Raw genomic sequence first — 56,765 nt, forward strand, 5'->3', positions numbered from 1 at the left:
AAATTTATTTCGTCGATTTGTCCTCGTAATTGTTCTAGTGATTTTGTCATTTTAAAAATCCTCCTTTGATTTTACAACCTTGAACGGATCTTTTCGTTTAGTTTGTATTTAAAAATCCGTTTTACACCTACACAGCCGCTTATGCGGATATACAAAAAGTCCCTACTGATTGTATCAGTAGGGACGAATTGATCGCGGTACCACCCTAATTGCAAGCATTGCTTGCCTCTTCATTAAGATAACGGCTATTGCCGCTTTTGACTATTGCCAAAAGAAAGCTCCAAGAATGTAATTCGCAATCTCTTTTGTACTGATTCGCACCAACCATCAGCTCTCTGAATACAGGGAAGATTTTGCTACTATGCTCTTTTCATCGCTTGTAATGGATATAAAATTATAATGGACCGAAATACAAAAAGTCCCTACTCACCCTTAAGATTGTTCTTAAGAGTCAGTAGGGACGAAAATTCGCGGTACCACCCTAGTTGCAAGCATTTTGCTTGCCTCTTCATTAAAATAACGGCCAGGCCGTCTTTTCCTGCTCGGAAAAGATGCTCAAGGAATGTACTTCGAAAAAATTTTTGTTCTGACTCGCAGCAACCGTCAGCTCTCTGATACAGGGAAATTTTTTCTACTCGTGCTCCTATCAACGCTCAGTATTGACTATGTATGCGTACTTGGATAATCAGTTCCGATCGTTTGAAACTGTTTGTCGCTTCCAAGTTATGTGTAATGTTGTGTGATGTTGATTTGTATTATGAATGGTTTTTTTATCTTCGTCAACACTTTTTATTAATTTTTTTTATTTTTTAAAAACCATTGCCCCTTCAAACCTCTCTCTATCAAGAGTTTTGTCACTTTAATTTTTTTCAAACACGTATTCCATTTCAGAGTCATATTCAATAAATCCATGTTTTTGATACAAGCTTTTTCCAGCGGCGGAAGCATTTAACCATATTCGATTTACACCACTTTTTTGGCCGTACTGCATCAAGTGCTTTAAAATAGCGGAAGAATAGCCGTGCTTTCGGTGATCAAAAGCTGTATACATGTTCATAACATATGCTTCTTTTCCTTGAAGGTTACCCGGTGAAGGCGGACGTATAAAAAAGACGATGCTTCCTGCTGATACAACTTTTCCATCGACTTTTAAAATAGCCGTATAATTATTTGGGCTATTTATATTCGCAGTAAAATATTCTTCTGTCGCCTTTCGAAACAGCTCCTCACTCTCATTTAGTTCTCCCAGTTCTTTCATGAGCAGCATTCGCAGGTTAACCAGGTCCTGCACGTCTTCTAATAGTGCTTTTTCAACCATTGTTCTCCCTCTTTTCGTCTCTTTTACAAAAAAAACTCTCAGCATTTGAGAGCTTCATTTAAGCAAGAAAAACAGCTCCGTATACGAGTGCTCCGACAATAACGAACGCTGGATGCACACGTAATTTTTCCAATAAAAGAAAGCTGGCTGCTACTAAAAATAGAGTTTGCCATATACCTGAATCACCGTATGAATTCATAAAAAATTCATACGCCATTAAGCCAAGTAAAATAGCGATTACGGGACGAATGTAATTGGTCATTTTCTTAACATTTGGTGAATCTTTATACTTAAATAATATTCGAAGTAAAATGACTAAAAGCAAAACCGACGGAGCAATCGTTGCAAAAAGAGCAATCACCGAGCCTAAAATCCCTGCCTGCTGATATCCGATAAATCCCGCCATTTTTGTCGCAATTGGACCTGGAAGCGCATTTCCAATTGCCAGCATTTCACTAAACTCTTTAACGGTAAGCCAATGGTAGCGGTCTACAACTTCTTTTTGAATGAGCGGAATCGACGCAGGTCCTCCTCCATAGCCTAAAATATTTGAAACAAAAAACGCCATAAATAGCTGAATATAAATCATACCGATTCCCTCTTTTGCTTGTGCTCATCGCTTTCGCCTTTTTTTCCTTTTCGTTTTAGCGGAATCCAAGCTGCTGCCATAAGTACAATAATAATAACTGCTGGATGAATATGGGCAAATTCCATTAGTCCTAAACTAATAATGAGTAAGATAATAGCTGGCGTCCAGCCTAAACCAGACGTTGATTTTTTAAAAAAATCCCATGTCATAACTGCGAGCATCACTCCCACTACAGGAACGACTGCTTTGGTCATCCCCATAACCCAGGGCTGATCTTTAAATTGCGTTAAAGTGGTCAACAGTAATACCATTAAAAAAACGGTTGGAATAACGGCTGCAAATAAAGCTGTACCGAGACCTAAGATACCGCCGACTCGATAGCCGATGTATCCAGCCAGCTTTGTCGCAATAGGCCCAGGCAGCGTATTGGCAATTGCTAACAAATCGCCAAATTCATCGTCATCCATCCACTTGTACGTATCGACTACTTCTTTTTTTACAAGTGGAATAGCTGAAGGTCCTCCTCCGTAGCCGAGCATACCTGAGCGAAAAAACGCTATAAAAATATCCAATTGTCGCATTTCTCGCGCTCCTTTCTCTGTGATCTAATAAGCAACGACGGCTCCGTCTGTTCGCGCTTCTGTGCCGCCGTATAATACACCGGTTTGTTCATCTCTTAAAATAATCTGCCCTCTTCCAAACGTATGTCTGCTCGTAGCCACATGAATATCATGCCCTTTGCGTTCTAATGCTTCTACAATATGTGAAGGCATTTCTTTTTCCACAAGAACCTTTTTATGTTCAATCCACTGCCATCTTGGTGCATCTAAAGCTGCCTGAGGATTTAGATGAAAATCAATCATATTCATGATGACTTGCACATGTCCTTGCGGCTGCATAAATTTACCCATTACACCGAATGAACCTACAGCACTTTTATTCTTTGTTAAAAATCCAGGAATAATGGTATGATAGGTTCGTTTTCCAGGCTCTAATCGGTTATGGTGCTGTGGGTCTAACGAAAAATTGTGCCCGCGGTTTTGCAGGCATATGCCCGTATTAGGTACGACAAGTCCTGAGCCAAAATCCATGTAATTACTTTGAATGAATGATACCATGTTTCCTTCTCCATCAGCTGTAGCCAAATAGATCGTGCCGCTATGAGACGGCTGTCCGGCTTCGGGAATAAGCGCTTTTTCACCAATCAGCCCTCTGCGCTTGTTTGCATAAGAATCATTCAACAAATCTTCAACTGCTACTGTCATTTTATCAGCATCTGTAATAAATTTTTGTCCATCTGCAAACGCTAGCTTCATAGCTTCAATTTGCTTGTGGTATGTATCGACAGAATCTTTGGCATCAAAAGAAAAACCTTTTAGCGTATTTAGAGCTAAAAGCGCAATAAGGCCTTGGCCGTTGGGCGGTATTTCCCACACATCGTATCCTCGGTAAGAAGTTGAAATCGGCTTTACCCACTCTGCTTTAAAAGCTGCTAAATCCTCTTTTGCTAAAAATCCGCCGTGTTTTTTCGAAAAAGCTGCTATTTTATCAGCTAAATCCCCTCTGTAAAAAGATTCTCCATTCGTTTCGGCAATTTCAAGCAGTGTAGCAGCATGGTCTGGTGATCGCCACATTTCCCCTACCTTAGGAGCAGATCCATTGTTAGTAAATGTCTCAAACCAGTGTTTATATTCTTCACCTTTTAACGCGTGTGTAAATCGTTCAAACGCTCGTTCCCAATTGTACCCTAAAATTGGGGAGATTGGGAACCCTTCTTGCGCATAAGAAATAGCCGGCTGCAGCACTTCTTTTAACGGTAGCCGGCCAAAGCGTTTTGACAGCTCCACCCACGCACTCGGGGCACCTGGGACCGTAACAGGAACAAAACCGCGAGCCGGCATCTCTTTTATCCCCATGGCGCGCAGAGCCTCAATAGAGATAGAAGCAGGAGCAGGACCGCTCGCGTTGAGTCCATATAGTTCTTCATTTATCCACACAAGAGCAAATGCGTCTCCGCCAATTCCATTTGAAGTAGGTTCTACCACCGTTAAACAAGCTGCGGAGGCAATAGCAGCATCTACTGCATTGCCTCCTTTTTTCAACATTTCAAGACCCGCCTGAGCGGCAAGAGGCTGACTAGTTGCTACCATTCCGTTTTTTCCAAACGTGCACGTACGCTGCGATGCATATGGGTGTGTGAAAAAGTATTCGCTCATAGAAAATCTCCTCATTTCTTTATATGGTGAATAACGAATCTTTACAGACTAGACAACGCTACTTCTTCCTCATAAACTTCTAAAGCTGCTTGCAGAGCAGAACCTGCATTTACGCTTGCCCCGTTTCGAATAAGCACTGCTTCAAGACCGGCTAATGTAAAGAGAACGTTGTCTTTACGGCAGCTGTATCCCATTGTACCGATACGCCATATTTTTCCGTGCATCGGCCCAAAAGAACTTGCGATTTCAATTCCAAATTGTTCAAGAAGCGTAGAACGAACTGCTTCCCCGTCAATTCCTAATGGAATTAAGACGCACGTAACGGTTGGAACTTTTGAGTGCTCATCGCCAAATAAAGATAATCCCATTGCTTTAATTCCGGCTACAAGTGCTTTTTCGTGGAGACGATGCCTTGCAAATCTTTCTTCTAACCCTTCTTCTAAAATAACGCGCAGTCCTTCTCTCAAAGCATAGAGCATGGACGTTGCTTCCGTGTGATGATTTAGCCTGCGCTCACTCCAATAGTCTTGAAGCTGACTCAAATCAAAATAGTTGCTGATAATATTTGGACGCAGACGAACAGTTTGAGCATCTGCTTTTGTCGCAATTCCTTTTTCAACTTTTTTACGTTCCATGATAATTTTTTCAATACGATCATTGTACGTAATAGGTGCCATACCCGACGGAACAGATAAACACTTTTGTGTACCTGCAATCAATGCGTCAATGTTCCACTCGTCTACTTTTACATCCGTGCCGCCGATAGTAGCTACTGCGTCGACGATAAATAAAACATCTTGGTCGCGACATGCAGCACCAATTTCTTTAAGAGGCTGCATTCTCCCTGTAGACGTTTCGCCATGAACCATTGCAACGATTTTTGGGTTTACTTTTTTTATTTCCTGGATTACGGTCTCAGGGTCAAACACTTCTCCCCATTCGCATTCAATATTGTGTACCTCAGCTCCGTAGCGCTCGGCAATTTCCGTTAATAAATAGCCGAAGCGGCCGAAAATCGGGACGAATACTTTATCGCCCGGTTCAACTACACTTGCAAGAACTGCTTCAATCCCAGCTCTAGACGTTCCATCAACGGGAAAAGCCCATTTGTTTTTGGTTTGAAATAGCTCACGAAGCATTTCCATCGTTTCGTTCATAATGCGCGTAAATGCGGGGTCGAACTGACCTAAAATAGGTGTTCCTAATGCTCTTAATACGCGTGGATCTGCTTCTACGGGGCCTGGTGTCATAATCGTACGCGGCGGTGTATGAAGCTGTTTTGTTATAGTCATGTCAAATTCCTCCTAGTAGGCAAGTTTATATAATAGTTCTATTAAGACCTTTACTCCTTTTTCTAACTGTTCTCCTTTGGTGAATTCCTTTGGGGAATGGCTGATTCCATCTTGGCTCGGGACGAATAACAAACATGTGGGAACTCTTCGCCCGAATACCTGCGAGTCGTGTCCTGCACCGCTTACTAATTCTCGGGAGGAGATATTCTTTTCCGAGGAAATAATTTTGGAAAGTTCAGATAATTGTTCGCTCATGGCAACAGGTTTTTCATCCATCCAGCAGTTGAGATTCACTTCTAAATCCCCTGCTGTTCGCTTGATAATTTCCTTCATTTCTCGTTCTGCTTCTTGTAAAACCTTATACTCATGATGTCTTATATCGACCGTGAATTCTACATATCCTGGTATTACATTCGGTGCATTTGGAGAAAGTGTAATTTTTCCAACCGTTACGTATAAAGCGTTATGATATTTTTCGCTCAATTCAATAAATGCCTTAGCGAGTTTGCAGCTCACATAAAATGCATCTTTTCGGATGTTCATCGGGGTTGTGCCCGCATGGTTACTTTCACCTTTAACAGATACTGTAAATCGTTTCTGCCCGACGATACTAGAAACAATTCCGATATCGCAATGAGACATTTCAAGCTGCTTTCCTTGCTCGATGTGCAGTTCAATAAAAGAAGCGATGTCTGTGCGGTATGGCTCGCTGTGGAGGCCTTCTCCGAAATTGAGCTGTTTCATTGCGTCATCCAGCTTAACCCCTTCTTTATTTATAACATGTTTTGCATCACTTTTGCTGTGTAATCCATTCATATTACCTGATCCCCAATACGTAAGAGGAAATCTGCTACCTTCTTCTTCACAAAGTGATACGACCTCTAAGGTTTTTGTAGGGGAGCCATAATGCGCATATAGGTACTGCAGAGCAATGATACCTGCCACAACACCAAAAGCCCCGTCATATTTTCCTCCGTTTATCACGGTGTCGATATGGGATCCTGTTAAAATAACTTGTTGTTCTGGACCCGTTCCTTGCAACCGTCCAAATAAATTTCCTACATCATCGTAATACGTTTTGAGGTGAAGTCCCTTCATTTTTTCTTCCAATGCCTTTTGAGCTGCATTCCACTGTTCTGTATATAAAAGCCTCGTGACACCTTCTTTTTCATCTAACCCAAACTGTGACAACCAGCTAATGTTTTCTTCGATTTGCTGACAAAGCTTAGATTTTCCCGTCATATCTGCAACCATTGCTATCCCTCCTGCTATCTTCATTTTAAGAAAATGACTGATTGTTTTCATTAACACTTCCTACAATGATTTAGTGTTTTTTTGGCTATTATCACTAAATACAAAAAGTCTTATATACGTTACTTTTTCTAACGTTATATGTTATTTATTTTATCTTACAGAATTAAATAAACTTCTTCATTAACAATTTATACATTTTTTTCTGAAAATTTTATTTATTTTAACTAAACTTTCTTATAAAATAGAAGGTAGATAAAAATACGCGCAGGGAAATGTGAGAATTTTTAACAAAAGGAGTAATGAATAATGGAACTACAAACTCTTTTACGCATCCCGATTTATGAGAAAGCATCTGTAGTAGCCGGACAAAAAGGGGTCACCCGCAAAGTACATAACGTCAATATGATGGACGCACCCGATATTTTATCTTTTTTAAAAGAAGGAGAATTTTTAATTACAACGGGTTATCACTTCAAAGAACATGAAGAAAGCTTAGCAAAACTTGTAGAAGGAATGGCTAAAAAGAAATGTGCAGGATTGGCCATAAAAACGAAGCGTTTTTTCGAACACGTGCCTGTTTCTATTTGTCAGCTAGCTGATGAACTTCACTTTCCAATCATTGATTTCCAAACGGACGAAACGTTAGGCGCGGTTATTAATGAATCTCTCAGCTTTATTTTAGATAAAAAAACAGCCGAGCTTCAGCAAGCGATGGTCACACATCAGCTATTTTCCTCCTACATCTTACAAGGAAAAGGCATTGAGAAAATTATGCAATCCATTCAAACGTTATGCAATGCTCACGTTGCCCTTTTTGATACCCATGGCCATGAACTCTTTTACACAAACAAACGCGAACCTTTTTCGCTCCCAATGGAAGAAGCGGTAGCGGGCGCTAAGCAGCTGTTTTTACGAACGTCAAAATATACAACCTTTTCCTTTTTGAACACAAAAAAAACCGTTACGCTTTTTCCGATTGCTACTCATACAAGAAAGTACAGTTATTTATTTATTGAACACCAAGTTTCTTTATCCGATTCAGCGCTCCTAACGATTGAACAAGCGACAAACGTTTTATCCTTCGAAATGATGAGACAGCAGGCTTTGTATGAAGCTGAACGGCGACGAAAAAACGATTTTTTCAATCAGCTTGTTAGCAATTATTATAAAACGCCTGAGGATGCTTCCTTTCAAGCACAGATGATGGGCTTATCAGCAGGAAACAGCTATATTTGCGCCGTTGGGAAAATTCATTCTACATTCACGCCTTACAGCGATGATGATATGATCTATGAGCTCCTTCAATATGAGTTATCAGCAGGTCCTACAGAGGCCGTTTTGTTTTTCTATGACAATCTTTACATTCTCTTGTTTACACCTCATTCTCAACCTATGATTATAGAATGCTTGCATCGCTTGCAGGAAGCTGTTTACCGTCACTACGATAAGCGAATGTCATTTGGAATTGGAAACCAAAGCCAATCCCTACTTACAATCGCTGACTCATATAAAGAAGCTGTTGAAGCTCTTGAAACCATCCATTTTAAAGATCAGTCAAAGCTTATTCAATTTTATCAGCCAAAACAGTTCAAAGAGCTGCTGAGGTTGCTTCCAGCAAACGATTTACAGGATTACTATTCTCAAACATTAGAAGGTTTGCTGCAGTACGATAAGAAAGATCGCTCCATCTTACTTGACACGCTTGAAACATATCTAAATTCCAATTGCCAAATCTCAGAGACTGCTAAGCAGTTATTCGTTCACCGGAACACGGTAATCTATCGAATCGAAAAATGCGAAGAGTTACTAAAAAGACCTATTCACACGTCAGAGGAAACCCTTCGGCTGCGCGTAGCTTTTCAAATTTTTTCTCTTGTGCATGCCAATTAAGTATAACTACAATAAAAAACGCCTGAGTAGATACTCAAGCGTTTTTTATTGTAGTGCATATTATTTATTTCGCTTTTAATTTAGACTGTACTGATTGTAATTTCCCAGCCATCGTATGATTTTCTTTATCACGGCGATCATCAATTCGTAAATTTGTACACACGCGCTGAATACCATTTTCAAAAGGTACTTCATGCATCTCTTGAACAATTTTTAGCAGCGTGCTTAATTCCCCTTCAATCAATGTATTCATAGGGGTTAATTGATATGTAATTTCATCTTCATGCTTGGCCAGCACTTTTTGAATATCAGCTACGTACTGACTCACGCTTGGCGTTTCCGTACCTACCGGAATAATGGTTACATCTACAATAGCCATTTTATACACTCCTTTTGTTTATTCTCCAATTATCATACCAAACGACACAAAAATTTCCTACTTTTACGTTTACGGTGCATAGAAAAAAGGAATAGTTATGCAACTACTCCTTTTTGTTACACTCTTATAGGTAACGCTTTGCTCCTAAGTAACGTTTTGACCAGTAAGAGTTGCTTAATGATGTGATTGTTACGCCTGTTGAAGAACCTGCATGCATGAATTGACCGTTTCCGATATAAATTCCAGCATGGCTAGCTCCTGGTTGGTACGTTTCAAAGAAAACGATATCTCCAGGCTGAGGTGAACTTACACGCGTACCAGTTTGATAGATACTAGCAACTGTACGAGGAAGACTTACACCTACTGCATTGCGATATACATAGTTAAGGTAACCACTGCAATCAAATCCTCCAGGCGCAGCTCCGCCCCAAACATAAGGTGTTCCCATAAAACGTTTACCGTATGAAATAACTTTTGAAGCTGAGCTTGAGCTTGTGCTGCTTCCTGTTGATGTTGAAGGTTTTGAGCTGCTAGAGCTGCTTGAGTTTAATTTATTTAGCGTATCCGGACCCGCTTCTCCGTCTACTAATAAACCATTTGCACGCTGAAATGATTTTACTGCACTTGTTGTAATTGAGCCAAAGTATCCTGTTACACCAGCTGAGAAGTAACCTTTATTTTTTAGTTTTTGCTGAAGGCTGCTTACGGCTGAACCTTTCATACCTTGACGTAAAATAGTTGAGCTGCTAGAGCTAGAACCGCCAGTTGAAGCGCTAGAACCCCCATTTTTTAATTTACTTAACGTAGCTGGACCCGCAATTCCATCCACAGACAGTCCATTTGCACGTTGAAATGCCATTACTGCATTCTTTGTAATTGAACCGAAGTATTGAGTTGTAGTTCCTTTAAAATAGCCTTTATTCTTTAGCTGTTGCTGTAAAGATTGTACGTTTGGTCCTGTTGAACCAACGCGCAGCAATGAGCTTGAGCTAACTGATGAACTTGATGAGCTTCCGCTTCCTAGCAGTTTATTAAATGTAGCTTGACCTGCAATACCATCTGCTGATAAACCATTTGCGCGCTGAAACGATTTTACTGCGCTAGTCGTGATTGAACCGTAATAGTTTGTTGTTGTACCGTATGTAAAATAACCTTTGTTTTTTAATTTTTGCTGTAATTCTTTCACATCTGAATTACTTGTTCCTGGGTGCAGCGTAGCATCTCCTAAAGCAGCTTCACTAATTGTAGGTACTACTGTTAAAGATCCACATAACGCTAACGAATATATCAACTTTTTCATAAAAAAAGGTTCCTCCAATGCCATAATCTACTAATCTATAAGACGTTTACATTGTAACAACACATTATTACAAAATAACATCACTAATATTACATTTATGTTACAGGAAACGACAGTAGCGCAGCCGTATGGTGTATATTGTCGTAGTTTATTGTCGTTTAACACTTAATAAGTTCGACAAAAAAGCTAATATATTCCAATATTATTCCTTTTCCTACACTAATAATAGGTAAAAAATCACCCGTAACATTATCTTTATATTTCAAAAAAAACAATTTATTTTTTTTTGAAATGTGAAACTTTTTTTAAAATTATTCGTTTAGCGGATTTGTTCCCCTCTTCAGCAAAACAGCTTTTCTTCTAAAAATTTATATTATTTCCATATTAATGAATAAAAAAGCGCGTGCTGAAAAAAATAGTCTTGGTTATGTTTTAAATAAGGAGGATTATTTTATGAGCCATAAAGGCATTCATGGTACAAATGTTAGCGGATCAGGTGACTCGGAAGACAAACGCTATGCAAACGGAGAGAACGAGCAGACGCTTACGACGCGTCAAGGTCACCCCATTCGTGATAACCAAAATTCTCGAACGGTAGGCAACAGAGGACCTGCTACTCTTGAAAATTACCAGCTGATTGAAAAACTTTCGCATTTTGATCGTGAACGTATACCGGAACGTGTTGTTCATGCCCGAGGAACGGGAGCTCATGGATATTTTGAAACGTACGGAAAACTTGGGGACGAGCCCGTTGAAAAATACACCCGCGCAAAAGTTTTTTCAGGAGCAGGCAAACAGACGCCCGTTTTTGTCAGATTTTCTACCGTAACTCATGGAAAGGACTCTCCAGAAACGATGCGAGACCCAAGGGGATTTGCTGTAAAGTTCTATACAGAAGACGGGAACTGGGACTTAGTAGGAAATAACCTTAAAATATTTTTTATTCGCGATGCTATTAAATTCCCTGATTTGATTCATGCTTTTAAGCCCGATCCTGTGACAAACCGTCAAGATACCGAGCGTATTTTTGATTTTATTTCTCATACACCTGAGGCTATGCATATGATTACTTTTTTATTTTCACCTTGGGGAATACCTGCTAACTATCGGCAAATGCAAGGTTCCGGTGTTAATACATATAAGTGGGTAAACAAAGATGGCGATGCCTTTCTTGTTAAATACCATTGGGAACCAAAACAAGGAATTAAAAATTTGACCCAAAAACAAGCAGAAGAAATTCAGGCTAAAAATATCAGTCACGCTACTCAAGACTTGTATGAAGCGATCGAGAGCGGCAACTACCCTGAGTGGGAACTTTGTATGCAAGTCATGGAAGACGGAGAGCATTCCGAACTAGATTTCGATCCGCTTGATGACACGAAAATTTGGCCGGAAGACCAGTTTCCATTTCTTCCAGTAGGTAAAATGGTCCTAGATAAAAATCCAAGCAACGTATTTGCTGAAACGGAGCAAGTCGCATTTGGTACGGGTGTGCTTGTGGATGGGCTAGATTTTTCTGATGATAAAATGCTGCAAGGAAGAACGTTTTCTTATTCCGACACGCAGCGTCACCGTGTGGGAACAAACTACTTGCAACTGCCTATTAACGCGCCGAAAAAACATGTAGCAACAAATCAACGAGATGGTCAAATGGCCTATCATGTAGATGCAGCTCCTGGTCAGAACCCGCATGTGAATTATGAGCCATCTTCTCTTGGAGGTCTTCAAGAAGCGCATGATCATCCAAAACCTCATCAGCCTTATGTTGAAGGGAATGTAAAAAAAGAAAAAATTGACCGTACAAATGACTTTAAGCAAGCTGGTGAACGCTATCGTTTATTAGAAGACTGGGAACGTGATGAGCTTATTCAAAACTTAGTAGACGGTTTAAAATGCTGTCACCATACCGTTCAAACAAAGATGATTGAGCTTTTAACTCAATGTGATTTTGACTACGGCAATCGAGTAGCTAATGGTATCGGTCTTCTCATGCATGATGATGGTTCTTTAGAAATTGAAATGGGAGCAGAAATGACTCCTACATATGGGAAATTGCCAAAAGAAGGCGGTTCACCGTTAGGAAGCAACAAAGCTGATGATGCGGTAGAAGAAGCTAATGAAAAAGGAAAAGACGCCCATCCTTATTAACAAAAAACATCCTGCAGCGACAGCAGGATGTTTTTTGGGTTAAACGCTTATGACCAAGTAACGGCAAACACGTGGTAGTCATTTTTTAACTGTGGCGCATCAATGGGTGTCCCGTGCTGATATCCTTGTGTAACTCTTTTAGGATGTAAGGGTTGAACCCATTCTTTCACTTGCTGGTTTGTACCATTTGCTAAAATATATACACAATCAGAAAATGCCCCGTCATTGTTTGGACTATCAACTTTTAGTACTTCCACTAACACATCTTGGACACACGTTTTTCTCTGAATACATGTAAGCGTATGGTAGATGATATCAGCGGACACATCGTTATTTAAACGAAAGCCCACCTTTTTTTGTTCAAAAAAAGACGAGAATGAGACGATTGGTAATGTCTTTTTTTGTTCATACGCTTGAGATAAAATCTTGACAAGAACTTCTCCACTCAAGATGATCCCTCTTTCTAAAAAACGCTTCATCACAACATATGTGAGCATTGGTTATGCTCATAGGATAATATATTATCATAGTTTAATTCTGTGGTGTTAGTCTTTTTTGGGGTTTTTACACTGGGAATTATACCCGCCTATTTCTTGCGTTTCCCCGACGTTCTCGCTACTAGCAAAAGAACGAATAATAAAATAAATACCCCTGCTCCTACAAACATATCGTACAAGAAATCAAGCATCATACTCCTCCTTTTCCTCCAAAAAAAACGCTGTTAAAACCAAGCGTTTTAACAGCGTTTTTTCGTTAGATAAAGCCTAGCATATTAATAAATACAATGATAATCAAAACAGGTGCGATGTATCGAATAGCAAGAAGCCATAAAGAGAACCAGCGCTTCACATTCGTCGAACCATGCTTAAACTCTTCAATTAACACATCTTTTTTCATCTTCCAAGGAACAAAGATGGCAATTAAAAGAGCACCGAGAGGCATAAGGATATTACTTACAAGAAAATCAAAAGCGTCAAAGATGCTTTTTCCAAAGATCGATACGTCACTTAATAAACCATACGATAGTGCTGAAGGTATTCCTACCACAAAGATTAGTAAGCCCGAAATCCAAGATAGCTTTATGCGCTTATGCTGCTCTCCTTTGGCTAATGAAGCAACAATAATTTCTAACATCGAAAACGCAGATGTTAAAGTAGCAAATAAAAACAGCGCCAAAAAGAAAGTTTGAAACACAATTCCGAACGGAAGCTGTTCAAAAATAGAAGGCAATACAATAAATAAAAGACCTGGTCCTTCCGTCGGCTTTACGCCCATTGAAAAGACTGCAGGGAAAATTGCCAAACCTGCTAGTAAAGAAATCAAAATATTTAACGCTGAAATTGAAATAGCCGATTTTGGCAAGTTTTGCTGTTTAGACAGATACGAACTGTACGTAACCATAACCGAAACGCCTACGCTAAGCGAAAAGAATGCTTGTCCCATTGCAAACAAAATGGTTTGGGAGGTAAGCTTTGAAAAATCTGGATACAAAAAGAAAGATACGCCTTCCATCGCTCCGTCTAATGTTAAAGAACGAATAATAATAATAATAAATAAAATAAAGAGAGCAGGCATTAAAATTTTGTTTGCTTTTTCAATACCATTTTGAATACCTCTTGCTACTACAACAATTGTTAAAAGAAGAAAAACAAATTGAGAGATAACAGCACTTGTCGGATTAGCAATGGTGGAGTTAAATAAACTCCCGTAGTCACTTACTCCATTCAGCTGACCCGTGACGCTTGCAAAAATATATTGTAAAATCCATCCTCCTACTACACTATAGAAAGATAATAAAATGAAGCATGTAATCACGCCTAAGTACCCGATTCCTTTCCAAAGAGAACCGGGAGCAACTGCATCATAAGCACGAATTGCTTCTTTTTGTGTATGTCTACCTAGTACAAATTCAGCAAGCAAAAGCGGCAAACCAATAATTGCTGTAAACAAGATAAACAGTAAAAAAAAGGCCCCTCCTCCGCTTGTTCCGGCTACATAAGGAAGTTTCCAAATGGCTCCGATTCCAATTGCTGAACCGGCGGATGCCAAGATAAAGCCGAGTTTTGATGTCCATTGTTCGTTTTGACTCATGTTTTCTCACCATTTTTCTTTATTTATTCTGATTTGTCATACTATATCACACAACCCTGCTGTCGAAAAGGGTTTTTGTTGTTTTAACCCCCATCATGTGTTATGAATAGTATGTAGGTTTCATTATTTATTTTCGTAACTAAAAAAAGTTTGACAGTTAGAGGTACAAAAAATGACAAATCAACAAGTAATACAGCAGCAATTTTTAGATAAGTTCCTTGACTTTATCTTAGTAAAATGTCCAAACTGCGAACTATGTGCGCGAGTTGTAAAACTGGATAAAAAATTGAGCGGGTCAACGCACTCATGCACGTGTCCTCACTGTGGTTATCTAGACGTCATCAGCGCTGAGGGCCAAGGACCGTTAGAACTTTCTGAAGCAGTAGATCCTTTTTTTCAGCTTCCGCTTTACTTGGAAACAATCTGCCCTGAACGTCGACTTTGGGCTTATAACTTAGATCACCTTCAATATATTGAATCTTATATTGAAGTTAAAACATGCGGGGCTTGTTTCGACGAGCTGTCGGTTGAACACTCATTGCCAGATTGGGTAATTCATAAGCAGGAAGAAGCACTAAACGAAATTCAACGTTTAAAAGACACCGTCTTTTGCACATTCAAATGAAGATAGAAAAGAAACGTTGCCAAAGAGGCAGCGTTTCTTTTTTACGAAGAACTTTCTTCGGTAAGTTTTCTTCGATAGTCCCCGGCCTTGTCGAACTCTTTTGCGGTGCCGACGAAAAAGTAGGTTACCGTATGATTTTTGTTACCTTGAGTCGTGCCATGAATCATCTTCCCTTGCTTCAATTTCTTTCGCTCTCCATTTTTATTTACATAGAAATATTTATTTCTTGCCCAGCCGCCGCCGCTTAAAAGCGTTTTGGTTTTCCCGACTCCCTGCTCGTTTACTTTAAATACAGTGTAGTCTCCTTCTGTCTTGCTAGGATTTCCGTTATCTTTATCATATTCGACCATAACCCATCCTTTGTACCCTTCTGGTATAAGGAAAATGCTCGGTTGAGACGTTTCATCTGGACGTCCACATCCAGATGCGATTACGATCAATAAAAACAAAATGAGCCACCTTTTCACTTTTCCCAACTCCTTTCTTAATAAAAGACGTGTCTCTATACTGCTTTTAGTTTTTGTTGAAGGTAAGATTATATTCTTTTTGCACCCCTCAATTTTTCCCAGTTTATCCAGTCAAATATGCTATATTTACGTATTGTTTGTCACACACTATTAGCAGGCGTTTACAATTTACATGGGAGGATAACAAAAATGAGCTATGTTTTTTTATTTATTTTGCTCTTTGTCATTCCGCTTTACACACAGCAAAAAATTGTTCGTGCCGACCGTGAAAATACACGTATATTATTACTAAGTGAACACGAGCAATCTGGACATAAAAAAAGCGATTCCCCGTAAAACAGGAATCGCCTTCTTTTAATATGTTAAGCTTCCAGCGACAATAAGGCCAACGGCTATCGATGCTGCAAAAAGAGTTACTCCAACCGCTACATTTCCTTCTTCTACTTTTTTGGCTAGGCTCGTTTTAGGCGTCATAATAAATTCAATAATCCAATATGTCACTACTTGAGTAATGATACCTACTACTCCCCAAAGAGTTGCATCTACCAAATTTAAGCTGTTGCTCCACACAGTGAAAATGACAATAGCAAGCCCAATTCCTTTTCCCCATAACTTCAAAGCGACTGCGACATTTCCTTTTTTTATAAGTTCACGATCATTAAATTTTGTTGTTAATTCAAATACGATTACTCCGATAAATAATAGCCCTAATCCTACCGCTACGTGAGATAAAAAACTCCCTATACTAGCCCAATCAATCCATTGTGTCATTTTTAGTTCCCCTTTTCATTTTAATCCAATCGGCAAATAATACGATTCGTTATCTGTAATTTGATTTCCAGCTCGAATTCCTACTGCGCTTGCTTTTCCATTTAATAAAAAGCACCCGTACATGATATGAGCCTCTACTGTTTTCGTTTGCGTCTTCATTTTTGCAGTTGGCAAAGGAATAAACTGTTGATATACAGCCGTGTATTCTTGATATGTCTTATGCTGATCTTCGTCTATTTTGATTCCGTCTTCATTATAAATTTCAACGGTATCTCCTTCACGACCAAACGATGGTTTCTTCACAAATGCTTGTTTTCTTTCAATAAATGGATCTTCTTCTAAATACGTTGGTAAAAAGTATGTTTCAATGATGTGATGCTCTTCTTTAGTGAAGAAAGGATGATCTTGTTCATGCAAAGCCCAAATGAGTGCTTGCACGGCTTTAGACTGCAGTAAAAATGCAGAAGGCGGATTGATTATGGCTACCTGTTTTTGCTGTGCCAATGTTAAAAGCATGTGTCCGACTTTTTCATGCGTACTCGGATCTTCATCTTCAATTAAATGTTCAAGCGGATAAGTTTGGCGATAGAGTACGTCTATTTTTTGTCCATGTTGATCATACACGCCCGCTTCTATATGTTCACCTTCTTCAACTGTAGAGGCAGGGACAATTCGAAGCTGCGATAACGGAACGTATGTAGCATCTACATCGGCTAGCTTCATTAAATAAAGAGTCGTTAGCTTATCTTCTTCATGTGTATCATGAGAAGAAAAAACGACGTTTGGATAGTTCGTTCTATCGAGCTCGTTATAAGCTTCAAAAATGGCGTGTTTTAATGCTAAAGCAAGCTTTTTTTCTTCAAGCTTATTAGGGTTTTGAACCTGAAAATGCCGACAGACTAACTCATTTACATGAAATAATTCTTTGATGAATGTAGGCGTATCCGCGTTTAGTTCTAGAAGCTTGATTTGATCAGCCGTAACAGCAAAATCAAGGCGTGAAATAACACTTTCTGTTTCCATCGTTTTCAGTCGCAGGTACGGTAAACTGGCTTTTGGAAATCCTAAAGAAAGAAGCGTCTGATCATCTAATGAACGAAGTAAAGGTGCCGTTTTAAAAAATAGTTCCCCGATTTGATTTGCTGCTTCTTTAATAGAATGAATGATGTGAGAAGACTCCATATGTACGTCATAAAGAGCATACTCTGTTCCATATAAGTCGTACCAAAAATCTTGAATTTCTTTATAAAACATTTCTCGCTTTTCTTTATGCATTACCCGCCAAAACCGCCTTTAGAGCCGCTCCCAATTCCAGATTTATACGAGCTGCTTGATTTAAATGACTTATAGGACGATGATGAGGTCAGCTGTTTTTTAGACCCGTAGTAGCGCCCTCCGTGATAATATGAACCGCTGTGCGAAGAAGAAGAATCTGAACAGTAGTACGTTTTCGTATCTTCATCCCATTTCCACTTGTCGCACGATTTATCTTTCGGTTTAGCTGGTCTTGCCTGATCAGTTGAACCACAGGCAACGAGCGATGTCATTAAAGCAGTGGTCAAAACCCCCGCCATCATTTTTTTTGTTTTTGACATTAAGCCTTTCCCCTTTCATACTTTACGCCTGTTTTTGTTACATATAAACTGTACACGCTGCGGTCTTCATCAATTTCCGCAGAGTCTCTTTCCCATTCCCATCCATTATAGTACGTATAAACAGTTCCGATATAGCTTAATACGTCCAAATGCGTATAAAATGAAGAGGCGAATAAAATCGGATGTCCTTGAAGAGAATTCAGTTCGCGGACTTCTAACGTAATCTCTCTGTGATCACCTTCTGCTTGCTCTTTCGGTCCATGTTCATGTTCTTTCACATAAATAATATGTATATCATCTTCGACTGCAGATGAAGTTTGTTTATACGTTATTCCTTCTTTAACAAAAAATTCGCATTCTCTTCTTGCTAAAATTTGTTCAAGTTCAATAGACTGATAGTGATAAATAGATACAAACGTATCATCAGGCTTTAGCAGTCGGTATTCTAATTTTGCCATTGTGCAACTCCTTTTGTGACTTTTTTGTGAACGCTCTTTAGTAAATACGCACAGATTTTCAAAAAGTTTCAATTTTTTCTCATATAAAAAGGCTTAGCTTTAGATAAGCTAAACCTTTATTTTTTTATTACATCTGTCACAACTTCATAACCGCCTGTGTATGGGTCGAATACATATTCAAGCATGCCGTTTCCACGATGAACTTTGAATAGATACCTGTATTTTTTAGGGCTGTCTTTTGCTGGATATACGTATTTTCCTTTTTGGAACTGACTTAGCAAGAGCTGTTCTCTTTGCGCAAGCATTTTTTTTGCTTCATTATAACCATACAGCGGGAGATTTTTGGCATAGAGAACCGGTACGAATACAAGTACAACGACTGAAATCGTAATAAGCCCTTGTTTAAACCACCGCATAAACCTCTTTGGATTTCGCGAAAGTAACATCGTTATGACAATTACTATTAACAAAGGAACAATATATACTTGCACATACGGAATGTTTGCAAATACAGGTCGATTAATCAACAAGACAATTACTTCGATAGCTGCTACTAATACTAAAATAAAATAGACCACTTACTCTTCACACCTCGACGATTCAATGAATTTTATATGTGTTAGAAAGTATTCCCACTCATGAATGAACTCGTCTATTGTATCATAAGACGTAAAAAAAATATCTACGCTCGTCTATTTTACTAAAAGAGATTGAGACATAACAAAATCATCCCAATCTAAAGACGAACATGAGATAAATACGCTAGTATGCTCCCTTGTTACACCGTTGTTGACTTCCGTGTAAGGCTTCGTTTTCCGAGGGCGACCACTTTTGCCGTGTCTCACCTGTTCCGCTTTTTACGCGTAAGTCCTCGCCTTGCCCTCCGGCCAACAGCTAGAGGCCACTACATACATGAAACTGCCTTCGCTCTAACCATAAAAAGATCTGAACACATTTGATTCTCTATACAGAATCAAACACGTTCAGATCTTTCTTTAACTAAGCTATTTTTATTCCATCCTTTTATTACGAAACTTCTACGTTTCGATTTTGATTATATTTTTTCCCTTGTAAAAATGAGTAAACGATTGCTGCTGCCCATACAATAAGGATAAATGCGTATACAGCTATCTGCGTTGAGCTGCTTGATACCCATGTATTTAAGAGTGTTCGAGCATTTGTTAAAATGATAAACCCACCAACAAGCGAACCAAGCAAGTGAGCCGGGATAATACGAACAAACCATGCAGCAATCGGAGCCGCGATAATTCCGCCAATCATAAGAGCGCCTACCCAGAACCAGTTTACCTGCTCCCAGCCAAGAGAAATTAAAAAGCCAAGTGTAGCCGAGACGGCAATAGCAAATTCACTTGTATCAACGGTTCCAACGACTTTCCGTGCTGTTGTGCCTTTTTTAGCTAGCAATACAGGCGTTGCAATCGGCCCCCAGCCGCCTCCTCCTGTAGCATCAGCAAATCCAGCAATTAATCCTAACGGAATGGACTGCTTCGTCGATAAAGGTTTGGTGCTCTTTTCTTCGTTTGTTTTAAACGTAAATAAAAAGCGAAATAACACATAAACTCCTAGGAGCAATAAGAATGTTGAAACGTAAGGTCTTACTGCATCTCCAGGTAAATTACTTAGAAAGCAGGCTCCTACAAAAGCCCCGATGGAACCAGGAATAATCAGTTTTAAAACCATCGATTTATCTACGTTGCCAAATTTAATATGTGAAACACCAGACGCTGCTGTTGTTACAACTTCTGCCAAGTGAACAGATGCCGAAGCCACAGCTGGTGCAATTCCAAACGTTAAAAGTAGGGTAGTTGATGTCACCCCGTACGCCATTCCAAGTGATCCGTCAATTAACTGAGCTAAAAAGCCAATAAGTGCAAACGTAATTAACTTTTTCATGTTGTCCCTCCACTTTAATCTTCTGTTAGAGAGCACAAAAAGGCCTCCAACAGTTGTTTGCTAGAAGCCTTCGGTATGTCCGATCAGCTGTCCGTTTTATAAATAAGTTGTTTATATTGTAATCCTAACTATTCCTAGAAGTCAACTGTGTTTTTAGTTTTTCTTTTAGTCTATGTATGCTGCTTGGTTATAGTATCAGTAAAATAAAATTCTTCTTGTTAAGTCAACAACATAAAAACGACCGCTCACTTAATAAGGGCGGTCATTTTTATGCATGTCTTGCCAGTGAGCTAGCACTTCAGGTGGTAAACTCACATCTTTATCTAATGACGTCACATCCATAGAAGTAGGCTCATCGCTATTTATCACTTTTTCTACCCAATCTGGCTGTACGACTAACGCTTGTTCAATCGTAATTAAAGCCAGACCTTGCTCAAAAGCTTCTGCGACTTCCGTTGCCGTAAGTCCTCCTGTACCCACAAGAGGGACCCGGTAATTGACGTGCTTAATGATCGAAGAAAGCAGTGAATGATTTTCTTCCCTTTTTGAGGTAGGTTCATGCAAAGCACTGATATGTAAATAATCAATTTCTGTATGAACAAGACGATCAATCCACTCAAATGTATCTTCCACTTTATTTCCTAAATAGCCTTTTTCTTTGGGCGCTAATGTATATCCCACAATAAATGGTTTGCCCGCATGTGCTGCTCGGCGCGTCACTTCACGAATAACTTCAAGTGCAAAAGTGAAGCGGTTTTCTGCGCTTCCTCCATAAGAATCACTTCGTTCATTGGCTTGCCTTGACGTAAACTGCTGCAGTAAACATTCATTTCCTCCGTCAATTTCCACTCCATCAAACCCTGCTTCCATAGCTCTTGTGGTAGCTTCGCCAAACGCTTGAACAATATAAGTTATATCGCGCTCGGTCATTTGAACAGGCTTTTTTCCTTTACGTTTGTGAGGCTTTTCACTAGGGCTAATTGCTTGCCACTTACTTTCCATTTCTACGCACTTTCTTCCCCCGTGCGATAGTTGCAGAATCGCTTTAGCTCCTCTTCTATGAATCATTTGGGTTAGTTGATGAAGCTTTCGTATGACCTGATCACGATGAATTCCGATTTGACCATGTGCTACTTGGCCATTTTCTGTGATAAACGCGGGGCCGATAATTACCGTACTGACGCCCCCTACTCGTTTTTCGTAAAAAGTCAGATCGATATCGGATATTTCCCCGTTTTCCCGTGAAGCGTATGTGAGGATAGGTCCCATTGCTAATCGGTTTTTCATCTCAAGAGCATCAACAAATTTAAAATGTTTAAATAACTTTTCATAGGCCGTCTTCAATTGATTCACACCTTTTTTCCCTTAGCTTGCCCATCTATAAGCGGAGTAGACATAGGCATAAAAAAAGAAATACCTTTATCGGCATTTCTTTTTACGTTGTTTTTCTTATTTTTTTGACCGGATAAAATACAAATTCGCTTTTTCCGACAATTCGTTTTTCATCAATAAGACCTAGACCGTTGCGGCTATCCATACTGTACAGACGGTTGTCACCCATTACAAATACTTCGTTTTTAGGTATTTGTACGGGTTCAAAATCTCCCGTAAGCTCCATATCCATGTTGTTGGCAATTTGACGATTCGTTTTTAAATAAGGTTCACTTACTTTTTTATCATCAATATAAAGCTGATCTTTTTTCATTTCGATTTTTTCACCTGGCAGACCGATTACTCTTTTTACATAATGCTTATTCTTAGCCTCATCTTTAATAATCACAATATCTCCGCGGCGAATATCATGGAGCGAATACGACAGTTTATTCACAAACAACCGCTCTCCGTTATGCAGCGTTGGGTTCATTGAAGCGCCTTCTACAATATACGGAGAAAATAAAAATGCGCGAATCATAAATACTAGAGCGATAGCGAAGATAATAGTTTTGAATATGCTGCGTAATTGATCGCTTTTTGTTTTTTCCGTAGTCAATATGCTTTGTCTCCTTTGTACAGCTCACTTTTCTTATGTAAAAAAGCAAGAAACCTCTTACTTTAACACTTATTCTAACTTAACCATAGAAAGAACTGAAATCAAATGTTTTATGTTATGTAAAAAAAGAACCTCTAACAAATGTTAGAGGCTTACATTACGCAAGTTTCGTCTTTACATATCTTATTATAACATTAATTATATAAAAAGAGACTACCTTTTATGTAAAAATTATGGTTTTTACGCAAACTTAACTAAATCTTCACATTTAAAGGCGTTTCTCCATGTATAAAAAGTTGGGAGATGCAATACTCTATAATCTCTCTTCGCCGCACGAGTCCAATAAAAATGTTTTGATCATCTACAACTGGCACAAAATTTTGTTCAGACGCGCGTGACAAAATACTTTCCATTTCATCGTTAATGGTGATAGCTTCGTAATCGCGATGTCTTGGAACCTCCTCAATTCGTAGGTGTTCTAACTCATGGAGTTCTATATGTTCTAGGCTTTTTAGCTTCCATAACAAGTCTCCTTCTGCCAAAGTCCCTACATATTCTCCTTTTTGATTAATAAGCGGCACAGAAGAGTAGCGATGATACTCCATTTTCTCCAATGCTTGACGGATCGTTGACTGTGTCGATAGTGTAACGACTTCTTTTTTAGGGAGTAAAAAGAACGCAATATTCACTCATATTCTCCTTTTGTTATATATGCATTTTATTTTTGTTGTTTTGCTGAATCTGAAACAATATGAATGTCGATGTTATGAGTCTGTCGCATAATTGTATTCACAATAGAGCCTTTTCGAATCTCTTCCCACCTTGTCCGTGCTGATTGCCCTAGTAAGATTTGAGTAACGCGATAATGCTTGGCTACATTCACAATCACTGCAGCTGGTTTTTGCTTTTTAGCTTCTTCAACAATTAACGATGCGTGAAAACGGTCAGCGAATGCCTGCCAGTGTTTGATTTGGGCTTCTTGCCTTTCAGTTTGCTCGCCTGTAAAAACATGCAGCAGCAGTAAATCTGCTTTCAATCGGTTCGCCATTCTCCAGCCTCGCCGAATTAATTTTTCAGCTGTTTCACTGTATTGAATGCATACTAAAATGCGTTCACAAATACCTGTTACGCCAATTTCATGCGCATGAATCAGCTTGCCATCCACTTCATCCGCTATTTCTCTGAGCGTTAATTCACGAAGTGCATGGAGATTCGCAAGCTTAAAAAACGACTGCAGGCTTTGTTCAATTTTATGGACTTCGTATATTTTCCCTTCACGAAGCCGCTTTTGCAGCTGTTCCGGCGTAACGTCGACAAGCTGAATTTCATCTGCTTGCTGAATAAATAAATCTGGCACCGTTTCACGAACTTTTACTTGGGTAACAGCATATACGAGGTCATGTACGCTTTCCATATGCTGAATGTTCATTGCTGACATAACTGAAATACCTTGGTTGAGCAGGTAAGAAACATCTTCAAAACGTTTTTTATGGCGGCTTGTCGGAACATTTGTGTGAGCAAGTTCATCGATAAGGACAACTTTTGGGCGCCTTCTTACAATCGCCAGCAAATCAAGCTCTTGTAATTCTTTTCCTTTATAAAAAATGGTTTCTCTTTGGATTACTTCTAGATTTCCAATCATCTCTTTAGTCTCATCCCTGCCGTGTGTTTCTACATATCCAACTACGACATCTATGCCTTCTTTGACTAAATCGTGCGCATCTTGAAGCATTTTATACGTCTTTCCTACTCCCGGCGCGGCACCGATGTAGAGTTTAAGCTTTCCGCGCTTCTGATTATGAAGTTCACGCAATAGTTCTTCCGGAGTTTTTCTTCGAAAGTATGGATGAGCTTCTTTTTCTTTCATTGTTTGTGCCCCTTTATCACACTCGCTTCAGTACATGAAGCGAGTGCATGTAATTAGCGCTCTCGTTGAACAGCTAAATTTAGCTCTACTACATTTACTCGTTTTTCACTAAAAGCCCCTTGCTGAGTATGTTCTTTGATTAACTGTTTTAGCGTGTTGGCTTTAATATGTGTGGCTTTTGCCACACGCTCTACTTGTGCATATGCAGCTTGTGGCGTAATGTGAGGATCGAGTCCAGAAGCTGAATTTGTGACGGCATCAATTGGAATTCCTTCTTTGGGCACTTCGTTTTCTTTTTTCCACGCCGCTACGGATTTCTCGATACGATTCGTAAGATCTTTATTTGAAGGTGCTAAATTCAACGACCCAGATCCTGCCCCGTTATAATCAATACTAGAGACTCTGCCGTGAAAAAATGCATTGCTTGTAAACTGCTGCCCAATCAGCTTAGAACCGATAACTTGATGATTGTTTGAATAGATTAGGCTGCCGTTTGCTTTACTTGGAACAGCTGTTTGAGCAATACCTGTCATCACAACAGGATAAATAAGACCACAAAGTATCATCATCATAATTGTTAAGCGAACAATAATGCTTCCCGTTCGTTCTGTTTGTATCATCGTTTCTTCTCCTCTACATCACAAATGAAAGTAATAAGTCAATCGCTTTAATCCCAATGAATGGAACTAATACCCCACCTAATCCGTAAATGAACAAATTTTTTCGCAGCAGTGCGTTAGAACTCATCGGCTTATACGCAATTCCCTTCATGGCTAAGGGAATTAACAGCGGGATAATGACCGCATTAAAAATGAGCGCTGACAACACCGCAGATAGTGGTGAATTCAGCTTCATTACGTTAAGAGCCTCCATTTGCGGAATCGCCAAGGTAAACATCGCTGGAATAATCGCGAAATACTTAGCAATATCGTTTGCGATGCTGAATGTAGTTAAGGCACCCCTTGTCATTAATAGCTGTTTTCCAATTGAAACGACTTCAATAATTTTAGTAGGGTCAGAATCTAAATCCACCATATTTGCTGCTTCTTTAGCAGCTGAAGTTCCGCTGTTCATCGCTAGACCAACGTCAGCTTGAGCAAGTGCAGGGGCATCGTTTGTCCCGTCACCTGTCATCGCAACTAGCTTGCCTTGCTGCTGTTCGTATTTAATCACTTGAATCTTGTCTTCTGGCTTGCATTCCGCAATAAATTCATCTACTCCCGCTTCTTTTGCAATGGTTGCTGCGGTTAACGGATTATCTCCTGTACACATGACTGTTTTAATACCCATTTTACGAAGTTCATCAAAGCGTTCTTTCATTCCTGGTTTTACCGTGTCTTTTAAATAAATCAAACCGTAAATTTTATTATCAGCGGCGACGGCAAGCGGCGTGCCACCAGCTCCTGCAATTTCGTTTGCTTTTTGCTGTAAATCAGAGGGAACCTTTCCGCCATTTGACTCTACCCATGCCGTGACGGCGTCCACTGCCCCTTTTCGTACAGACACATTCTGTAAGTCAATGCCGCTCATTCGCGTTTCAGCTTTAAATTCAACAAACGTTCCTTCGGTTTTTCTAAGATCTTCTACTCCCATGCGATTTTGAATAAAATCAACAACTGAGCGCCCTTCTGGTGTTTCATCATAAAGCGAAGAAACAAACGCCCATTTGTAAAGTTCACGTTCGTCTATGCCTTCTACAGTCGTTAACTGATGAGCCATTCGGTTCCCAAACGTAATGGTGCCGGTTTTATCTAAAATAATTGTATTGATGTCACCAGCTGCTTCTACTGCTTTTCCTGACATAGCAATCACGTTAAACTGCGTGACTCGATCCATTCCAGCAATTCCAATGGCCGATAATAATCCTCCAATCGTCGTAGGAATAAGGCAGACGAGCAGTGAAATTAAAATAGCCGTGTCGAGTTGAAAATGTAAATAGTTTGTAAAGACAGGAAGCGTCACAACAACTAGTAAAAAAATAATCGTCAAACTTGTCAAAACCGTGTTTAGCGCAATTTCATTTGGCGTTTTTTGACGCTCTGCTCCTTCAACAAGCGAAATCATTTTATCTAAAAACGATTCACCTTGCTCACACGTAATTTTAATTGTAATTTCATCGCTGACAACTCTTGTACCTCCCGTTACAGAGTTAAAATCCCCGCCTGCTTCTTTCATAACAGGTGCCGATTCCCCCGTAATGGCCGATTCATCAACGGACGCCAGTCCTTTAATAATTTCTCCATCTCCAGGAATCATTTCGCCTTGTGAAACGACGACGATATCTCCTTTTTTTAGTTGCGATGCCGAAACTTGTATCATTTGCCCATTTTGAAGTTTATTAGCCGTAATATCCCCTTTCGATTGCTTTAATGAGTTTGCCTGTGCTTTTCCTCGACCTTCTGCTAATGCTTCTGCAAAATTAGCAAAAACAATGGTAAAAAATAACACGAGAGATACGGCAACATTAAACCCTGTGCTTACTTTACTTTCTCCGAAAAGGTCCGGAACAACGGCTAAAAAAAGCGTAATTATAAACCCGATTTCTACTACGAACATGATAGGGTTTTTTATCATCGTTCTTGGGCTGAGCTTGATAAACGCCTGCTTTACTGATTGAATAAAAATCGATGAAGCTTGTGTATCTACAGAACCTTGAATATGACTGTTGCGATCCAATTCAATATTATTTGCAAAATTCCGTTTATTCATTATGATCCTCCGCTTTCTTGATTACAGTGTTAAATACTCAGCAACCGGCCCAAGCACCAGCACTGGGAAAAACGTAAGTGCTCCTACAATAACGGTAGTTCCAATTAAAATGCCGCTAAATAAAGACGTATCCGTTTTAAATGTTCCAGGTGTTTCGGGAACAAGCTGCTTAGATGCTAGTGAGCTCGATACCGCCAGCATTGTAATTAGTCCGAAGTAGCGTCCAATATACATAACAATTCCCGTAGAAATGTTCCAAAACGGCGTTGCGTCACCGAGTCCTTCAAAACCGGACCCATTGTTTGCTGCTGACGACGTAAATTCATACAGTGCCTGACTTAAGCCGTGAAAGCCAGGGTTTGATATACCTTCCATTCCTAAATGAGTAGTGAGCGCTACGGCTGTTCCTCCTAAAATTAGCAGCGGCTGCAGAATAAGCGTCACGGCGATTAGCTTCATTTCTTTTCCTTCAATTTTTTTACCTACGTATTCTGGTGTTCTTCCAACCATTAAACCTGATAAAAATACGGCAATGATGACGTACATCATAACATTCATAAATCCTGCTCCGACACCGCCAAATACGGTATTTAACATCATATTTCCAAGCGTTAATAACCCGGTAAGAGGCGTCAGGGTATCGTGCATGGTGTTGACTGCACCTGTTTCACTTGCTGTCGTCACGATGGCGTAAAGCGTCGACATGCCGACACCAAAACGGACTTCTTTCCCTTCCATATAACCGCTCGCTTCATTTAGATGAAAAGCACCAAGTCTTGGATTGCCTCCCCACTCTGTTACAAACGCTGTGCTTAAAATAACGATAAACAGCATACTCATCGCTACAAACAAGATGCGGCCTTGCTTACGCTGTCCGATCATTTTTCCGTACGTAAAAGGAAGGGCTGTTGGCAATAAAAGCATAAGGACGATTTGTAATACATTGCTCCACGCGTTAGGATTTTCAAATGGATGAGCTGAATTGACACCAAAAAATCCCCCTCCGTTGTTTCCTAGCTCTTTAATTGAAAGAAAAGAAGCAACTGGTCCCCTTGCTATTTGCTGTGTTGCTCCTTCTATTGTATGGGCAGTCACCGTTCCGCTTAACGTTTGAGGGACACCTAAAAACATAAATAAAATGCCTGTTATAAAAGCGATAGGAAGTAAAATACGCGTAATTGACTTTACAAAATCAACAAAAAAGTTTCCCATTTCTTTCCCTGCCAGCCCGCGAATAAAAGCGATTGCTACTGCAAGTGCCGTTGCTGGTGCAGCAAACATCATAAATACAACGGCGGCCATCTGCGAGAAATAGGACAAACCTGATTCGCCGCTGTAGTGCTGCAAGTTCGTATTTGTCATAAAACTAATGGCCGTGTTAAAAGCAAGAGCCGGATCCATTCCTTTGATGTGGCTTGGGTTAAGCGGCAGTACCCCCTGAAACCGGAAGATAAGGTACACCACAAAAATCATAAACGTATTTGTTAACACAAGAGCAAATGCATATTGCTTCCACGTCTGATTAAGCCCTTTAATTCCTGCTGCTTTAAACATCACCGTTTCTATCTTTCCTATCAAGCTAGTGTTTTTATCGTTTGAAAACACATTCGCTATATAAATACCTACGGGCTTTGCAATAAGCGCTACAAAAACAAGCAGCAGCGCAACTGATAGTAGAAAAATCCCCACTTTTTATTCCTCCGCTTATTAAAATTGTTCTGGATTTAACAGTACATACACTAAATAAATTAAAACGAGAACTGAAATACCTAACAAAATGAACGACACGTTCACTTCTCCTCTCTTTCATCTACTACATGAGACGACCAGCAAATAATTCCGTACATAGCAGCTGTTAATATGACAAGCGTTCCAAGCATGATCATATCCAAGTTGCTCCCTCCTAACTGTTTCCTAACAAAAATGATAGCTTCTAAGTTTAGTGACGGTTTCTTTTCATAAAGCATCACGTCCAAAAAAGCTAACCGTGAGACGTGATGCTATTTTTTTCCACTAAAAAACCGCAGAAGAGAGTTCTCTTCCGCGGTTTAATGCACGACAAATAAGCCGTGATTGACACGAATTTTTTACTCCCAAAACGCTTACGGAGTTAGCTGTCGGATTCGGGTTATGGAAGTAACCCTACTCAGTTAAGAGATTCACCCCTAGTACATACGTACAAAATATTGGGTCCCCCGCTCATAATTGATTAAGCGTATCTTTGTTATTTAATTTTTAGACTTAATAATAGTTTTTACTGCTGCGTTTAAAACTTTGATTAGCTAACGTAGACAAATAGCGGTTTGCTAGATCAAAAGATTGCTGATCGCACATGGCCCGATATTCAATCATTTGAATCATTTGCTTAGATAAATGCATCCTGACGCTCCTTTCACCTATATTTTGAAAGGAGCGTACTATCCGCTGTTATAGAAAACGACCACGATTACACCATCCTCTCTCTTAACGCTTACGAAGTTAGCTGACGGGTTCGGGTCAAGAAAGTAACCCTACTCAATTAAGAGATTCACCCCTGATAATTGGGTCCTCCGCTCTTTCCTTCTCTTTCAGAAAAGACTCAGCGTTTCACAGTGGAACGTTTCATGAGAGTAATCTTACTCCTGTTAAAATTTACTGTCAACAACATTTTTTGAAATTTTAAAAGCTTTATTTTTCTATATTTATTCATTATTTTAAAATAATAATTTCAGAAGAAAAAAGCGTTCTTATCGAGGAGATAAGAACGCTTTTTTTAGCTCATTTTCTCAATTTCATTTACAAGAATTGAAATGGCATCCGTTTTTGTTGCTTCACGCATTGTACGCTTCATCGTACTTGCCTGCTGCTGAAGCTCATTTACTTCACGCAAAAACAGTTCTTTTGTTAACTGCTCTTCTTCTACAACCATACAGTAGCCTTTTTTCTTAAAGGATTGTGCATTTAAAATTTGATCTCCGCGACTCTGTGCTTTTGATAAAGGAATAATCATCATCGGTTTATGAAGAGCTAAAAACTCAAAAATGGCATTGGATCCGCCGCGTGTAATCACATAATCAGTTGCCGCTAGAACATCAGGAAGCTGTTCGTTTACGTATTCTAACTGACGGTATCCTGACTCTTTTTCAAGGCTTGTATCAATATTGCCTTTTCCGCAAAGGTGTACAATTTGGAATTTCTTTTGCAGTTCAGGCAAAGACTCTCGAACGATTTCATTAATACGGCGTGCTCCTAAACTTCCCCCCATAATCGTTAAAATGGGGCGCTTATCATAAAAGCGTAGCCAGCTTTCCCCGTTCGCTGCGCTTCCGCTAAATAGCTCTTTTCGAATAGGTGAACCAACAACCTGCACTTTTTCTTTTGGAAAGTAGTTTGCGGCTTCATCAAAAGAAGTGAAAATTTTAGTGGCAAATTTCTGCGCAATTTTATTTGCCAGTCCCGGTGTTAAATCACTTTCATGAATGAACACGGGAATGTTTAAAGATTTAGCAGCCATTACCACAGGAACTGTGACGAAACCGCCTTTTGAAAAAACAAGAGAAGGCTTTAACTTTTTCAGCACGCGACGCGCATCGCCAACCCCTTTTGCTACTCGAAATACATCTTTTACATTTTCCATATCTACGTATCGACGCAGCTTCCCGCTTGAAATCGCATGATATGGAACGTTTAATTTTGTAATTAATTCTTTCTCAATACCATTGTGAGAACCGACATAATGGATATCCCATTTTTCACTGTCTAATTCTTTCATGATGGCAATGTTTGGTGTTACGTGTCCAGCTGTTCCGCCTCCGGTAAAAACGATAACTTGCTTACTCATTTTTTCTTCCTCTCTTTACTTCACTTAATCGATCTGTTTTGACATCAATTTTTATCTGATCTTTTTAGCATGCAATCTGACATGTAAAACGATGGTTTTATTATAGCATTTTTCTTTTTACATATGTATGATAAGGCGTATAAAAGCATGCTATACTTTTCATAAGGAGTGATGATAATGACCAAATCTGTACCTGCAGTAAAAGGTGACACAGTGGATTCCGAAACGCGCTGTACGCACTATCATACGGATAAAGATATTATTGCAATAAAATTTTATTGCTGTCATACATATTATCCATGCTATCAATGTCATAACGCACATGCGGATCACGACATTAAAAGATGGCCAAAATCTATGTTTAATGAAAAAGCTATTCTTTGCGGAGTATGTAAACATGAGCTTTCAATTAATGAATACTTAACCTGTAACTCGACTTGCCCTCACTGTCGTTCTTCTTTTAATCCTGGATGCAGCCTGCATGGACACATTTATTTTGAACAAAAAAGCTGAACAAACCATCGTTCAGCTTTTAAAATAATTGCTCATCTATATTTATAATGGAAGGAAGCAGACCTGGGAACAGTTCCTCAAGTTCTTCTAAACGCAAGGAATAATAGTGCTGCGTACCTTCTATACGTAGTTTGATAATTCCAGCTTCGCGAAGTACTTTAATATGATGTGATAGCGTTGATTTTGATACATTTAATTTTTGATAATACGAACAGGTCTGCTCCTTTCTTGTCGCTAAACACTGTACAATTCGCAGCCGGTTAGGATCACTCAATGCATGTAAAATAGGCGTTAATTTAATTTCAGATTTCGGTGGTTGATAAGGTTTTCTCATGCTTAAAATATAACACAGCTTCTTTTGTGTATCAATGTTCGATAACTTTCGAACTAAATTCCTTGCACTGTTATTTAATCGGTGTTATAGTTTCATTGTTCGATGATATTCGAACTTATCTTCATTTTAATCGTAAATTGAATGAAAGATTAAAAACAAAACAAATAATATAAAGCACCATCATTATTAAAGGAGGAATCACCCATGATTCATTTACAAGCTTCAATGAAAGTTAACCCAGCAAAAAGAGAAGAATTTTTAGAAAACGTACAAGAACTAATTAAGCATTCTTTACAAGAAGAAGGAAACAGCAACTATCAACTATTTGAAGATGCTTTTACACCTAACACATTTATGATGATTGAAGAGTGGAAAAGCGAAGAAGCAATTCAAGCACACAATAAATCAGCTCATTTCCAAAGTTTTGTAGCATTTGCTCAAACTGGCGTACTTGTAGCACCTTTAGATGTAAAAACATTACAAGGCTAAAAATAACTTCTTTGAAAGGATGACGCATCATGAATGAAGCAATTCGTACAATTCAAGATCATCGTTCTATCCGTCAATATACAGACGAAGCAGTAAGCGACGAGCATTTAGATACAATTATTCAATCTGCTCAGTCAGCCGCTTCTTCTATTAACGGACAGCAAGTAACTATTATTAGCGTCCAAGATAAAGAAAAGAAGAAAAAGCTTTCAGAGCTTGCAGGCAACCAAGCGTGGATTGACCAAGCTCCTCTATTTTTAATCTTTTGTGCAGATTTTAATCGTGCTAAGATTGCAGCTGAGCTTAACGATGCGCCTCTTGGTGTAACCGATGGACTTGAGTCAATTTTAGTGGGGGCAACCGATGCTGGAATTTCTTTAGAAGCAGCAACAGTTGCAGCAGAGTCACTCGGTTTAGGTACAGTACCAATCGGCGGAATTCGCAGAAAGCCACTAGAAGTCATTGAGCTCCTAGATTTACCGGAATACGTATTCCCAGTAAGCGGTCTTGTCGTTGGACATCCGGCAGATCATTCTGCGAAAAAGCCTCGATTGCCACAAGCTGCTGTGCACCATCGTGAAAGCTATAATCATGACTTAAAGTCATTGATTCAAGACTATGATGCTGAAATGGCAGAGTATATGAAAAAGAGAACAAACGGTGCAGATGACCGCAACTGGTCACAAACTGTATCCGCTATTTACAAAACCATTTATTATCCAGAAGTTCGAGCGATGCTTGAAAAACAAGGATTTAAATTCGAATGATCAAAAGCTGCGATGTTCATCGCAGCTTTTTTTATCTACTTTAACAGCGTCTTGAATAGACTAAAAGTAATACTCGATAAATGAGGTGTTTGGATGGAGTTTATTTTAATTTGTAATTTTCTTTTAGGTGCAACGGCAGCGTTTTTATTGGTGCCGGCTTTTACAAAAAAGAACACCCTTCACGTGACTTTGCTGTCTCTCCTTTTCCTCCTTTCAATTGTTCCAACCTTTCTTCTCGCTAATCCACATATCGGCGTTTTACCTTGGGCTATTCGAGACGGTCTTCTATTGTTTTCCGCTTTCCTTTTCTTTTATCTAACCTTCACTTTAAGCAGATGGAAAACACTTTTGTTTTTTCTTCTCCTTTTACTGTCAATTGCTCCTCTTGCCTACGTCGTATATGATGACTTCACGCATACGTATATAGATGCCAATATCGGACTTGGCCTAGGCTTTTTATTGACGTGGCTCTTAACAACCTTGTACAATATTTTGGCTATTCTTCGATTTTTCCGTCAGAAATCTCAGTAAACACGTTAAAAGTTAACAAACAAACGAATAGTTGATTTTATTTAGTATACGCTAACAACTGCACAGTCCTTCTCTTTACATAAAGCTGTGTATACTAAAAAAGGAGTGATACTTGATGAAACGACTATTCGTAATGGTAGCAGTGATTGCCTTCTTGGCACTTAGCCGCATGTTAGTATTTGCCGCTGAAACACCTCCTGCTGCAGATGAGCGACCAGCTCAAAATGCAGAAGTTCGTATCGTTCATGCTTCACCGGATGCTCCAGCTGTAGACATTTTTGTGGATGACAAAGCTTTAGTAGAAGGAGCAAAGTTTAAAGATGTCTCCAACTCCCTGCCTTTGTCAGCTGGTTCTCATAAAGTAGAAGTATACGAAGCGAAGACAAAAGGAACAAAAGATTCCATCATCGAAGCTACCCTTGTTGTAGACGGTGGAAAATCGTATACAGTAGCCGCTGTAAATAAAGCCGAAAATCTTGAACTGCAGGCTTTCACGAATAATAAGCAAGGGATGGATGGAAAAGCAAGCTTACGTGTTGCTCATTTATCTCCTGATGCTCCTGCGGTAAACGTAGGTCCTAAAGGGGCTGCTCCTTTATTTAAAGATCTGTCTTTTAAAAGCATTTCAGGTTATCAAGTAGTAAATCCAGGTTCGTATGATTTATCTGTTTCCACAGCAGACGGAAAAGAAATACTAAGTCTTCCTGGAACAAATCTTCAAAGCGGTAAAAACTATACGGTTCTCGCAGTAAATACTGCTGATAAGCTTGAGACCATTGTTTTACAAGATAATTAATTAAAAAAACGTCATTTCAATTGAAATGACGTTTTTTATAGACTGCGCTGAATGAATTCTTCTTTTTTGTACTCATAGGTAGAAATATCGTTCCACAATCGTTTTGAAAGCTCGTATTTCATACCTTCATATTTTTTTCTAGCACGTTCGCTCGAGCGTAACTGCTCCCTGAAATTAATTCGTTCATTCCAGTAAGGTGATTCACTGACCGTTACGTACACATGACTTCTTCTAGCATCATGTGGAATGAGCTTACGGGCATTTTTAGCTGTCATAATTGGAGGGTAGTGTGCAGCTGGAACGCCTTCTTTTAATAAGACGAACATCTCTTTTTCCGCTACGTATACGTGAGATTTATTTTTTAATATAGCGCGCACTTCATTTATGTCTTCTTCGCGTTTGACGCCGATTAAAATATCAACGATTGGTGAACCTGCCAATCCTGGAACGGACGTGCTTCCAATATGTTCGATGTCTACTGAAAAATCTTTTAGTGTATTAAGTAACGCTTCTTTTTCCATTTGATACAAAAGCGACCACTTTGTTTCATACTGAACAATCTTTCGCATATCAGTTTCCACCCTTTCACTTTTTTATACTGTACCATGTTTCAAAGTAAAAAGAAAGAATTTTCTAACTATTTACTTTTGGTTTATGCTATGAGCTTTTCCATCGATATAGACAGGCTTTATATTATTTTATATATTTTTGTTATTTTTATTCTGAATGTTTCATAATTGTGGATGTTTCCTCCTCCAAAAGATAGATACTCTTTTATTTGCTATCTCTCCTCTATCATATTCACATTCAGCTGCTTTATACTATTTTACATTTTTTCTAGTATAAAACATGTCCTCAAAACATCGGTGAACAAAGGGCTAAAGACCTTTAAATGCCCTTAATATCCCTACATTTCATCTTTGATATAATTATATTTTACATTAATGTAAAATTTTATCGTTAAGGATGGCAGATAGTTCAAATTCATTATACAATTGAAATTCGACATATAGTATGATGGATAATATCGGCATTATGAGATAATAGTAGATTTAACTCAAAATTTTGGGCTATTTGCCGATATATGCTTTGTATACTAATTAACTTATGTTGAAATTTGTAATTTGCAAGGAGGAAAAAATGAATAAAAAACATGTCATGTACACAGCCGTTTCTTCTGTTCTTTTAAGCTCTTCATTGCTTTTGCATTCGATTGACGCAGATGCAGCTGAATCGGCCAAAGTAACTGCTACATCTTTAAATGTACGTGCAACGCCTAGTACAAGCGGCGCTATCGTTGGAAAAGTAACGAAGGGAAACACCGTTAATATAGTAGATGAAAGCAAGGGATGGGCTAAAATTACGTATAACGGTAAAGAAGCTTGGATTTCATCTCAATACATAAACAAAACACAAACAAACAGTACGTCTACGGCAAATTCGACATCCAAGTCAGCCGTTGTTAACGCCAGTTCATTAAATGTTCGCTCTTCTGCGAGCACAAGCGCGTCTATCGTGACGAACTTATCCCGAGGTTCCAAAGTAACGGTGGTAAAAGAAAGCGGATCTTGGTCACAGATTAAAACGGCAGCGGGTCAAACAGGCTGGGTAGCGAGTCAGTACCTACAAGCAGGCTCCGGTTCTTCTACACCGACTAGTAACTCGAGTTCTACGACATCCAAGTCAGCTGTTGTTAACGCTAGCTCATTAAATGTTCGCTCTTCTGCGAGCACAAGCGCATCGGTCGTGACGAACTTACCGCGCAATTCAAAAGTAACGGTGGTAAAAGAAAGCGGATCCTGGTCACAGATTAAAACAGCATCAGGTCAAACGGGCTGGGTAGCGAGTCAGTACCTACAAGCAGGCTCCGGTTCTTCTACACCGACTAGTAACTCGGGTTCTACAACATCCAAGTCAGCTGTTGTTAACGCTAGCTCATTAAACGTTCGCTCTTCTGCAAGCACAAGCGCGTCTATCGTGACGAACTTATCCCGGGGTTCCAAAGTAACGGTGGTAAAAGAGAGCGGATCCTGGTCACAGATTAAAACAGCATCAGGTCAAACGGGCTGGGTAGCAAGTCAGTATTTACAAGCTGATTCCGGACAGTCTTCACAAACAGCCCAGTCGATTCAAATTACAAAAGCTTCAAATTTACGCAGTCAGCCGAGCTTAAGCGCGGGCATTATCCGTGTAGCCAAAGCGGGCGAACGATTCAAAAAAGTAGGCGAAACGAATGACTGGGTGCAAATTCAGTACTCTGCAAGTCAAACAGCATGGGTGTCAAAAGGGTTAACAGCTGCAGCTGGTTCTACAACTTCAGCTAGTTTGCCTTCCCCATCTGCTGCTTTAAAAGATAAAATTATTGTAGTAGACGCTGGACACGGCGGATATGATCCTGGTACTTCAGGCAAGTCATCGATTGAGAAAAAACTAGCGTTAACAACCGCAAAACTTGTGGCAAGCCGCTTAGCTAATTCGGGAGCAAATGTATTTATGACGCGTTCAAACGATACCTTTATTTCACTGAGCGGACGTGTGAACGTTAGTGAAGCAAAGCATGCAGATGCGTTTATCAGCATTCACTATAACGCTTCTACTTCATCTTCTGCAAACGGCATTGCGTCATTTTATTACAGTGAATCCAAAGATAAAGAATTAGCAAAATATATTCAAGAAAGCATGGCTGAAAATGCGCCTTCTATGAAGGATATGGGGGTTCGTTTTGGAGATTATTATGTTACTCGAGAAAACAACCAGCGTGCTGTACTTCTTGAATTAGGCTTTTTATCAAATGCTCACGATGAGCAAATTGTTTCTTCTAATGCGTATCAGCAGCAAATATCTACAGGTATTTATCAAGGAATTGCTCGATACTTTGCAGCTAATAAATAATAAAAGCCCTCATTATGAGGGCTTTTATACTACCAGCTTGCTTTTTTAACACCTGGGATTTGTCCTTTGTAGGCCAATTCCCTAAAAGCAATGCGTGACATTTCAAATTTTCTAAGATAGCCTCGAGGGCGACCGGTAACGCGGCAGCGATTATTTAAGCGCGTTGGTGAAGAATCTCTAGGCAATTTTTTTAACGCTTCGTAATCTCCTTTTTCCTTCAACTCTTGGCGCAATTGCGCATATTTCGCTACTATCTCTTGGCGCTTTTGTTCTTTTACAACTTTTGATTTTTTAGCCAAACTCTTTGTCATCCTTTCGCTTTATCAATTTTTTATTTGAAATACGTAATCATTACGATTTAATTATTTTGAGCAAGTTACTTTTTAAATTTAATCATATTTTCTTTATTCTTTCAACTTATTTACTCCTGCGCTTACATGTAGCCTTCCCTTACCCCCGGATTGCTGTATAAACATAAATAAAATTGTATGTCAAATGTAATTAATTCCTTCATCTCCTATATCATACAAAGAGCCCTACATATTCCATTTTGTAGGAGGATTTGTATTTACAGATAATATTTCAATAATATTACAGTTCATTTACATATTAATAACTTCGACAAATTTAGCGGTTATCTAGTATATAATCATCTTAGAAATTCCAAAAATAATATTTTGTGTACTCAATAAAATATAAAAGTAAAGGTGATTAAAAAATGAAATCGACTGGTATTGTAAGAAAAGTAGATGATTTAGGTCGTATCGTAATTCCTAAAGAGTTAAGACGTGTTCTTGAAATAGATGTAAAAGATCCTGTTGAAATTTTTGTCGAAACAGATCGAATTATTTTAAAGAAATATGAGCCGAACGGTGCTTGTGCGATTACTGGCGAAGTATCTTCTGACAATGTAACAATCGCAGATGGCAAATTAACTTTAAGCCGCGAAGGTATGGAGTTATTACTTGAAGAGTTAAAACAACGTAATTTCTAATAAAAAGAAAAGCAGCTGCTCACGTGCAGCTGTTTTTCTTTTTATTAAAGTTTTTTCTTCGCTTTCTGATTTTCAGATGCTATACTCAGAAGCGAATACATAATAAAGGAGCCTTTCATCATGACAGTTGAACAAATGACTCATCACTTTTTAGCACATCGAAACGTAACTAATGAATTAATCAACAAAATTGAAGCAGGTCACTACGAATACAAGCCTGCCCCGACATCTATGTCCGCTTTTGACTTATCTACGCATATTTTAACATCCTTTTATGCATTTGCATCAGTGGTAAAATCCGGTGATTTATCTCCGCTTGGTCAACAAGCTGATTTTAGCGGTAAGACATTATCGGACCTTGCAGCTGAATATACGGAAAAAACAGTAGACGTATTACGCTCACTTAGCGAAGCTGACTTAAACAAGACCATTGACGCAACTGCAGCGTTTGGAAGAAAGCTTCCCGGAAGACAGCTTTTACAAATGGCCATTGATCATGAAATTCATCATAAAGGAAATTTATACGTCTACGTACGTGAGATGGGTCATACAGACCTTCCTCTATTTGTTCAGTTCGGTTAATGGTTATAAAATAGTTCGGCTTGTAAGCGCCCAAGCTAGAAGTTTGGTGCGCTTTTTCTTTGGAGTTTTCGGCATAATAAGTAAGATATATGGTATAATTCTATCAATAACTTCATATCTACTATTCAAAGCTTGTTTCTTCTTATAAAACGATCGTCATCATCTTTTACAAAGGAGGAATCACTTCATGAGTCAAACTGTTAATCAACAAAAAATTGCTCAAGTGTATCATCTTCCGTTTGTTTCTTCATTTGGAGGAAGTGCTATGAACCTTCTTTCTCCTCAAGCTGGCGAACATATTTTAGATATTGGCTGTGGCACTGGCGAATTTATTTCGCAGCTCAATAAGCTTCATGTCCGTGCAACGGGCATCGATTGCTCTGAAAATATGATTGAACAGGCTCGTCATCAGTACCCGACTCTATCCTTTGAACAGTTAAACGCCCTTAACCTTCCTTATTACGAACAATTTGACGCAGTTTTTTCCAATGCAACTTTACACGACATCCGTCCCCCTCACCTTGTCATTAAAAATATTTACAATGCTTTAAAACCAAATGGCCGATTTGTAGCAGAATTTTGGGGAAAAGGAAACATGGACGAAATTTTCACAGAAATCATTCGTCAATTTAAAACGTTTGATATCCCTTATAACGATGTAGATTTCCCATGGTACTTCCCTTCTGTAGCTGAATATTCTTCTCTTTTGGAATCACAGAATTTTCAAGTCACCACGGCCATACACTACAGCCGGCCCCTCTTGTTAAAAGGGGAAAGCGGCTTGCGTAATTGGCTCGAAACAAATGCAGCCCCTCTTTTTGCTCACGTGACGACAGAAACTAAAAATGTCCTCATTACGCGCTTAGAAAATCGAATGCAAGACAAACTATTTCAAAACGGATCTTGGCTAGCAGAAGCTAAACATATACGTGTACATGCTGTAAAACGAGATTAAAAAATGGACGTGATTCTATTCACGTCCATTTTCGTTAAAGTGCAGCCAATATCCTTTTCCTCGAATCACTTCGATTTCTAAATATGTTCCTATTTTTTTGCGAACCCGGTAAATCAGCGCATTCAGCTCTTCCGCTGCTACCAGAATTTCTCCATTTGACTCTACTCGTTCAGGCCAAACGCTTTTTTTTAATGCTTCTTTTGAAACAAATTGATTGTTATATTCTAGAAGGTAAGCTAAGCACGCGTATTCTTTATCTGACAGAATATACGTTTCCTCTTTTACTTTTACTTTCTGCAAAATTGGATCTAATGTGTAAAATGGCTTATTTATTTGTTTTAGCAAAGGTCCTAAATCGAGGGTTGCATCCATATCATCATTTCTAAATACTAAAGCTGCCTCCTCATTTGCTAAGGTAATGACATCCTGCTCTTTCAAGAAACGAGGGGTTCCAGGCTGTAACTCTTCTCCGTTTACTTTTGTCCCGTGTTTACTAAACAAGTCTGTAATGAAAAATGCATTGCTTTCGTACGTTACTTCAAAATGCTTGCGTGAAATGTAAGCACTTTGAAAGGCCAGATAAGGCTCCCATTCTTCACTGCTTCGTCCGATAATACAAGCTTTATCTTTTGGAATAGGCACGGAAGCTCCTTCATAAAAAGGAGCACCGTTCCGAATAATCAACATACCGTTCATTGTTTGCTCACACTCTTTTTTAAAATTTTCTGACTCTTATCATGTAATTATAACACTCACATTTATTGAGATTTCTTCCAACTTTGGATAACATCATAGTATAGTCAGTTATATGATAAAGGTTGTTGCCATGTAAGTAAACCTTTAGAGCAGTCCTTTTCTAACTGAAAAAATACGTATTCTTTGCCCTGCTGTAACGTGGATACAATTTTTTTGTAAAATAATTTGTTTTTTAGTAACTTTGACATATGTTCTCTCTTTTTAAAGCGGAGTAAAATAGGAAAATACGTGAAATATTTACATAATGGAGGAAGACCAATGGGACGTTTGCCAAAAGATAGAGAAATTCAAGCGATTAAACGACGCGTTGCACTGGTATTGTTAATTATTGGATCATTTATTTTAACAGGTGCTAGCTTTAGCGTTTATTGGTTTATGATGTTAAAAATATAAGATTTTTTTATAAAATAAAGAAAAAAGACATGGTTTTGTTCCCATGTCTTTTTTAGGTTTATTTTTTTCTAAGTTTATTCTTTCTCAGACACTCCCGCAGATTGAAACGTAGCCATATTAGCAATCATCAGCGAAGCCGAGTGCAGCAGCGGAAATGTAACAGCAGCTCCACTTCCTTCACCTAACCGAAGATTGAGGTTGAGAAGCGGTTTCTTGCCAAGAAGCTTCATTGCACACGCATGACCTTGTTCAACAGATTCGTGACTAGCAAACATATAGTCTCTTGCTTGTGTATTGATTTCTGTCGCTAGAAGAGCTGCAACTGTACAAATAAAACCATCTACTAAAATAGGAATACGGTGAGCAGCTGCCGCCAGCATAGCACCTGTCATCCCTGCAATTTCAAGCCCCCCTATTTTACTAATAATATCAATCGGATCCTGAGGGTTGATGTGCCTGTTTTGCAGCGCTTCTTCAATTACCTTCACTTTGTGGCGCAGTTGTTCGTCAGAAATCCCTGTGCCCATTCCTGCAAGCTTAGAGACTTTTTCTCCTGTCAATACAGCTAAAATAGCCGTGCTTGACGTAGTGTTTCCGATGCCCATTTCTCCCACAATCAAACATTTAATTCCTTGGGCAATAAGCTCTTCAGCTTCTTCATATCCGACTTGAACAGCCAATTCTGCCTCACTGCGCGTCATCGCGTCTTCTTTATAAAAACTTGCTGTGCCCAGCTTCACTTTGCGTTGTACAAGATCCTTATGGGAAAGGTCAGAAGCAATGCCGATGTCAATCAGTTTGAACTGGGCATCTATTTGCCCACTAAACACGTTAATAGCTGCTCCTCCCTGCAAAAAATTTAGCGCCATTTGTGCCGTTACGTCTTGAGGGTAAGCTGAAACTCCTTCTTTTACAATTCCATGATCGCCTGCAAAAACGAGGACTCCTGGCGGCGTGACTGTCGGAAAAGCTTCCCCGGTCATGGCCGCTAATTCAACTGCTATTTCTTCGAGCCTTCCAAGGCTTCCTATCGGTTTGGTTAATGTATCAATATAGCGTGCCGCTTTTTCGCCAGCGCTTGTTTGAAGCGGTGGAATATAAACGTTTATCATATGTACAGCTCCTTTATTTCAGCAAATGTCTACCGTTTAATTTAACAGGATTTTGTTTATTCTGGCTAGTCTTTTTTAAAGTAGATAATTGGATAGAGTTCCCAAGACTTAGTTATACTAGTAAGAGTTGCGTATAGGCAGTATGTTGAAAGGAAAGATTTTATGACAACGAAACAGCACAAAAAGGAAAAGGCAGGTCGGCTCATTTATCGCTACATTATGATGTTAATTGGAGCTTCCTTGGCTGCCGTTTCTATCGAATTATTTTTAGTCCCAAATTCCGTAATTGACGGCGGTATTATCGGTATTTCTCTAATTTTAGTTTACTTAACGAAATTGCCGTTCAGTCTTCTTATCATCATCTTTAATCTCCCTTTTTTATATAGTGGATACAAACAAATTGGTCGTAGCTTCTGCTTTTCATCTATGTTTGCAGTTGTTGCTTTATCCATTGTAGAATCTCAATTGCACCATGTTCCAGCTGTAACATCTGAACCGCTTCTTGCTACCGTATTTGGCGGGCTCCTTTTAGGAGCGGGTGTAGGAACGGTCATTCGTCACGGTGGAGCGTTAGATGGAACTGAGATTTTAGGTATTTTATTAACAAAAAAAATCCCGTTTTCTGTGGGTGAATTTGTGATGTTTTTAAATATCTTCATTTTCGCTTGGGCAGGGTTCGTGCTAGGTTGGGAACAGGCCATGTACTCGATCCTTACGTACTATATTGCGTCTAAGACAATCGATGCGATCATTCAAGGGCTTGATGAAACAAAAGCAGCTTTTATTGTGTCAAATCACTATGAAGAGCTATCAGACGCTATTACGCATCGTCTAGGCCGCGGCGTGACGAAACTGTATGGTAAAGGCGGATTTGAAGGTACAGAAAAAGAAGTCATATACGTAGTTGTGACGCGTTTAGAAATTACCAAGCTTAAAACCATTATTTCTGAAATTGATCCACAGGCATTTACAACCATTATGGATACCCAAGAAGCGCAGGGCGGCAAATTCAAATCAGCCATTCACTAACTATACATAAGCGTGAATTTCTCTGAGCATGCTAATAGCTGACTACCCGTAAAGGAGATCACCACAATGAAAGAACAAATGTCCAACTTATTTAACCAATTAAAACAGTCGGTTTCGGATGTATCTGATAAGTTATATGACAAAGTACATACGCTGCAATCTTCACCAGGAGTGAGTGTTTTTGAACTGTATGAATGGATTAAAGAAAATCCAAGCGCAAGCGTACAAAAGCAAACGCTGCTCGGGATTTCGTACTCTTTCTATGCACTCCACGAAGACGGCGTTTTTTTCTATATGGAAACGAAATATGATTATTTACTTTACATGACTATTTATAGTCCAACACGTCATTATTTCACCTATCATTCTTACCGAGATTCTTTATCAACAGTGACTCCCTTGACGTTTCCTATTACTAAATAATAAAAAGCTCCTCAATCGAGGAGCTTTTTTTATATGGTTATCTTCCTTTTCGGACTTTAAAGATAAACAGCGCAAGTAAAAAACCGCTCGTCGCAGTTACTATTTTCCACGCGTTTAAGATTGGATTTTTTTTCAAGGTCCTGCTCCTTCCTTGCGGCTATACTAAAAATAGGATGGCCGCCTTTCAAACAGCTAGTCCAACTTCCCCCTACTATTCCTACCATCATCTAACATATAGCCCACCGACATTTTCATCAATTTCACTTTTCATACTATAACATATTTTTGCCATTTAGTAGAAGTCTTAAAAGTAAAAGCTGTACTTCTCTTAAAAAAAACGGTATTGAACCCCTGCATTTTCTTTACCGTTCATTTTTTGATAAAGGTTTTGAGCAACTTTATTTTCACTGCTGCACTCAGCGGTCATTCCTGCAAACTCATACTTTTGAGAATAGGCAAGGCAAATCTTAAACAAACGTTCACCAATTTTATTTCCTCTGTTTAAAGGAGATACGTACAAATCTTTTAAGACGCCTGTTTCTTTAAAATAATGGGTGCTCCACGATACGTACACCGTCGCAAAACCTACTAGTTTCCCTTCCAATTCAGCAACAAACTGGATACCGTAGGAAGGATTATTCAATAGACGCTTAATATGTAAAGTTAAAGCTTTCCGGGAAGGGTCAGGCTGCTCGCAGAATTTCACTATATATTCTTGCATTAACGTAGCCAGTCGCTCTCGATCAGTTTCAACCGCCTGTCGAATGACAACCATTTAATCACTCCTTTTAGCTCAACGCTCTTAACATAATTCGATAGCTATACTTTTTTTCCTTTCGTTTTCGTGAAAAGCTCCCTACTTTTACACAAGGGGATATTTAAAGCAAACAACCTTATACGGCTTATGGTTGAGGAGAGAAAATACGCTGTTTTAAAAAAAGGTTGCAAACAGCAACCTTTTTTAGTTAGCAAGCGCATAATTTCGTAAGAATAAACCTACGCAGCCGCTGATTACAATCAGTCCTCCTGCCGTTAGAAACGCCGCCGTCACATTTAGCGAAGCAACAGCGCCAAGCAGCAGCACCGAAAGTCCAAACGTCACATATGAAACGCTCAGCGTAGCTGAAAGCACCTTAGGAAGCTTTTCTAAAGGAACGGCCGTTTGTGTAAGCGTGTAAGAACACGTAGCGCTTATTTGAAGGGCAATGCCAATAGTAAAACTAAGTAAAAGGGAAAGAAACGGCACAGATATCACTCCGAACAATAATGTAAAGAAACCTGAAAAAAGACTGCCTAGTATTACGATATGATAAAGACTTCTCTCTTGCTCAACTGAAATCTTCAGCAAAACGAAACCACCAAGAACCGTTCCAACAAAAAAACTGCTGTTAATATATCCCCACCAAGCTTCATTTTTATTTAATATTTCTTTCACAAACACGTAGACAATAGCTGATGCCCAAACGCCGGCAGCCATCCCTTCTAAAACCTCCATGACTAATAAAACCCGCAGGCGCGGATAATGCCAAATTAGCTTCCATCCCTCTTTTAACCCTTGTTTTTGCTTCGTTTTAGAAGAATGAACGTTCATGCGAATGGCCTGCATGAATACGAGTGACAAACTAAATAACGAAAATGACAGCCATAAAAGGCCGGTAGCATCCCAGCTAATAATCAGAAAGCTTCCAAGCGGATAGGCTGCAATTTGAATCGTTTGATCCGTGACATTAAACATACTGTTCCATTTTAACAGCTTCTCTTTATCTACTAAATGAGGAAGCATAGAGCTTTGAACCGGAGCTGCCCACCCATCGAAAAAAGCAATAAGCGCCACGCAGCACAGCATGCTGATAAGCGACATATGCCACAAAAAAAACATAGACAAAACACTGGTTTTTAACAGCTGAGACACCACAAGAATACGCTTAGCTCTGTAGCGATCTATAAGAAAAGGCACCGTAAAACTGCTCAAAAACTTAGCAGCCGTAATGGTAAACGGAATGCATGAAAGCAGCACAGGAGAACTATTTTGAGCGTAAAGAATGCTGATTAACGCAACAATATATAATACATCTGCTAAATTAGCTTGGCTTTGACCAAACCATAAAAAAAGTACGGAACGATTTTTCACGACAATCCCTCTTTCTTTTTAGTATGACTGAAAAGAAAGAGAATCCTACACGTAATCAACCCCTTTATATAACGGCTTGCTTTTATCGACTTATTACAATCGTATGCTTTTTACAGAACACAACTTTTTTATATATTAAAAAATACAAACAGTTAAACAGTATGGTAAAAAATCAAGAAATTGTCGTGAAAACGAAGTTAGATTAACTATAGAATATCAGAGTTATAGAATCAATACTTTTTACATAATTTTCTTTTTTCTTCTTCTTTACTTCTAAATAACCTAAGCTTGTCATATACATAGATGGACGAGTACTCCCATTAAAATTTAACGTATAGGGTGAGGAATATTTTTTCGAGAGTGGTTTCGATTTGCTGTGGCAGCTTATTAATTGGACTAGGGCTAAACGGATTTATTGCTCCGTATCACTTACTAGACGGTGGACTTATAGGATTTGGGCTTATCGTATATTATGTGTTTGGAACTCCTATCGGAATGTCCATTTTCTTTTTGAACGTACCTGTCTATTTATATGCTTTTTTTCGTCATCGCCAAAACTTTTTTTATGGAAGTATAGGTTTGTTTGTTTCTTTTTTTATGACAGAATGGCTGTCTATTCTCGAAGGCACGCTGGAGCTTCCTTTGCTCTTTAGCTCATTGCTTGGAGGCACACTCGTAGGAATGGGAATAGGACTGATGCTTCGCTACGGCATCAGTTCGGACGGTCTGGATTTAATCGCTATTATTGTATCAAAAAAATGGAAAATTAATATAGGAATAACCATTTTTATCTTAGACAGTACGATTATGATAGTGGGCTTACATATTATCGGATTTACAGCTTTTTGCTACTCCATGCTTGTTATTACGATGAGCAGCATAATGATTATGCTCTTCACTTCTCCGCGATGGCTGTCTTCATAAAAAAAACGCTTGAAGTTTCAGCGTTTTTTTTATTTGTTTCCTACTATCATATTTATGTGATTGTGGAGAACCGTAATCGTTGAAGGTGTTGTCGTTTCTTTTTCTCCATCACAATCTACCGTTTTTTCAGGAGTGGTTTCAATATGGACTTCTTTTGTCCGAAAATGCATAAGGTTGCTTTCAGGGTCAAGCTGTTCCTCATCAGGAGTTGTTTGTAACCATGCCATAACCGGCTCGATTCCCATTTCTTTAATAACGAATACATCTAATAATCCGTCTTGAAATGAGCTGTTTCCTAGCATAGCGCGAGTTCCTCCTAAAAAAGGACCGTTCCCAATTAACACCATAACTGCTTCTCCTTCATAGGAAGCTTTTTCGCTCGTCATTTTTAATTGAAAAGGCTCTGCTTGATTTAACGTTCTACCTACGCTCATGTAGTAAGAGAGCTTACCAAATTTCTCTTTATTTTCTTCTAAAATATTTTCAGATACATCAGCTACGAGACCGATTCCCCAAAAGTTTAAAAAATAATCTTCGCCATGTTTTCCAACATCCACTGCTTCCGTCTGCTTTTCAATAATTTGCTCCACTGCTTTTAAAGGATTTTGATTCATTCCGATTGCACGCGAAAAGTCGTTGCACGTTCCTCCGGGTAAAATAGCAAATACAGGGCGTTGCTTCAGCGGAGCAAGAGCGTTGATCAACTCATAAATCGTCCCGTCTCCTCCTGCTCCAATAATGACATCCGCTTCGCCTTCCAATTTTCTTACCAGCTCGGCACCATCTCCAGGTTGCTCTGTTTTATATAAAGTAACCGCCTCAAATGCTGTGTTTAACCGATCACATATAAAGTCAATTTCATTTACTAATTTTTTGTTTCCTGCGTTTGGATTCAAAATCACTGCTGCCTTCATCTTTCTCTCTCCTCTATTCATATCTTCCGTTTCACCTTTTTTCCCTTTCTTTTGAAAAAACAAACCTTTTGAAATATGAACGTTTTATGAAACCATTCCAATAGTGCTTTTTTTACTTTCAAAACCTGCTATAATAATTTTCGGACTTGTATTAACAAAAGATGGTTATTGAGAGGAGCTTTCTATACGTGTCAATAAAATGTATGACGCAGCTATTCGCAAGTTGTTTTGTTTTTTTACTTTCCTCAGTCGCTACTTGGTATAACGGCTCTTCGATGCTTGAAGGACCTTTATCAGCTAGTTTGACCGGAGGGCTAACAAAGTCCTCGGCGGTTCATCACTATTCTCACATCGATTATTTGTTATATACAATTAAATTCCACCCTCAGTTTCCAATTATGATGATGGTGAGCGGGATTTATTTGATTGTATTACTATCTATTATTGGGTTCAAAAAGCGGTATGGATTGATTAGCTCCTGCTGTTTATGTATCACAGCTCTCTTATGCTACAGCAGCTATAAACTTTCACATACCCCGACCGAAGGTGAACACGCCATGATTACCTCTAGCTTAGCTGCAGCAAGTTTATGCTTAGCAGTCGGATTATTCTATTTATTAAAGCGATTTTATTCTCAAAAAGAATATATTTAACCATATGAAAAAAACGTCGGATCTACCGACGTTTTTTATGTGAAATCCGGTTTATTATTGATTTTGCTCAACTGGCGTATAACCGATATAAGCAGACTGAGGTCGGTAAATACGATTATTTTCTGACTGTTCTACGACATGAGCTGTCCAACCAACCACACGGCTTGCTGTGAAGGTCGGAGTGAATAGTTCAGACGGAAGCTCAACCGCTTTCATAACCGCTGCAGCGAAATATTCTACGTTGGTATAAATGCCTCTCCCCGGCTTGTATTCATTTAGTAATTCAATTGTTTTATCTTCAATTTTAACAATTAAATCAAATAGCCCGTTGTCTCCTGAAATTTGTTTCGATACTTCTTTTAATGCTTCTGCTCTCGGGTCATGTGTACGATAAACGCGATGACCAAATCCCATGATTTTCTCTTTATTATCTAATTTTTTACGAACCCAAGGCTCAATATTCTCTTCACTTCCAATTTCATCAAACATGTTAATAACACCAGAAGGAGCTCCTCCGTGAAGCGGACCTTTCATCGCGCCAATTGCTCCGCATATAGCTGAAACCATGTCAGATTCGGTAGATGAAATAACGCGTGATGAGAAGGTTGAGGCATTCATTCCATGCTCAATTGTCAAAACAAAATAGGCGTTTAGCGCCGTAACCAAACTTTGATCTGGAATTTCTCCGTTAATCATGTATAAATAGTTTGCTACATGATCCAAATGCTCGTTAGGCTCTACTACTTCTAAATCATTCATTTTACGATACCAATAGGCAATAATGGTAGGTGTTACCGCTGTAATCGCAAGCGCCTGCTCTTTTGTCGGAGGCCAGCTGTATGAAGGGTCTCCTAACGCCGAGATACATGTGCGAAGCGCGCTCATCACTTCTGTATCTTTTGGCAAACAGTCCATTAACGCAACAATATTAGCTGGAAGCGTACGATGAGTCACCATCTCTTGTTTAAATGCTTTTAACTCATCATGATTTGGCAGCGTACCGTTCCAAATTAAATAAGAAACTTCTTCAAAAGAATAATTGATCGCCAAATCTTTTGCCCAATATCCGCGATAAATCAGCTGACCTTTCTCTCCATCAACATGCCCTACTTTTGTTTCAGCTGCAACGATTCCTTCTAGTCCTTTAACATATGTCATCTCAACCACTCCCCCAATTATTTTTAACAAACCGGCCCTTTTTTTTATGTACGGCTCGTTTGCAGAATGAATAGACTCACCTTAGTGGTGCACTATACCATTTTATTCCTCTTTCTTAATTGTCAGAACAGTATACAAAATGAACATTTCAACACGTGTTATTTCTGCGCTCGCGGCTTTGTTTTACGGGAGAAAAAAATATTTTTTTAGGATTTTCTTCGAGGGTACTTTTTTGTTAACGCTTACAAATATGCGGGTTTCTAACGTATTTAGAGGAATTTGATGTGCTATTTTTAGATGAATCACTATTCACTTCCTTATGTAAGAGTTTACATTTATTTGAATCATAAGTAAAATAGATAAATAGAATAAATAGTATGAAAACTAAGAATACTAGTGAGGAGAATTTATGGATATTCGAGAACTGCAACATTTCATGGAAGTAGTTAATCAAAAAAGTTTCACGAAAGCAGCAGCTGCAATTCACTTGTCTCAGCCAGCATTAAGTAAAATTGTAAAAAAACTAGAAGAAGAACTCGGCGTAGACCTTTTTGATCGCTCTACTCGAAAGCTGACATTAACCGATGCAGGACAGATTGTGTACGGGCAAAGCCAAAAGCTGGTATCCACTCTTCACGAGCTGCATGCTCTGTTAGATGATTTACGAAATCTGCCTACAGGAGATATTAAAGTAGGAATTCCTCCTTTAGTAGGGACTGTTGTTTTCCCGATGATTGCAAAAAACTTTACATCAAAACATCCTCAGGTGAAATTAGAGCTTGTGGAGCTTGGCGCAAAGCGAATTGTCGAACTTGTAGAAAACGAACAAGTAGACCTTGGCATTATCGTATTGCCTATTCAAAACCCTCTTTTTCACGTCTATCCGTTTATTGAAGAAGAGTTTAATTTATACATTCATCATGAGCATCCCCTGGCAGCTAAATCAATTGTTGCTTTGAGCGAGCTTAGAGAAGAGCCGTTTGTCCTGTTCAGCAAAGATTTCTCTCTTCATGATCGCATTATTCATGAGTGCATTCAAGCGGGTTTTCATCCAAAAATAGCGTACGAAAGTTCTCAATGGGATTTGATTATTGAACTAGTTGCTTCTGAATTAGGTATTGCTATTTTACCAAAGTCCGTGTTTCCGAAAATCAATAATCCCTTTATTAAAAGTATTCCAATTGCCGCACCTACTCCAATGTGGGAGCTCGGCATCATTTTGAAAAAAGATCGCTATATGTCATATGCTACACGAGAACTTTTATCCTTCCTAGTAGACCAAGACATCATTTTGCCGTCTCATACGATGTCAGCAAACTCTTAACAAAAAAGCCTCTTCTTTCATTAGAAAGAGGCTTTTAGTCATCTTTTATATCTTTCTTCAATCTTTTTTGTCTTGCGATTAACTAAAAATAAGTCAGCAAATGGCGACTTGTTTTACAGCTGCTTTTTGAATAACACACCTTTTTTAAAATGTACTCCCAAAGCTTCACGATTGGCCATAAATACTCCTATTAAAATAAGAAGACCTCCGCCAATAATAGAAGGCGTGATAGCTTCATTTAAGACTACATAGCCGATTAACACGGCGATTAAAGGAGATACATACAACCAAGTAGATGGAAAAACCGGATTTGTTTGGGCGATTAGCCAATAATATAAGCCGTGTCCAGCAATTGAACCAACAAAAATTAAATATACAATAGACCATACTGCATTCCAAGACATAATAGTCGAAACATGAATCTGCTCTGTACATAAAGATAGCACCAGTAGAAATATTCCCCCGTAAAACATTTGAATACCGTTAATTAAAAACGACACAGGACTTCAACGTCTTAACGCCATTCTTTCAGCTGAAATATAAAAAGATTCTTTAATAGATGTTTAATTATAAGAAGAGAAGTGTATACAGAAAGAGGAGAAGAAAGTTATTCTTTCTTCTCCTCCACCCTTTTAACTCACATTTTTATTCACAGCAATAATTTCACTTAGATTATTCATATAAATAATTTGATCACCAAAGGTTCTATTTTTCAAAGCAGCCGTATGGTGCGGTTTCATGCCAATAATATAGCACGTGATCCCCATAAGATAGAAGGACTGCATAAAGCCTGCAAAAGCTTGAATTCCTTCGGTTGTTAATATATCTAGGCCCCCAAAGTCAAATAGAAGCGTGGTGTAATTTCCTTCATGTGCAAAGTTTTGCAAAATGGACGTATTTTCAGCTACAAGAGCTGTGTCTAAGTCTCCAAAAAGAGGTATAAGCCCTACTTTAGAGGATAATTTAATAAAAGAAGCGGACAATTGCTTAATTTTTTGTAATGATTTTTCGAGACGTTCTTTTTGTTCAAGCAGTTCAAAATCTGTATCTGCTAATCGTTTCCGATGGTCTTGAACAAGATTTGTTAGCTCTTGTATACGTTCATCTTGGCGAATACAAACTAAATGACCTATATCACTATCCCATTGAATTAAGCATTCAAACAGTGAATACGGCGAATCATTGGTTTGCATTACAAGCTCTACTTTCTGAATAGCCTGGCCTCGGCTTTGGACAAGCGTTTGCTCATCATGGGGTTCGTCTACAGACAATTCTCGAGAATCTTTCTGGCGCAAGCTTAAAAACTTTCTCGCCTTTTCTTGACTAAATACGTCTACAAGATCTAAAAAATTAGCTGAAGGCTTAAATAAATGACCTGATTGTTGCGACCATTCCAAAATATTAAATTCAGTATCCACTAGAAAGTAAGGAATTGGAACATATTCAAGCATCGACATTAACTTCCACTCCTTTGTGATAACTGATTAACCAGTTATTTAGTTGGTAAAGATCCGGAATTAGGCGTGTATGCTCAGAACAGTAAGAACGGAAATCAATTTGAGAAACTAAGCGCCCTCCTACCATTACTGTTGGTCTTGGTTCTAATTTGTCCAAAGTTTTGGTATATTCAGCAAGCCTCTCAATATGATAAGGAATGCTGACAGATAATCCTACCATGTGCGGCTTCCATTCTATAGCCATTTTCTCAGCGTATTCCAGAGGTAGATTGGCCCCTAAAAAGCGAGTATTCCAACCATGTTCCTCAAACAATAAAGCCACCATCTTTAAACCAATGAAGTGCTGTTCTTGTTCCAAGCATAGAAGCAGTGCCCTTGGAGCAGTGTCTGAAGCGTGTCCCTGAATTTTTTTATAAAAGCGATAGCGAGTTAGCACATAATCACACGTCGTAGTTGCAACATGCTCATCAGCTACAGAAATGATATTTTCTTCCCACATATCTCCAGTTACTCGCATTGCGGTTGTAATTAAATTTTCATAAATATCTAGGCTGTTCTTTCCCTGTTGGATTTCTTCCAGCACAACTTCCCAAGCGCTGTCTTGATCACCAGCTAATAAATAGCCTACAAATTTTTGTACTTGAGATTTCATTGTTTCACCTCAGTAAACGTAAAGCTTTTAAGAAACTTGAATAAAAGCTTCTCGTCTCTCTTTTTCAAGATCGCCTAAAATGTATACCACTTTTAGACTAACACATGTTGCCAATAGCAACAATATAAAAATAGAATAATAACTTTTAATCTTACTATACTCAGTAAAATATGACTAGTATTTCTCTAAATATTCTCCTTTCCCTTTTATTTATGAAAAACACCTCGGCATTTTTTACCGAGGTGTTTTTCCAGTTGTCATTATTTCGGCTGAAAGAATGTAAGTTCGTTTCTTTCTCTTTTAAGCATCGCTACTTATTTTCCACTTTTAATAGACTTTCAAACATATGTATTTATGACTCTTCTGCTCCCACCATAATACTGATAAGATAGAGCGCTGTCATAACTGAGCCGATTGTATTGCATATCAAATGAATATATTGGCTGGTCGCCATAAACAAGTATAAACTTAGCAACAGCAGCACCGTTCCGAACAAAAAAGACCATTTAAACAATGATAGTGGCTGCTTGAACTTTATACGCAAACAAAAAATGAGGATAAAACCTACTAGCGCCATCACAAAGAAACTAACATTAAATAAATTGATTGTTATCACATTTGTTCACACTCCCTTTGCCCCCGAAACTATTATAACATATTTTTCCTTATCTTCATTCTTTCTCTAGAAGCAAACGCGTCGAAAATTGTTTTTTTGACGTGTTTATGTCACAATATTTTTATAAAATTTCCAAGGAATGAGGGAATGCATTGACTACACCTGAAGCTCAAGATTCAAAATGGTCCATTTTAAATAAGGCCCTTCATAGCTCACAATCTGGCATTATCGTGACGGATCCTTCTTTACCTGATAATCCAATTATTTACCTCAACCAAGGGTTTTCTCTTATGACCGGCTATAAGGAAGAAGAAGTATTAGGGGAAAATTGCCGTTTTCTACAAGGTCCTCTTACAAACCCGCACCACGTTGATGAAATTCGCAGCGCTATCAGCCGCAATCAGTCAGTCTCTGTTACGCTTGTGAATTACCGAAAAGACGGCTCTTTCTTTCATAATCAGCTAACGATTGACCCAACATATATAGAAGAAGAAGATAAATATTACTTTATCGGTGTTCAAAAAGACGTAACCATAGAAATTACAGCCCAAGAACAGCTTCAGCAAGCTTTGGAAGAAGTTGAAAGACTATCCACCCCTATCGTGCCAATAGAGGAAGGAATCTCTGTTCTTCCATTAATCGGAACGTTAAACGAACGGCGTATAGAAATGCTATTTAATAGTTTCACCTCGCGTAACACAACCAGCAAAGATCGTTATTTAATCCTAGACGTATCAGGGTTAGCGCAATTTAATGATTCATTCGGCCGTGATATTCTTAATATTTACAATTGGCTGAAGCTCATGGGAACTCAGCTCGTTTTAACAGGAATTTCTCCTAACATGGCCATACATATGAGCACTATAGAAGATGACATGTCCTTTATTTTAGTCTATCAAAGCATTAAAGATGCCTTACCGAAGCTAAAGCTATAAGCACAAGAAGTGGTTCTTTATGAAAAATAGGTAAAATGTATGAATAGGCTAGTTAAAAAATGTTTATTTTTTAATAAATTGGGTTTGAAATTATACAGTTAGGGAAAACAAGGCGTATAGGAAAATAAATGCGCTTCATAATGGATTTATTTATAAGCATCCTCACTCTAGATCAGGGGATGCTTTTATGCCTTTATTTATAAAATAATTAGACTATACATATGTAAGGAGAGTCTTCATGCATAGAAATCAGGACCTATATCATTTTTTTAAAGAACATTCTCTTCAATTAACTGAAGACTGGTACAATCAGCTCGACGATGAAAACGAGTTCTCCGTGTATTCGAGTAAAAATCCAGTAATTGTGAAAGAACTGAAGCAGCAAAATCAAGATTATTTTCAGCATTTATTTGACGTATTTATAAAAGATGAGGAGTACTTTTTTTCCGTTTTCCAGCAGTGGTCGGTCGAACTTGCACGTGATCCAAAGCATTTAAGTACGCCTCTTCACTTTGTTATTCGAGAATATTTTAATTCACAAAAAATAGTCGTTAATTACTTAAAGAAGTTTATCTCTTTGCATTCAGAAGAGGTAAGCGTGGATAAGATATTTATGTGGTATGACATTATTGTTAAAGCCTTTGATCTATCTATTTATATCTTTATTCAAGAATATCATAAGAATACGCAAGAACAGCTGAACGCTCAGAAAGAGTTAATTAATGAATTAAGTTCTCCTGTGATCATGCTTCAAAACAAAGTTGCCCTTCTGCCTCTTGTGGGAGATATTGGAACGGTCAAAAGTCAGTTTATTTTAGAAAACACGCTTCAGCAATGCTCAGAAAAAGACGTTGAACATTTATGTATCGACCTGCTCGGTGTAGCTACGATTGACACGATGATGGCACAAGAAATTTTTAATTTGGTAAAAGCTCTTCGTTTAATTGGGGTGGAAACCATTTTATCTGGAATTCGACCGGAAATTTCTCAAACTGCAATTCGCTTAGGGCTTTCGTTTGAACAGGTCAAGACTACTTCTTCTCTTGCACAGGCACTTAATTCTATTGGTTAAACATAGGGCTCTCTATTCCAACATAGAGAGCCCTATCTATGGGGTTTCAAATTTTACTGGAGTATAGTAGACACGCCCGATTAACTTTTTTCCTTTGTTATCTTTCCAGTCTGCTACGAGTATATACCGATCACTGCGAGAGGAAGAGTCTACTGTAATAGCAGATGTTTTTTTTATGTCCTTTTTTTCTACTATGTTTTCATAAATAGACTGATTGCGAATTTGTTTGTAATAAAGCGCATTAGGTTCTTTACCATCTATTTTAATGGACACTTGACCATCTTGAGAGACGGGAATACTATCTTTCATAACAATTTGTCTGAAATTTTTTTCTTCGCCAAAATCAGCTTCACATTCGGTCCAGCAAAAAAATAAAGGCTTGATGATGGCTTCTTTGCCTTCGGCTATTATTTTTATAGCGGGTGGATAAGGATCTTCAAGCGTTTCAGCTGTAGGAACCTGACATGCGGCTAGTGAAAATAAACTAAATAGGATAACCACCACTTTTTTCATACTATGTCCTCCCTTTTTTGTGAACGTGGTGCACGTAAGTGAGTGGGTGCATAGTATACTCTTTCGCCTGCAACCAAAAGATTCCTTTTATAATCAACAAAAAAACAGCTGCCCATTTGTTTAGACAGCTGTTTTTTTCTATTTACTTAGCATGCTTATTTCTTTTTTCATATCTTTTTCTACATATTCCATTAAATCAGATACGTAGGTTTGAAGCGGTTTTGTTGCGTCTTTGTGATCATTCATCGTTAATTCATAAATGCTATCGATATTATCAATCATCAGTTCCATATCATCGATGACGCCCGTATGCTTATACATCGTTTTCATCGTAGGATCAAGGGAAGCTAATTCATTATATTCATAGTTTATCGTATTTGAAATATCATCGAGTTCATTGATAAATTGCTTTTTGGTTTTTTTTTCGGCCATAAGCTGATTATACTCTTTAAAAGCAGTTTGAAGGTTTTTCTGAGAGGCAGTCAATACTTTCAGCTGTTCTCGTCCTAAATAATAATCATAAATACTAGTAACAGTAAAATATCCCCCAAATGTGAGCGCGATTCCGACAACTAAACCTATCCAAAACGTGCTCGTTTTAAAAAAATGTTTCATAATGACTCCTTTTATCTGTGTTCTATGTACAACACTAGCTCATGCTGCTGCTTTTTCCTAGGATACACCAAAAACGAAGTGGAAGCTACACTTTTTTAAAATTTTGTCGAATTTTGTCTCTTATTTCACAAGCTTCAGCACATTATTTTCCATCTCTATTTCTCCATCTGTATACATCAAATTCGTTAACCGCTGTAAAACCAAGTTTTTCATAGGCTGGCTTTCCTGCACTTGTAGCATGCAAAATACACGTATCTGCCTGTTTTTTTGCTTCAGTAAGAACTTCCTTCAAATAGGCGATAGCCAGGCCTTTTCTCCTCATATGTCTAGCTGTAGTGATACAGTACAAACCCGCTGTACCGTCATAAAAAAAGAGAGACCCAGCTACAGCTGGCCGGTTGTGATAAAGACCCAAATATAAGTGATATTGGTCAGTGTGCTGCATAAGCTCCCTAAACCTTTCAAGAAAGTCAGCTTGATATTCTTTTGGTTTTTGATAGCCGTCTATGTATACCGTTATCCATTCTTTCAATTCAGCTTCT

The 56,765-nt window shown here is 38.7% G+C and carries 63 protein-coding genes, 2 pseudogenes, 2 riboswitches and 2 other annotated features (2 of these 69 running past the window's edge); of the genes and pseudogenes, 21 read left to right on the plus strand and 44 right to left on the minus strand.

The genetic code is table 11. From position 1 onward, the window contains the following. The 7 genes from NST66_RS14385 to allC all read right to left on the minus strand — a co-directional run. Positions 1-50, minus strand: partial view of a bifunctional 3-deoxy-7-phosphoheptulonate synthase/chorismate mutase gene (locus NST66_RS14385; protein ID WP_013057698.1) — the beginning only. It extends 1,024 nt beyond the left edge of the window; the window shows 50 of its 1,074 coding nt (coding positions 1-50); it begins with the start codon at positions 48-50; its stop codon lies off the left edge, out of view. A gap of 126 nt (positions 51-176) precedes the next feature. Further along, positions 177-383, minus strand: a binding site (T-box leader). Between the two features lie 70 nt (positions 384-453). After that, positions 454-659 (minus strand) — a binding site (T-box leader). A 200-nt stretch (positions 660-859) separates the two neighbouring features. After that, the gene (locus tag NST66_RS14390) at positions 860-1,318 is read right to left on the minus strand and encodes a GNAT family N-acetyltransferase (protein ID WP_340843446.1); all 459 of its coding nucleotides are present in this window, start codon (positions 1,316-1,318) and stop codon (positions 860-862) included. Positions 1,319-1,376: 58 nt separating this feature from the next. Beyond that, positions 1,377-1,907, minus strand: coding sequence for a chromate transporter (locus NST66_RS14395; protein ID WP_014459451.1), 531 nt, complete (start codon positions 1,905-1,907; stop codon positions 1,377-1,379). After that, the gene (locus tag NST66_RS14400) at positions 1,904-2,488 is read right to left on the minus strand and encodes a chromate transporter (RefSeq protein ID WP_028412785.1); all 585 of its coding nucleotides are present in this window, start codon (positions 2,486-2,488) and stop codon (positions 1,904-1,906) included. Before NST66_RS14400 ends, NST66_RS14395 begins: the two co-directional genes overlap by 4 nt. 24 nt (positions 2,489-2,512) lie before the next feature. After that, positions 2,513-4,123, minus strand: a complete 1,611-nt coding sequence (gene ggt, locus NST66_RS14405; protein WP_048019000.1) for a gamma-glutamyltransferase — start codon at positions 4,121-4,123, stop codon at positions 2,513-2,515. 41 nt (positions 4,124-4,164) lie between these two features. Further along, entirely contained in the window at positions 4,165-5,415 is a 1,251-nt protein-coding gene (locus tag NST66_RS14410) for a pyridoxal-phosphate-dependent aminotransferase family protein (protein ID WP_028412783.1), read from the minus strand. Positions 5,416-5,427: 12 nt separating this feature from the next. Then, positions 5,428-6,669 (minus strand): allantoate deiminase, encoded by a 1,242-nt coding sequence (gene allC / locus NST66_RS14415; RefSeq protein ID WP_224980593.1) that lies wholly within the window; start codon positions 6,667-6,669, stop codon positions 5,428-5,430. A gap of 306 nt (positions 6,670-6,975) precedes the next feature. Between allC and NST66_RS14420 the strand changes: the two genes are divergently transcribed. Continuing rightward, on the plus strand, positions 6,976-8,559 hold the full coding sequence (locus tag NST66_RS14420; RefSeq protein WP_311264686.1) for a PucR family transcriptional regulator: 1,584 nt from the start codon (positions 6,976-6,978) through the stop codon (positions 8,557-8,559). Positions 8,560-8,623: 64 nt separating this feature from the next. Here the strand turns inward: NST66_RS14420 and NST66_RS14425 are convergent, their stop codons facing one another. Further along, the gene (locus tag NST66_RS14425) at positions 8,624-8,938 is read right to left on the minus strand and encodes an MTH1187 family thiamine-binding protein (RefSeq protein ID WP_013057706.1); all 315 of its coding nucleotides are present in this window, start codon (positions 8,936-8,938) and stop codon (positions 8,624-8,626) included. A 124-nt stretch (positions 8,939-9,062) separates the two neighbouring features. Continuing rightward, positions 9,063-10,238: a C40 family peptidase gene (locus tag NST66_RS14430; protein ID WP_028412780.1), complete on the minus strand. Its 1,176-nt coding sequence runs from the start codon at positions 10,236-10,238 to the stop codon at positions 9,063-9,065. A gap of 453 nt (positions 10,239-10,691) precedes the next feature. On the opposite strand from NST66_RS14430, the pseudogene NST66_RS14435 reads away from it, so the two are divergent. Further along, a pseudogene (locus tag NST66_RS14435) lies at positions 10,692-12,216 on the plus strand (catalase); the annotation flags it as partial. Between the two features lie 217 nt (positions 12,217-12,433). Here NST66_RS14435 and NST66_RS14440 read toward each other — a convergent pair. Next, complete coding sequence (locus NST66_RS14440; RefSeq protein ID WP_224980258.1) at positions 12,434-12,835, minus strand: hypothetical protein; 402 nt, start codon at positions 12,833-12,835, stop codon at positions 12,434-12,436. Positions 12,836-13,139: 304 nt separating this feature from the next. Further along, positions 13,140-14,477, minus strand: a complete 1,338-nt coding sequence (locus tag NST66_RS14445) for a sodium-dependent transporter (protein ID WP_014459442.1) — start codon at positions 14,475-14,477, stop codon at positions 13,140-13,142. Between the two features lie 172 nt (positions 14,478-14,649). On the opposite strand from NST66_RS14445, the gene NST66_RS14450 reads away from it, so the two are divergent. Next, a complete protein-coding gene (locus NST66_RS14450) occupies positions 14,650-15,102 on the plus strand; it encodes a hypothetical protein (RefSeq protein WP_028412776.1) in 453 nt (150 codons plus the stop codon). A gap of 41 nt (positions 15,103-15,143) precedes the next feature. On the opposite strand, the gene NST66_RS14455 is transcribed toward NST66_RS14450, so the two are convergent. Beyond that, entirely contained in the window at positions 15,144-15,569 is a 426-nt protein-coding gene (locus tag NST66_RS14455) for a DUF6843 domain-containing protein (RefSeq protein WP_328141265.1), read from the minus strand. A 189-nt stretch (positions 15,570-15,758) separates the two neighbouring features. Between NST66_RS14455 and NST66_RS14460 the strand changes: the two genes are divergently transcribed. Beyond that, on the plus strand, positions 15,759-15,905 hold the full coding sequence (locus NST66_RS14460) for a hypothetical protein (protein ID WP_165351762.1): 147 nt from the start codon (positions 15,759-15,761) through the stop codon (positions 15,903-15,905). 18 nt (positions 15,906-15,923) lie between these two features. Here the strand turns inward: NST66_RS14460 and NST66_RS14465 are convergent, their stop codons facing one another. The 16 genes from NST66_RS14465 to NST66_RS14535 form a co-directional block, all read right to left on the minus strand. Next, positions 15,924-16,340, minus strand: coding sequence for a DUF350 domain-containing protein (locus NST66_RS14465; RefSeq protein ID WP_033580616.1), 417 nt, complete (start codon positions 16,338-16,340; stop codon positions 15,924-15,926). Between the two features lie 15 nt (positions 16,341-16,355). Further along, the gene (locus NST66_RS14470) at positions 16,356-17,615 is read right to left on the minus strand and encodes a glutathionylspermidine synthase family protein (protein WP_154992070.1); all 1,260 of its coding nucleotides are present in this window, start codon (positions 17,613-17,615) and stop codon (positions 16,356-16,358) included. Next, positions 17,615-17,935, minus strand: coding sequence for a hypothetical protein (locus tag NST66_RS14475; protein ID WP_028412772.1), 321 nt, complete (start codon positions 17,933-17,935; stop codon positions 17,615-17,617). Before NST66_RS14475 ends, NST66_RS14470 begins: the two co-directional genes overlap by 1 nt. After that, entirely contained in the window at positions 17,935-18,393 is a 459-nt protein-coding gene (locus tag NST66_RS14480) for a hypothetical protein (RefSeq protein WP_033580614.1), read from the minus strand. The genes NST66_RS14475 and NST66_RS14480 overlap by 1 nt, the downstream gene beginning before the upstream one ends. Positions 18,394-18,509: 116 nt before the next feature. Continuing rightward, positions 18,510-18,971, minus strand: a complete 462-nt coding sequence (locus tag NST66_RS14485) for a hypothetical protein (protein WP_033580613.1) — start codon at positions 18,969-18,971, stop codon at positions 18,510-18,512. A gap of 448 nt (positions 18,972-19,419) precedes the next feature. Beyond that, positions 19,420-20,307 carry a sulfite exporter TauE/SafE family protein gene (locus NST66_RS14490; protein WP_033580612.1) on the minus strand — a complete coding sequence of 296 codons (888 nt, stop codon included), beginning with the start codon at positions 20,305-20,307 and terminating at the stop codon, positions 19,420-19,422. A 249-nt stretch (positions 20,308-20,556) separates the two neighbouring features. Next, positions 20,557-21,660, minus strand: a complete 1,104-nt coding sequence (locus NST66_RS14495) for an oxidoreductase (protein ID WP_223546159.1) — start codon at positions 21,658-21,660, stop codon at positions 20,557-20,559. 82 nt (positions 21,661-21,742) lie between these two features. Further along, the gene (gene lepB, locus NST66_RS14500) at positions 21,743-22,297 is read right to left on the minus strand and encodes a signal peptidase I (RefSeq protein WP_028412768.1); all 555 of its coding nucleotides are present in this window, start codon (positions 22,295-22,297) and stop codon (positions 21,743-21,745) included. Between the two features lie 254 nt (positions 22,298-22,551). Further along, complete coding sequence (locus tag NST66_RS14505) at positions 22,552-22,986, minus strand: CBS domain-containing protein (protein WP_033580611.1); 435 nt, start codon at positions 22,984-22,986, stop codon at positions 22,552-22,554. A 29-nt stretch (positions 22,987-23,015) separates the two neighbouring features. Further along, positions 23,016-24,164, minus strand: a complete 1,149-nt coding sequence (gene kdpDN, locus NST66_RS14510) for a KdpD-like non-kinase potassium sensor (RefSeq protein ID WP_033580610.1) — start codon at positions 24,162-24,164, stop codon at positions 23,016-23,018. Positions 24,165-24,217: 53 nt separating this feature from the next. Further along, positions 24,218-24,784, minus strand: a complete 567-nt coding sequence (gene kdpC / locus NST66_RS14515) for a potassium-transporting ATPase subunit KdpC (protein WP_033580609.1) — start codon at positions 24,782-24,784, stop codon at positions 24,218-24,220. Positions 24,785-24,797: 13 nt separating this feature from the next. Further along, complete coding sequence (gene kdpB, locus NST66_RS14520; RefSeq protein WP_033580608.1) at positions 24,798-26,873, minus strand: potassium-transporting ATPase subunit KdpB; 2,076 nt, start codon at positions 26,871-26,873, stop codon at positions 24,798-24,800. Positions 26,874-26,894: 21 nt separating this feature from the next. After that, complete coding sequence (kdpA, locus tag NST66_RS14525; RefSeq protein ID WP_196246106.1) at positions 26,895-28,556, minus strand: potassium-transporting ATPase subunit KdpA; 1,662 nt, start codon at positions 28,554-28,556, stop codon at positions 26,895-26,897. Between the two features lie 24 nt (positions 28,557-28,580). Beyond that, on the minus strand, positions 28,581-28,667 hold the full coding sequence (gene kdpF, locus NST66_RS29295; protein ID WP_080754503.1) for a K(+)-transporting ATPase subunit F: 87 nt from the start codon (positions 28,665-28,667) through the stop codon (positions 28,581-28,583). A 291-nt stretch (positions 28,668-28,958) separates the two neighbouring features. Beyond that, positions 28,959-29,099: riboswitch (cyclic di-AMP (ydaO/yuaA leader) on the minus strand. A gap of 15 nt (positions 29,100-29,114) precedes the next feature. Continuing rightward, positions 29,115-29,252, minus strand: coding sequence for a hypothetical protein (locus NST66_RS14530; protein WP_155278280.1), 138 nt, complete (start codon positions 29,250-29,252; stop codon positions 29,115-29,117). 72 nt (positions 29,253-29,324) lie between these two features. Continuing rightward, positions 29,325-29,467, minus strand: a riboswitch (cyclic di-AMP (ydaO/yuaA leader). A gap of 158 nt (positions 29,468-29,625) precedes the next feature. After that, entirely contained in the window at positions 29,626-30,693 is a 1,068-nt protein-coding gene (locus NST66_RS14535) for an undecaprenyldiphospho-muramoylpentapeptide beta-N-acetylglucosaminyltransferase (protein ID WP_029714620.1), read from the minus strand. A gap of 177 nt (positions 30,694-30,870) precedes the next feature. Between NST66_RS14535 and NST66_RS14540 the strand changes: the two genes are divergently transcribed. Next, positions 30,871-31,206 (plus strand): CHY zinc finger protein, encoded by a 336-nt coding sequence (locus tag NST66_RS14540; RefSeq protein ID WP_033580606.1) that lies wholly within the window; start codon positions 30,871-30,873, stop codon positions 31,204-31,206. Positions 31,207-31,225: 19 nt separating this feature from the next. On the opposite strand, the gene NST66_RS14545 is transcribed toward NST66_RS14540, so the two are convergent. Beyond that, entirely contained in the window at positions 31,226-31,540 is a 315-nt protein-coding gene (locus tag NST66_RS14545) for an ArsR/SmtB family transcription factor (RefSeq protein ID WP_013083811.1), read from the minus strand. Positions 31,541-31,744: 204 nt separating this feature from the next. Between NST66_RS14545 and NST66_RS14550 the strand changes: the two genes are divergently transcribed. From NST66_RS14550 to NST66_RS14565, 4 genes are all read left to right on the plus strand, one after another. Then, entirely contained in the window at positions 31,745-32,029 is a 285-nt protein-coding gene (locus tag NST66_RS14550) for a putative quinol monooxygenase (RefSeq protein ID WP_013057729.1), read from the plus strand. A gap of 29 nt (positions 32,030-32,058) precedes the next feature. Further along, positions 32,059-32,796, plus strand: a complete 738-nt coding sequence (gene nfsA, locus NST66_RS14555) for an oxygen-insensitive NADPH nitroreductase (RefSeq protein WP_016764733.1) — start codon at positions 32,059-32,061, stop codon at positions 32,794-32,796. Between the two features lie 93 nt (positions 32,797-32,889). Beyond that, positions 32,890-33,327, plus strand: a complete 438-nt coding sequence (locus tag NST66_RS14560) for a hypothetical protein (RefSeq protein ID WP_033580605.1) — start codon at positions 32,890-32,892, stop codon at positions 33,325-33,327. A gap of 115 nt (positions 33,328-33,442) precedes the next feature. Beyond that, a complete protein-coding gene (locus NST66_RS14565) occupies positions 33,443-34,123 on the plus strand; it encodes a DUF4397 domain-containing protein (protein WP_033580604.1) in 681 nt (226 codons plus the stop codon). Between the two features lie 35 nt (positions 34,124-34,158). Here NST66_RS14565 and NST66_RS14570 read toward each other — a convergent pair whose 3' ends face one another. Beyond that, the gene (locus NST66_RS14570) at positions 34,159-34,692 is read right to left on the minus strand and encodes a GrpB family protein (RefSeq protein WP_028412757.1); all 534 of its coding nucleotides are present in this window, start codon (positions 34,690-34,692) and stop codon (positions 34,159-34,161) included. A gap of 571 nt (positions 34,693-35,263) precedes the next feature. Here NST66_RS14570 and NST66_RS14575 point away from each other — a divergent pair. After that, positions 35,264-37,015: an SH3 domain-containing protein gene (locus NST66_RS14575; protein WP_033580603.1), complete on the plus strand. Its 1,752-nt coding sequence runs from the start codon at positions 35,264-35,266 to the stop codon at positions 37,013-37,015. A 29-nt stretch (positions 37,016-37,044) separates the two neighbouring features. On the opposite strand, the gene rpsN is transcribed toward NST66_RS14575, so the two are convergent. Continuing rightward, positions 37,045-37,314, minus strand: a complete 270-nt coding sequence (rpsN, locus tag NST66_RS14580) for a 30S ribosomal protein S14 (RefSeq protein ID WP_028414364.1) — start codon at positions 37,312-37,314, stop codon at positions 37,045-37,047. A gap of 419 nt (positions 37,315-37,733) precedes the next feature. On the opposite strand from rpsN, the gene NST66_RS14585 reads away from it, so the two are divergent. The 3 genes from NST66_RS14585 to NST66_RS14595 all read left to right on the plus strand — a co-directional run bounded on the left by NST66_RS14585 (position 37,734) and on the right by NST66_RS14595 (position 39,546). Then, a complete protein-coding gene (locus NST66_RS14585; RefSeq protein WP_013057736.1) occupies positions 37,734-38,009 on the plus strand; it encodes an AbrB/MazE/SpoVT family DNA-binding domain-containing protein in 276 nt (91 codons plus the stop codon). A gap of 120 nt (positions 38,010-38,129) precedes the next feature. Next, a complete protein-coding gene (locus NST66_RS14590) occupies positions 38,130-38,591 on the plus strand; it encodes a DinB family protein (protein ID WP_098625888.1) in 462 nt (153 codons plus the stop codon). Between the two features lie 187 nt (positions 38,592-38,778). Further along, positions 38,779-39,546: a class I SAM-dependent methyltransferase gene (locus NST66_RS14595; RefSeq protein WP_176343829.1), complete on the plus strand. Its 768-nt coding sequence runs from the start codon at positions 38,779-38,781 to the stop codon at positions 39,544-39,546. Positions 39,547-39,561: 15 nt separating this feature from the next. On the opposite strand, the gene NST66_RS14600 is transcribed toward NST66_RS14595, so the two are convergent. Next, entirely contained in the window at positions 39,562-40,242 is a 681-nt protein-coding gene (locus tag NST66_RS14600; protein ID WP_033580601.1) for an FHA domain-containing protein, read from the minus strand. A gap of 318 nt (positions 40,243-40,560) precedes the next feature. Here NST66_RS14600 and NST66_RS14605 point away from each other — a divergent pair, with 318 nt between their 5' ends. Further along, positions 40,561-40,695 carry a hypothetical protein gene (locus tag NST66_RS14605; RefSeq protein WP_255219782.1) on the plus strand — a complete coding sequence of 45 codons (135 nt, stop codon included), beginning with the start codon at positions 40,561-40,563 and terminating at the stop codon, positions 40,693-40,695. A gap of 74 nt (positions 40,696-40,769) precedes the next feature. Here the strand turns inward: NST66_RS14605 and cobT are convergent, their stop codons facing one another. After that, entirely contained in the window at positions 40,770-41,807 is a 1,038-nt protein-coding gene (cobT, locus tag NST66_RS14610) for a nicotinate-nucleotide--dimethylbenzimidazole phosphoribosyltransferase (RefSeq protein ID WP_033580600.1), read from the minus strand. A gap of 162 nt (positions 41,808-41,969) precedes the next feature. Between cobT and NST66_RS14615 the strand changes: the two genes are divergently transcribed. Both NST66_RS14615 and NST66_RS14620 read left to right on the plus strand, forming a co-directional pair. Continuing rightward, entirely contained in the window at positions 41,970-42,836 is an 867-nt protein-coding gene (locus tag NST66_RS14615; RefSeq protein WP_033580599.1) for a YitT family protein, read from the plus strand. A gap of 66 nt (positions 42,837-42,902) precedes the next feature. Continuing rightward, complete coding sequence (locus tag NST66_RS14620; RefSeq protein WP_033580598.1) at positions 42,903-43,259, plus strand: hypothetical protein; 357 nt, start codon at positions 42,903-42,905, stop codon at positions 43,257-43,259. A 328-nt stretch (positions 43,260-43,587) separates the two neighbouring features. Here NST66_RS14620 and NST66_RS14625 read toward each other — a convergent pair whose 3' ends face one another. Together NST66_RS14625 and NST66_RS14630 are read right to left on the minus strand one after the other, a co-directional pair. Further along, entirely contained in the window at positions 43,588-44,034 is a 447-nt protein-coding gene (locus tag NST66_RS14625) for a GNAT family N-acetyltransferase (RefSeq protein WP_033580597.1), read from the minus strand. Between the two features lie 186 nt (positions 44,035-44,220). After that, positions 44,221-45,390 carry an MFS transporter gene (locus NST66_RS14630; protein ID WP_033580596.1) on the minus strand — a complete coding sequence of 390 codons (1,170 nt, stop codon included), beginning with the start codon at positions 45,388-45,390 and terminating at the stop codon, positions 44,221-44,223. Positions 45,391-45,750: 360 nt separating this feature from the next. On the opposite strand from NST66_RS14630, the gene NST66_RS14635 reads away from it, so the two are divergent. Continuing rightward, complete coding sequence (locus tag NST66_RS14635) at positions 45,751-46,314, plus strand: YitT family protein (protein WP_033580595.1); 564 nt, start codon at positions 45,751-45,753, stop codon at positions 46,312-46,314. 29 nt (positions 46,315-46,343) lie between these two features. Here NST66_RS14635 and NST66_RS14640 read toward each other — a convergent pair whose 3' ends face one another. Continuing rightward, positions 46,344-47,228: a diacylglycerol/lipid kinase family protein gene (locus NST66_RS14640; RefSeq protein WP_028414373.1), complete on the minus strand. Its 885-nt coding sequence runs from the start codon at positions 47,226-47,228 to the stop codon at positions 46,344-46,346. Positions 47,229-47,416: 188 nt separating this feature from the next. On the opposite strand from NST66_RS14640, the gene NST66_RS14645 reads away from it, so the two are divergent. Then, a complete protein-coding gene (locus tag NST66_RS14645; RefSeq protein WP_223260182.1) occupies positions 47,417-47,881 on the plus strand; it encodes a DUF4306 domain-containing protein in 465 nt (154 codons plus the stop codon). Positions 47,882-47,935: 54 nt separating this feature from the next. Here the strand turns inward: NST66_RS14645 and NST66_RS14650 are convergent, their stop codons facing one another. Next, on the minus strand, positions 47,936-49,039 hold the full coding sequence (locus NST66_RS14650; protein WP_033580593.1) for a citrate synthase/methylcitrate synthase: 1,104 nt from the start codon (positions 49,037-49,039) through the stop codon (positions 47,936-47,938). A gap of 409 nt (positions 49,040-49,448) precedes the next feature. Here NST66_RS14650 and NST66_RS14655 point away from each other — a divergent pair, with 409 nt between their 5' ends. After that, a complete protein-coding gene (locus tag NST66_RS14655) occupies positions 49,449-50,363 on the plus strand; it encodes a LysR family transcriptional regulator (RefSeq protein ID WP_013083830.1) in 915 nt (304 codons plus the stop codon). Between the two features lie 113 nt (positions 50,364-50,476). Here NST66_RS14655 and NST66_RS14660 read toward each other — a convergent pair. From NST66_RS14660 to NST66_RS14675, 4 genes and pseudogenes are all read right to left on the minus strand, one after another. Beyond that, positions 50,477-50,857 (minus strand): annotated as a pseudogene (locus NST66_RS14660) (EamA family transporter); the annotation flags it as partial. 138 nt (positions 50,858-50,995) lie between these two features. After that, positions 50,996-51,820 (minus strand): STAS domain-containing protein, encoded by an 825-nt coding sequence (locus NST66_RS14665; RefSeq protein ID WP_014459398.1) that lies wholly within the window; start codon positions 51,818-51,820, stop codon positions 50,996-50,998. Then, complete coding sequence (locus NST66_RS14670) at positions 51,807-52,472, minus strand: cobalamin B12-binding domain-containing protein (protein ID WP_048018977.1); 666 nt, start codon at positions 52,470-52,472, stop codon at positions 51,807-51,809. Before NST66_RS14670 ends, NST66_RS14665 begins: the two co-directional genes overlap by 14 nt. Before the next feature lie 352 nt (positions 52,473-52,824). After that, entirely contained in the window at positions 52,825-53,088 is a 264-nt protein-coding gene (locus NST66_RS14675) for a hypothetical protein (protein ID WP_080974265.1), read from the minus strand. A 152-nt stretch (positions 53,089-53,240) separates the two neighbouring features. Between NST66_RS14675 and NST66_RS14680 the strand changes: the two genes are divergently transcribed. Together NST66_RS14680 and NST66_RS14685 are read left to right on the plus strand one after the other, a co-directional pair. After that, positions 53,241-54,023 (plus strand): PAS domain-containing protein, encoded by a 783-nt coding sequence (locus tag NST66_RS14680; protein WP_033580591.1) that lies wholly within the window; start codon positions 53,241-53,243, stop codon positions 54,021-54,023. Positions 54,024-54,261: 238 nt separating this feature from the next. Beyond that, positions 54,262-55,095: an STAS domain-containing protein gene (locus NST66_RS14685; RefSeq protein ID WP_033580590.1), complete on the plus strand. Its 834-nt coding sequence runs from the start codon at positions 54,262-54,264 to the stop codon at positions 55,093-55,095. A 36-nt stretch (positions 55,096-55,131) separates the two neighbouring features. Here NST66_RS14685 and NST66_RS14690 read toward each other — a convergent pair whose 3' ends face one another. The 3 genes from NST66_RS14690 to NST66_RS14700 form a co-directional block, all read right to left on the minus strand. Then, positions 55,132-55,608, minus strand: coding sequence for a hypothetical protein (locus NST66_RS14690; protein WP_033580589.1), 477 nt, complete (start codon positions 55,606-55,608; stop codon positions 55,132-55,134). Positions 55,609-55,746: 138 nt separating this feature from the next. Continuing rightward, positions 55,747-56,223, minus strand: coding sequence for a hypothetical protein (locus NST66_RS14695; protein WP_014459392.1), 477 nt, complete (start codon positions 56,221-56,223; stop codon positions 55,747-55,749). Between the two features lie 142 nt (positions 56,224-56,365). Next, a protein-coding gene (locus NST66_RS14700) for a GNAT family N-acetyltransferase (RefSeq protein WP_155007972.1) crosses the window boundary here: on the minus strand, positions 56,366-56,765 show its 3' portion. 365 nt of this gene lie beyond the right edge of the window; the window shows 400 of its 765 coding nt (coding positions 366-765); its start codon lies beyond the right edge, outside the window; the stop codon is at positions 56,366-56,368.

The organism is Priestia sp. FSL W8-0524 (assembly GCF_038005965.1).
GTDB lineage: Bacteria > Bacillota > Bacilli > Bacillales > Bacillaceae_H > Priestia > Priestia zanthoxyli.

Excerpts from the sequence above, each read along its gene's own strand:
- NST66_RS14390 (WP_340843446.1), bottom strand. The coding sequence starts at position 1,318 with ATGGTTGAAAAAGCACTATTAGAAGACGTGCAGGACCTGGTTAACCTG.
- NST66_RS14395 (WP_014459451.1), bottom strand. The coding sequence starts at position 1,907 with ATGATTTATATTCAGCTATTTATGGCGTTTTTTGTTTCAAATATTTTA.
- NST66_RS14400 (WP_028412785.1), bottom strand. The coding sequence starts at position 2,488 with ATGCGACAATTGGATATTTTTATAGCGTTTTTTCGCTCAGGTATGCTC.
- ggt (WP_048019000.1), bottom strand. The coding sequence starts at position 4,123 with ATGAGCGAATACTTTTTCACACACCCATATGCATCGCAGCGTACGTGC.
- NST66_RS14410 (WP_028412783.1), bottom strand. The coding sequence starts at position 5,415 with ATGACTATAACAAAACAGCTTCATACACCGCCGCGTACGATTATGACA.
- allC (WP_224980593.1), bottom strand. The coding sequence starts at position 6,669 with ATGGTTGCAGATATGACGGGAAAATCTAAGCTTTGTCAGCAAATCGAA.
- NST66_RS14420 (WP_311264686.1), top strand. The coding sequence starts at position 6,976 with ATGGAACTACAAACTCTTTTACGCATCCCGATTTATGAGAAAGCATCT.
- NST66_RS14425 (WP_013057706.1), bottom strand. The coding sequence starts at position 8,938 with ATGGCTATTGTAGATGTAACCATTATTCCGGTAGGTACGGAAACGCCA.
- NST66_RS14430 (WP_028412780.1), bottom strand. The coding sequence starts at position 10,238 with ATGAAAAAGTTGATATATTCGTTAGCGTTATGTGGATCTTTAACAGTA.
- NST66_RS14445 (WP_014459442.1), bottom strand. The coding sequence starts at position 14,477 with ATGAGTCAAAACGAACAATGGACATCAAAACTCGGCTTTATCTTGGCA.
- NST66_RS14450 (WP_028412776.1), top strand. The coding sequence starts at position 14,650 with ATGACAAATCAACAAGTAATACAGCAGCAATTTTTAGATAAGTTCCTT.
- NST66_RS14460 (WP_165351762.1), top strand. The coding sequence starts at position 15,759 with ATGAGCTATGTTTTTTTATTTATTTTGCTCTTTGTCATTCCGCTTTAC.
- NST66_RS14465 (WP_033580616.1), bottom strand. The coding sequence starts at position 16,340 with ATGACACAATGGATTGATTGGGCTAGTATAGGGAGTTTTTTATCTCAC.
- NST66_RS14470 (WP_154992070.1), bottom strand. The coding sequence starts at position 17,615 with ATGCATAAAGAAAAGCGAGAAATGTTTTATAAAGAAATTCAAGATTTT.
- NST66_RS14475 (WP_028412772.1), bottom strand. The coding sequence starts at position 17,935 with ATGTCAAAAACAAAAAAAATGATGGCGGGGGTTTTGACCACTGCTTTA.
- NST66_RS14480 (WP_033580614.1), bottom strand. The coding sequence starts at position 18,393 with ATGGCAAAATTAGAATACCGACTGCTAAAGCCTGATGATACGTTTGTA.
- NST66_RS14490 (WP_033580612.1), bottom strand. The coding sequence starts at position 20,307 with ATGAAAAAGTTAATTACGTTTGCACTTATTGGCTTTTTAGCTCAGTTA.
- kdpDN (WP_033580610.1), bottom strand. The coding sequence starts at position 24,164 with ATGAAAGAAAAAGAAGCTCATCCATACTTTCGAAGAAAAACTCCGGAA.
- kdpC (WP_033580609.1), bottom strand. The coding sequence starts at position 24,784 with ATGATACAAACAGAACGAACGGGAAGCATTATTGTTCGCTTAACAATT.
- kdpB (WP_033580608.1), bottom strand. The coding sequence starts at position 26,873 with ATGAATAAACGGAATTTTGCAAATAATATTGAATTGGATCGCAACAGT.
- NST66_RS14530 (WP_155278280.1), bottom strand. The coding sequence starts at position 29,252 with ATGCATTTATCTAAGCAAATGATTCAAATGATTGAATATCGGGCCATG.
- NST66_RS14535 (WP_029714620.1), bottom strand. The coding sequence starts at position 30,693 with ATGAGTAAGCAAGTTATCGTTTTTACCGGAGGCGGAACAGCTGGACAC.
- NST66_RS14540 (WP_033580606.1), top strand. The coding sequence starts at position 30,871 with ATGACCAAATCTGTACCTGCAGTAAAAGGTGACACAGTGGATTCCGAA.
- NST66_RS14545 (WP_013083811.1), bottom strand. The coding sequence starts at position 31,540 with ATGAGAAAACCTTATCAACCACCGAAATCTGAAATTAAATTAACGCCT.
- NST66_RS14550 (WP_013057729.1), top strand. The coding sequence starts at position 31,745 with ATGATTCATTTACAAGCTTCAATGAAAGTTAACCCAGCAAAAAGAGAA.
- nfsA (WP_016764733.1), top strand. The coding sequence starts at position 32,059 with ATGAATGAAGCAATTCGTACAATTCAAGATCATCGTTCTATCCGTCAA.
- NST66_RS14560 (WP_033580605.1), top strand. The coding sequence starts at position 32,890 with ATGGAGTTTATTTTAATTTGTAATTTTCTTTTAGGTGCAACGGCAGCG.
- NST66_RS14565 (WP_033580604.1), top strand. The coding sequence starts at position 33,443 with ATGAAACGACTATTCGTAATGGTAGCAGTGATTGCCTTCTTGGCACTT.
- NST66_RS14570 (WP_028412757.1), bottom strand. The coding sequence starts at position 34,692 with ATGCGAAAGATTGTTCAGTATGAAACAAAGTGGTCGCTTTTGTATCAA.
- NST66_RS14575 (WP_033580603.1), top strand. The coding sequence starts at position 35,264 with ATGAATAAAAAACATGTCATGTACACAGCCGTTTCTTCTGTTCTTTTA.
- NST66_RS14585 (WP_013057736.1), top strand. The coding sequence starts at position 37,734 with ATGAAATCGACTGGTATTGTAAGAAAAGTAGATGATTTAGGTCGTATC.
- NST66_RS14590 (WP_098625888.1), top strand. The coding sequence starts at position 38,130 with ATGACAGTTGAACAAATGACTCATCACTTTTTAGCACATCGAAACGTA.
- NST66_RS14595 (WP_176343829.1), top strand. The coding sequence starts at position 38,779 with ATGAGTCAAACTGTTAATCAACAAAAAATTGCTCAAGTGTATCATCTT.
- NST66_RS14600 (WP_033580601.1), bottom strand. The coding sequence starts at position 40,242 with ATGAACGGTATGTTGATTATTCGGAACGGTGCTCCTTTTTATGAAGGA.
- NST66_RS14605 (WP_255219782.1), top strand. The coding sequence starts at position 40,561 with ATGGGACGTTTGCCAAAAGATAGAGAAATTCAAGCGATTAAACGACGC.
- cobT (WP_033580600.1), bottom strand. The coding sequence starts at position 41,807 with ATGATAAACGTTTATATTCCACCGCTTCAAACAAGCGCTGGCGAAAAA.
- NST66_RS14615 (WP_033580599.1), top strand. The coding sequence starts at position 41,970 with ATGACAACGAAACAGCACAAAAAGGAAAAGGCAGGTCGGCTCATTTAT.
- NST66_RS14620 (WP_033580598.1), top strand. The coding sequence starts at position 42,903 with ATGAAAGAACAAATGTCCAACTTATTTAACCAATTAAAACAGTCGGTT.
- NST66_RS14625 (WP_033580597.1), bottom strand. The coding sequence starts at position 44,034 with ATGGTTGTCATTCGACAGGCGGTTGAAACTGATCGAGAGCGACTGGCT.
- NST66_RS14640 (WP_028414373.1), bottom strand. The coding sequence starts at position 47,228 with ATGAAGGCAGCAGTGATTTTGAATCCAAACGCAGGAAACAAAAAATTA.
- NST66_RS14650 (WP_033580593.1), bottom strand. The coding sequence starts at position 49,039 with ATGACATATGTTAAAGGACTAGAAGGAATCGTTGCAGCTGAAACAAAA.
- NST66_RS14655 (WP_013083830.1), top strand. The coding sequence starts at position 49,449 with ATGGATATTCGAGAACTGCAACATTTCATGGAAGTAGTTAATCAAAAA.
- NST66_RS14665 (WP_014459398.1), bottom strand. The coding sequence starts at position 51,820 with ATGTCGATGCTTGAATATGTTCCAATTCCTTACTTTCTAGTGGATACT.
- NST66_RS14670 (WP_048018977.1), bottom strand. The coding sequence starts at position 52,472 with ATGAAATCTCAAGTACAAAAATTTGTAGGCTATTTATTAGCTGGTGAT.
- NST66_RS14685 (WP_033580590.1), top strand. The coding sequence starts at position 54,262 with ATGCATAGAAATCAGGACCTATATCATTTTTTTAAAGAACATTCTCTT.
- NST66_RS14690 (WP_033580589.1), bottom strand. The coding sequence starts at position 55,608 with ATGAAAAAAGTGGTGGTTATCCTATTTAGTTTATTTTCACTAGCCGCA.
- NST66_RS14695 (WP_014459392.1), bottom strand. The coding sequence starts at position 56,223 with ATGAAACATTTTTTTAAAACGAGCACGTTTTGGATAGGTTTAGTTGTC.